At 67.3% G+C, this 56,691-nt stretch carries 51 protein-coding genes (2 of these 51 cut by a window edge); 26 read left to right on the forward strand and 25 right to left on the reverse strand.

Going from position 1 to position 56,691, the window contains the following annotated elements:
• Positions 1-764, forward strand: partial view of a DUF262 domain-containing protein gene (locus EKM57_RS19075; protein ID WP_129794119.1) — the 3' portion only. It extends 409 nt beyond the left edge of the window; the window shows 764 of its 1,173 coding nt (coding positions 410-1,173); the start codon falls outside the window, past its left edge; its stop codon occupies positions 762-764.
• Positions 748-1,851, forward strand: a complete 1,104-nt coding sequence (locus tag EKM57_RS19080; RefSeq protein ID WP_129794120.1) for an AAA family ATPase — start codon at positions 748-750, stop codon at positions 1,849-1,851. Before EKM57_RS19075 ends, EKM57_RS19080 begins: the two co-directional genes overlap by 17 nt.
• 592 nt (positions 1,852-2,443) lie before the next feature.
• Here the strand turns inward: EKM57_RS19080 and EKM57_RS19085 are convergent.
• The 3 genes from EKM57_RS19085 to EKM57_RS19095 form a co-directional block, all read right to left on the reverse strand.
• The gene (locus EKM57_RS19085) at positions 2,444-3,115 is read right to left on the reverse strand and encodes an alpha/beta family hydrolase (protein WP_129794121.1); all 672 of its coding nucleotides are present in this window, start codon (positions 3,113-3,115) and stop codon (positions 2,444-2,446) included.
• A 136-nt stretch (positions 3,116-3,251) separates the two neighbouring features.
• Positions 3,252-3,803: an alpha/beta hydrolase gene (locus tag EKM57_RS19090; protein WP_129794122.1), complete on the reverse strand. Its 552-nt coding sequence runs from the start codon at positions 3,801-3,803 to the stop codon at positions 3,252-3,254.
• Between the two features lie 35 nt (positions 3,804-3,838).
• The gene (locus tag EKM57_RS19095) at positions 3,839-4,234 is read right to left on the reverse strand and encodes a VOC family protein (RefSeq protein WP_129794123.1); all 396 of its coding nucleotides are present in this window, start codon (positions 4,232-4,234) and stop codon (positions 3,839-3,841) included.
• Between the two features lie 251 nt (positions 4,235-4,485).
• Here EKM57_RS19095 and EKM57_RS19100 point away from each other — a divergent pair, with 251 nt between their 5' ends.
• Positions 4,486-5,025: a GNAT family N-acetyltransferase gene (locus EKM57_RS19100; protein WP_129794124.1), complete on the forward strand. Its 540-nt coding sequence runs from the start codon at positions 4,486-4,488 to the stop codon at positions 5,023-5,025.
• Between the two features lie 119 nt (positions 5,026-5,144).
• Here the strand turns inward: EKM57_RS19100 and EKM57_RS19105 are convergent, their stop codons facing one another.
• Positions 5,145-5,684 (reverse strand): hypothetical protein, encoded by a 540-nt coding sequence (locus EKM57_RS19105; protein ID WP_129794125.1) that lies wholly within the window; start codon positions 5,682-5,684, stop codon positions 5,145-5,147.
• Positions 5,685-6,175: 491 nt separating this feature from the next.
• On the opposite strand from EKM57_RS19105, the gene EKM57_RS19110 reads away from it, so the two are divergent.
• Together EKM57_RS19110 and EKM57_RS19115 are read left to right on the forward strand one after the other, a co-directional pair.
• On the forward strand, positions 6,176-7,699 hold the full coding sequence (locus EKM57_RS19110; RefSeq protein ID WP_129794126.1) for a serine hydrolase: 1,524 nt from the start codon (positions 6,176-6,178) through the stop codon (positions 7,697-7,699).
• Positions 7,700-8,026: 327 nt separating this feature from the next.
• On the forward strand, positions 8,027-9,898 hold the full coding sequence (locus EKM57_RS19115; protein WP_129794127.1) for an ABC-F family ATP-binding cassette domain-containing protein: 1,872 nt from the start codon (positions 8,027-8,029) through the stop codon (positions 9,896-9,898).
• Positions 9,899-9,959: 61 nt separating this feature from the next.
• On the opposite strand, the gene EKM57_RS19120 is transcribed toward EKM57_RS19115, so the two are convergent.
• Together EKM57_RS19120 and EKM57_RS19125 are read right to left on the reverse strand one after the other, a co-directional pair.
• Positions 9,960-10,523 carry a dihydrofolate reductase family protein gene (locus EKM57_RS19120; protein WP_129794128.1) on the reverse strand — a complete coding sequence of 188 codons (564 nt, stop codon included), beginning with the start codon at positions 10,521-10,523 and terminating at the stop codon, positions 9,960-9,962.
• Between the two features lie 93 nt (positions 10,524-10,616).
• Positions 10,617-11,303, reverse strand: a complete 687-nt coding sequence (locus EKM57_RS19125; RefSeq protein ID WP_129794129.1) for a helix-turn-helix domain-containing protein — start codon at positions 11,301-11,303, stop codon at positions 10,617-10,619.
• A gap of 275 nt (positions 11,304-11,578) precedes the next feature.
• On the opposite strand from EKM57_RS19125, the gene EKM57_RS19130 reads away from it, so the two are divergent.
• The 4 genes from EKM57_RS19130 to EKM57_RS19145 all read left to right on the forward strand — a co-directional run bounded on the left by EKM57_RS19130 (position 11,579) and on the right by EKM57_RS19145 (position 13,562).
• Positions 11,579-11,785, forward strand: a complete 207-nt coding sequence (locus EKM57_RS19130; RefSeq protein WP_129794130.1) for a cold-shock protein — start codon at positions 11,579-11,581, stop codon at positions 11,783-11,785.
• A 119-nt stretch (positions 11,786-11,904) separates the two neighbouring features.
• On the forward strand, positions 11,905-12,159 hold the full coding sequence (locus EKM57_RS19135; RefSeq protein WP_129794131.1) for a hypothetical protein: 255 nt from the start codon (positions 11,905-11,907) through the stop codon (positions 12,157-12,159).
• A 107-nt stretch (positions 12,160-12,266) separates the two neighbouring features.
• Entirely contained in the window at positions 12,267-13,079 is an 813-nt protein-coding gene (locus tag EKM57_RS19140; protein WP_243451145.1) for an energy transducer TonB, read from the forward strand.
• Between the two features lie 126 nt (positions 13,080-13,205).
• A complete protein-coding gene (locus EKM57_RS19145) occupies positions 13,206-13,562 on the forward strand; it encodes a glycine zipper 2TM domain-containing protein (RefSeq protein WP_129794132.1) in 357 nt (118 codons plus the stop codon).
• Between the two features lie 13 nt (positions 13,563-13,575).
• Here EKM57_RS19145 and EKM57_RS19150 read toward each other — a convergent pair whose 3' ends face one another.
• Entirely contained in the window at positions 13,576-14,127 is a 552-nt protein-coding gene (locus EKM57_RS19150; RefSeq protein WP_129794133.1) for a hypothetical protein, read from the reverse strand.
• 264 nt (positions 14,128-14,391) lie between these two features.
• On the opposite strand from EKM57_RS19150, the gene EKM57_RS19155 reads away from it, so the two are divergent.
• The 6 genes from EKM57_RS19155 to EKM57_RS19180 all read left to right on the forward strand — a co-directional run bounded on the left by EKM57_RS19155 (position 14,392) and on the right by EKM57_RS19180 (position 18,427).
• Complete coding sequence (locus EKM57_RS19155; protein ID WP_129794134.1) at positions 14,392-14,826, forward strand: OsmC family protein; 435 nt, start codon at positions 14,392-14,394, stop codon at positions 14,824-14,826.
• Positions 14,827-15,066: 240 nt separating this feature from the next.
• Complete coding sequence (locus EKM57_RS19160; protein WP_129794135.1) at positions 15,067-15,465, forward strand: hypothetical protein; 399 nt, start codon at positions 15,067-15,069, stop codon at positions 15,463-15,465.
• A gap of 203 nt (positions 15,466-15,668) precedes the next feature.
• The gene (locus EKM57_RS19165) at positions 15,669-16,397 is read left to right on the forward strand and encodes a hypothetical protein (protein WP_129794136.1); all 729 of its coding nucleotides are present in this window, start codon (positions 15,669-15,671) and stop codon (positions 16,395-16,397) included.
• Between the two features lie 94 nt (positions 16,398-16,491).
• On the forward strand, positions 16,492-17,289 hold the full coding sequence (locus tag EKM57_RS19170; protein WP_129794137.1) for a DUF899 family protein: 798 nt from the start codon (positions 16,492-16,494) through the stop codon (positions 17,287-17,289).
• A 281-nt stretch (positions 17,290-17,570) separates the two neighbouring features.
• Entirely contained in the window at positions 17,571-17,933 is a 363-nt protein-coding gene (locus tag EKM57_RS19175; RefSeq protein ID WP_129794138.1) for a helix-turn-helix transcriptional regulator, read from the forward strand.
• Positions 17,930-18,427, forward strand: coding sequence for an SRPBCC family protein (locus EKM57_RS19180; RefSeq protein WP_129794139.1), 498 nt, complete (start codon positions 17,930-17,932; stop codon positions 18,425-18,427). The genes EKM57_RS19175 and EKM57_RS19180 overlap by 4 nt, the downstream gene beginning before the upstream one ends.
• 135 nt (positions 18,428-18,562) lie before the next feature.
• On the opposite strand, the gene EKM57_RS19185 is transcribed toward EKM57_RS19180, so the two are convergent.
• Positions 18,563-18,763: a hypothetical protein gene (locus EKM57_RS19185; RefSeq protein ID WP_129794140.1), complete on the reverse strand. Its 201-nt coding sequence runs from the start codon at positions 18,761-18,763 to the stop codon at positions 18,563-18,565.
• 227 nt (positions 18,764-18,990) lie between these two features.
• Here EKM57_RS19185 and EKM57_RS19190 point away from each other — a divergent pair, with 227 nt between their 5' ends.
• The 3 genes from EKM57_RS19190 (at position 18,991) to EKM57_RS19200 (ending at position 20,510) form a co-directional block, all read left to right on the forward strand.
• Complete coding sequence (locus EKM57_RS19190; RefSeq protein ID WP_129794141.1) at positions 18,991-19,395, forward strand: four-helix bundle copper-binding protein; 405 nt, start codon at positions 18,991-18,993, stop codon at positions 19,393-19,395.
• Positions 19,396-19,456: 61 nt separating this feature from the next.
• On the forward strand, positions 19,457-19,801 hold the full coding sequence (locus EKM57_RS19195) for a hypothetical protein (protein ID WP_129794142.1): 345 nt from the start codon (positions 19,457-19,459) through the stop codon (positions 19,799-19,801).
• Positions 19,802-19,817: 16 nt separating this feature from the next.
• On the forward strand, positions 19,818-20,510 hold the full coding sequence (locus EKM57_RS19200) for an SOS response-associated peptidase family protein (protein WP_129794143.1): 693 nt from the start codon (positions 19,818-19,820) through the stop codon (positions 20,508-20,510).
• A 58-nt stretch (positions 20,511-20,568) separates the two neighbouring features.
• Here the strand turns inward: EKM57_RS19200 and EKM57_RS19205 are convergent, their stop codons facing one another.
• Together EKM57_RS19205 and EKM57_RS19210 are read right to left on the reverse strand one after the other, a co-directional pair.
• A complete protein-coding gene (locus EKM57_RS19205) occupies positions 20,569-21,747 on the reverse strand; it encodes an aldose epimerase family protein (RefSeq protein WP_129794144.1) in 1,179 nt (392 codons plus the stop codon).
• A 115-nt stretch (positions 21,748-21,862) separates the two neighbouring features.
• Positions 21,863-24,208, reverse strand: a complete 2,346-nt coding sequence (locus EKM57_RS19210) for a glycoside hydrolase family 3 N-terminal domain-containing protein (RefSeq protein WP_206185504.1) — start codon at positions 24,206-24,208, stop codon at positions 21,863-21,865.
• Between the two features lie 196 nt (positions 24,209-24,404).
• Between EKM57_RS19210 and EKM57_RS19215 the strand changes: the two genes are divergently transcribed.
• Entirely contained in the window at positions 24,405-26,561 is a 2,157-nt protein-coding gene (locus EKM57_RS19215) for an alpha-glucuronidase family glycosyl hydrolase (RefSeq protein WP_243451146.1), read from the forward strand.
• A 112-nt stretch (positions 26,562-26,673) separates the two neighbouring features.
• Here EKM57_RS19215 and EKM57_RS19220 read toward each other — a convergent pair whose 3' ends face one another.
• Positions 26,674-29,076, reverse strand: coding sequence for a glycoside hydrolase family 3 N-terminal domain-containing protein (locus EKM57_RS19220; protein ID WP_129794145.1), 2,403 nt, complete (start codon positions 29,074-29,076; stop codon positions 26,674-26,676).
• A gap of 185 nt (positions 29,077-29,261) precedes the next feature.
• On the opposite strand from EKM57_RS19220, the gene EKM57_RS19225 reads away from it, so the two are divergent.
• From EKM57_RS19225 to EKM57_RS19235, 3 genes are all read left to right on the forward strand, one after another.
• Positions 29,262-30,347 (forward strand): LacI family DNA-binding transcriptional regulator, encoded by a 1,086-nt coding sequence (locus EKM57_RS19225; RefSeq protein WP_129794146.1) that lies wholly within the window; start codon positions 29,262-29,264, stop codon positions 30,345-30,347.
• A gap of 270 nt (positions 30,348-30,617) precedes the next feature.
• Positions 30,618-32,054: a sugar porter family MFS transporter gene (locus EKM57_RS19230; RefSeq protein ID WP_129794147.1), complete on the forward strand. Its 1,437-nt coding sequence runs from the start codon at positions 30,618-30,620 to the stop codon at positions 32,052-32,054.
• A gap of 69 nt (positions 32,055-32,123) precedes the next feature.
• Positions 32,124-33,902 (forward strand): IlvD/Edd family dehydratase, encoded by a 1,779-nt coding sequence (locus EKM57_RS19235; RefSeq protein ID WP_129794148.1) that lies wholly within the window; start codon positions 32,124-32,126, stop codon positions 33,900-33,902.
• Positions 33,903-33,924: 22 nt separating this feature from the next.
• Here EKM57_RS19235 and EKM57_RS19240 read toward each other — a convergent pair whose 3' ends face one another.
• The 10 genes from EKM57_RS19240 to EKM57_RS19285 all read right to left on the reverse strand — a co-directional run bounded on the left by EKM57_RS19240 (position 33,925) and on the right by EKM57_RS19285 (position 46,426).
• Positions 33,925-34,797, reverse strand: a complete 873-nt coding sequence (locus EKM57_RS19240; RefSeq protein WP_129794181.1) for an SMP-30/gluconolactonase/LRE family protein — start codon at positions 34,795-34,797, stop codon at positions 33,925-33,927.
• Complete coding sequence (locus EKM57_RS19245) at positions 34,794-35,576, reverse strand: SDR family NAD(P)-dependent oxidoreductase (protein WP_129794149.1); 783 nt, start codon at positions 35,574-35,576, stop codon at positions 34,794-34,796. The genes EKM57_RS19240 and EKM57_RS19245 overlap by 4 nt, the downstream gene beginning before the upstream one ends.
• Positions 35,577-35,581: 5 nt before the next feature.
• The gene (locus EKM57_RS19250) at positions 35,582-37,021 is read right to left on the reverse strand and encodes an aldehyde dehydrogenase family protein (RefSeq protein WP_243451147.1); all 1,440 of its coding nucleotides are present in this window, start codon (positions 37,019-37,021) and stop codon (positions 35,582-35,584) included.
• Positions 37,018-38,199 carry a fumarylacetoacetate hydrolase family protein gene (locus EKM57_RS19255; RefSeq protein ID WP_129794183.1) on the reverse strand — a complete coding sequence of 394 codons (1,182 nt, stop codon included), beginning with the start codon at positions 38,197-38,199 and terminating at the stop codon, positions 37,018-37,020. Before EKM57_RS19255 ends, EKM57_RS19250 begins: the two co-directional genes overlap by 4 nt.
• Positions 38,200-38,443: 244 nt before the next feature.
• The gene (locus tag EKM57_RS19260; RefSeq protein ID WP_129794150.1) at positions 38,444-39,460 is read right to left on the reverse strand and encodes an oxidoreductase; all 1,017 of its coding nucleotides are present in this window, start codon (positions 39,458-39,460) and stop codon (positions 38,444-38,446) included.
• A 15-nt stretch (positions 39,461-39,475) separates the two neighbouring features.
• Positions 39,476-40,468, reverse strand: coding sequence for a glucokinase (gene glk, locus EKM57_RS19265; RefSeq protein WP_165357558.1), 993 nt, complete (start codon positions 40,466-40,468; stop codon positions 39,476-39,478).
• 123 nt (positions 40,469-40,591) lie between these two features.
• Positions 40,592-41,605, reverse strand: a complete 1,014-nt coding sequence (locus tag EKM57_RS19270) for a LacI family DNA-binding transcriptional regulator (protein ID WP_129794152.1) — start codon at positions 41,603-41,605, stop codon at positions 40,592-40,594.
• A gap of 12 nt (positions 41,606-41,617) precedes the next feature.
• Complete coding sequence (locus EKM57_RS19275; RefSeq protein ID WP_243451148.1) at positions 41,618-43,168, reverse strand: MFS transporter; 1,551 nt, start codon at positions 43,166-43,168, stop codon at positions 41,618-41,620.
• Positions 43,169-43,294: 126 nt separating this feature from the next.
• Positions 43,295-45,808 carry an exo 1,3/1,4-beta-D-glucan glucohydrolase gene (locus EKM57_RS19280; RefSeq protein ID WP_243451149.1) on the reverse strand — a complete coding sequence of 838 codons (2,514 nt, stop codon included), beginning with the start codon at positions 45,806-45,808 and terminating at the stop codon, positions 43,295-43,297.
• A 138-nt stretch (positions 45,809-45,946) separates the two neighbouring features.
• The gene (locus tag EKM57_RS19285) at positions 45,947-46,426 is read right to left on the reverse strand and encodes an Lrp/AsnC family transcriptional regulator (RefSeq protein WP_129794153.1); all 480 of its coding nucleotides are present in this window, start codon (positions 46,424-46,426) and stop codon (positions 45,947-45,949) included.
• 176 nt (positions 46,427-46,602) lie between these two features.
• Between EKM57_RS19285 and EKM57_RS19290 the strand changes: the two genes are divergently transcribed.
• The 4 genes from EKM57_RS19290 to EKM57_RS19305 all read left to right on the forward strand — a co-directional run bounded on the left by EKM57_RS19290 (position 46,603) and on the right by EKM57_RS19305 (position 51,462).
• On the forward strand, positions 46,603-47,424 hold the full coding sequence (locus EKM57_RS19290) for a tryptophan 2,3-dioxygenase (protein ID WP_129794154.1): 822 nt from the start codon (positions 46,603-46,605) through the stop codon (positions 47,422-47,424).
• A gap of 71 nt (positions 47,425-47,495) precedes the next feature.
• Positions 47,496-48,725, forward strand: coding sequence for a kynureninase (gene kynU / locus EKM57_RS19295; RefSeq protein WP_129794186.1), 1,230 nt, complete (start codon positions 47,496-47,498; stop codon positions 48,723-48,725).
• An 83-nt stretch (positions 48,726-48,808) separates the two neighbouring features.
• A complete protein-coding gene (locus EKM57_RS19300; protein WP_129794155.1) occupies positions 48,809-50,266 on the forward strand; it encodes an amidohydrolase family protein in 1,458 nt (485 codons plus the stop codon).
• 14 nt (positions 50,267-50,280) lie between these two features.
• Positions 50,281-51,462 carry a dipeptidase gene (locus tag EKM57_RS19305; RefSeq protein WP_243451150.1) on the forward strand — a complete coding sequence of 394 codons (1,182 nt, stop codon included), beginning with the start codon at positions 50,281-50,283 and terminating at the stop codon, positions 51,460-51,462.
• Between the two features lie 40 nt (positions 51,463-51,502).
• Here the strand turns inward: EKM57_RS19305 and EKM57_RS19310 are convergent, their stop codons facing one another.
• The 4 genes from EKM57_RS19310 to mgrA all read right to left on the reverse strand — a co-directional run.
• A complete protein-coding gene (locus EKM57_RS19310) occupies positions 51,503-52,480 on the reverse strand; it encodes an ornithine cyclodeaminase family protein (protein ID WP_129794156.1) in 978 nt (325 codons plus the stop codon).
• A complete protein-coding gene (locus EKM57_RS19315) occupies positions 52,477-53,376 on the reverse strand; it encodes a bile acid:sodium symporter family protein (protein ID WP_129794157.1) in 900 nt (299 codons plus the stop codon). Before EKM57_RS19315 ends, EKM57_RS19310 begins: the two co-directional genes overlap by 4 nt.
• Positions 53,377-53,420: 44 nt before the next feature.
• Entirely contained in the window at positions 53,421-55,622 is a 2,202-nt protein-coding gene (locus EKM57_RS19320; RefSeq protein WP_129794158.1) for a TonB-dependent receptor, read from the reverse strand.
• A gap of 283 nt (positions 55,623-55,905) precedes the next feature.
• A protein-coding gene (gene mgrA / locus EKM57_RS19325; protein ID WP_129794159.1) for an L-glyceraldehyde 3-phosphate reductase crosses the window boundary here: on the reverse strand, positions 55,906-56,691 show its 3' portion. 276 nt of this gene lie beyond the right edge of the window; only the last 786 of its 1,062 coding nucleotides appear in the window; its start codon lies beyond the right edge, outside the window — the gene reads right to left on this strand; it ends in the stop codon at positions 55,906-55,908.

Consider the following 56,691-nt stretch of genomic DNA (forward strand, 5'->3'; position numbering starts at 1 on the left):
TAGAGTATTTGAGTGCCTTGGAAGGCACAACATTCACGCAGCTCCCGCGCTCCATAAAACGTCGTATCGACGAGACTGAGCTTAACATTAACGTCATCGAGAGTGGAACACCAGATGAAGTGATGTTTAATGTATTCAAGCGGATAAACACTGGCGGGATAACGCTTAACGGACAGGAAATTAGGCATGCGCTTAATCCTGGTCCAGCTCGTGGATTCTTGTTGTCTTTAGTTGAATCCGAGGAATTCAGGAGAGCGACAGACGACTCTGTCCGCGATGATCGAATGGGCGCCCGGGAGCTTGCCCTTAGGTTTTGTGCCTTTTCGATGACCTCTCCAGAGAGCTACTATGGCGGTGACCTAGACGGTTTTCTTAATGATGCCATGAAACGTCTAAATGACATGTCAAACTCAGAGCGACAGGCGCTTCGGAATAGATTCCGTCTGGCGATGACGCGCGCCGAAGAAGTTTTTGGTAACGACGCGTTTCGAAAGCGTTATACGATGACTGCGCCTAGGACGCCAATTAATCGGGCGTTGTTCGAAGCATGGTCGGTGCGATTGGCTGAGTTAAGCGAAGGGGATTTTTGGAACCTCCGTTCCAAATCCTCTATGTTGCGTGACGAGTTTTCAATGGCTCTGATGGATAATTACGAATTTGAGCGCTCTGTGTCGGTTGCTACGGGTAGTCGAGCAAGAGTGCTTCTCCGATTTAATACGGTTCAGAAGCTAATCAAGGAAGTGCTCGATGCTCAATTCGATTAGGCTCAGAAACTTCAAGAGTTTTGACGACGTGGTCGTTCCAATGAAGCCGCTCACTGTGATTTTGGGACCTAACGGTGCCGGGAAGTCAAGCATGATACAGGCACTAGCCCTACTTCGCCAGAGCTTGGGTCAGCACCGCGCGAAGCAGGCAGTGCTAAACGGAAGCTTGGTGAGCTTGGGTACTGGGCATGACGTGTTACGACAAGGAGCAGATGAAGATGTCATCGAGCTCACCCTCACGGGGTCCGAGGACAGGAGCGGCGTGTTCAGGATGGGGTACAATCCTGAGGCAGACGTACTTCCTCTCGGAACTCCTTTCGCCATTCTCCCGGAGCTAATATCAGATAACTTCGTCTACCTCGCTGCGGAGCGAGTGGGTCCGAGGTTAGTTGGTCCTCGATCGCTTCAGAGTGCAGAGCGTAGAGAGATGGGGCCGCGAGGTGAAGGTGCCCTTGCAGTGCTCGAAAGATTTCGAGCGGAAATCCTTCCTAAGAACGACCCGAGGCGCGGGGGACAAGGCGGTTCACTTGAGGAACTGTTCCAAATGTATCTTGGACAAATTTGTCCGACTGCTCGCATCGAGCTTCACCCCTACGGTGAAGTGGATAGCATAGGATCTAGCTTTGTTTTTACGCCCCCAGGTGGCCTTCCTAGCTTACCTGTGCGGCCTACCAACGTTGGCTTTGGCCTAAGCTACGCATTGCCTATCATTGTGGCGGCCTTGGTGGCACAACCGGGAGGAACGCTGATTGTTGAGAACCCTGAAGCTCACCTTCATACGGTCAGTCAACGAGCAATGACCGAACTTCTTTATCGGACCGCCGCTGCCGGTGCCCAAGTGATTGTAGAGACCCATAGTCGAGAAACTTTTCACTGGCTGAGAAATAGTTCGATGAGTAGGAGTATTGATGGTTCGATCGTATGCATCAACTACTTTCAGGCCGTATACGACGAGAGTGGACGCGTTTCGAGATGCTCTACATTGAATTCCTCTGACGACAGTCTACAAGACTGGCCGCAAAGCTTCTTTGATGAGTACGGCTCTCCGGGAGACTTAATTGCACCGGTCGTGCCCGTTCCTTTATAATTGGCCGATCCTCAGCAGGTTGCCCCCACGGTCGGGAACCAGCCGCCGAGCTCGCCCGTGCCCTTGTTCGGAATTACGGTGACGGTGCATTATTTCGATCGACACGCGAAGTACCCACAACCAAGGGGATTATGCATTTCACGAACCCGGCCGTTTGCGTCGCCGGATTTCAGTGCATAGCCAGTAGGGCACAAACATGAGCGGGAGCGAGGCGAGCAAAATGATGATTGCGAGGACATCCATCTCGAGTGCGTAGCGAATCAGATCCTCCGGCAGTTGCGCGATGCTCCTCCCGAACAGGCCCGCACCAAGGGCATAGACGCCAAGGAGTGGGAGTATGATCAGGCCCCACGCAAGGAGGTAGCACCCGACATAGACGCGCTTGTTCCTCGCGGCCTCGTCACGGCCCTGATTTGGCGACCTCACCCCTGCGGCTTCTCAACCGGCTTATGCTTCACCAGGTTCCCGAGCCGTTCGCGGAAGCGCTTAGGGTTGCGGTGATACGTGCGATAACGCCTAAGAGGCTGGGCCCCGGCCTTCGCCGGGGTGACGGACCCATCAAGACAGGCCAACTCTCCTAATCTCACACCGGTCAAGTCGCGAGCTTTCCGATCCAGTCCGCCACCGCGTCCCAAGCTTCGGCCTCAGCATCGGCCGAGCTGCGGCCGCTCCTGGCGGCGACCCTGAAGCCATGGTCGGCATGGTCGATCAGGTGGAGGGTCGCACGCGATCCGAGGTCGGCGACCACCGGCCTCAGCAGGTCCAGCTCCGCCAGGGCGTCGCGCGTGCCGGAGACGAACAGCATCGGAATTTGCACGCGCGCGAGATGCTCGGCGCGCGAGATGCCGGGCTTGCCGGCCGGATGGAGCGGGAAGCCCAGGAAGACGAGGCCGCGCACGCCGGGAAGCGGCGCCTCCGCCTGTGCCTGCGAGGTCATCCGCCCGCCGAAGGAGCGGCCGCCGGCGAAGAGCGGAAGATCGGGCGCGAGCCGCGCGGCTTCGGCCGCCGCCGCGCGCACGGCCGCGTGGGCGAGCTTGGGCGGATCGGGCCGCTTCGAGCCCTTCTCCATATAGAGGAACTGGTAGCGTAAGGTCGCGATGCCGCGCGCGGCCAGGCCTTCGGCCGCGGCCGCCAGGCTCCGGTGCCTCATCCCCGCGCCGGCGCCGTGGGCAAGGAGGTAGAGCGCCTTCGCGTCGGTCGGGCACAGCAACAGGCCCGAGACCTGCTCGTCGCCGACGGCAATGCCTAGCTCGATCTCATCCATCTCGATCAATGCTCACGATGACGACGCCACTTCACGATTGCACCCCTTGCTCCCTTCGACCAGCAGTTTTCCGAAGCCAGCCGCGGCGACTTGACCTGTCACCGCGTCGCATTCCGCCGCCGCCCCGGCACGGCACCTACCCCCATATCCCCCTGACCACCTCGGCGACCTCGCCGAGATCATTGCCGAGCTGATGATCGCGCCCCGGCAGGAGGTGCAACCGGGCCTGCGGCAGCAGGCGGGCATAGAGGCCGGCATGGGCGGGCGGCGCGACCTCGTCCTCTTCTCCGTGGAAGATGTGGACCGGCAGGCCCGGCGGCAGATTCGCGCCCAGGTCGGCGGGCGTCTCGAAATCGTCAAGCTGCCAGCCGCCCTCGCCGGCGAAGGGCGCGGCCAGGAGGAACAGCGCGCCGAGCGGCCGCGGCGGCGGCAGCCCGGCGAGCGCGTCGACGAGGATCATCCCGCCGAGCGAATGGCCGAGGAGGATCGCGCAGTCCTCCAGCGCGGCAAGCTCCCGGGCGATCTCCGCCTTCCACGCGTCGACGTCGGGCTCATCCTCGTTCGGCATGAGCGGATAACGTATCTCACGGTCCGGCCCGAGCGCCCGCGCGAGGCTGTCGACCAGCAGGCGGTCGCACGCATGCGCGCCGGCGCCCCCGCCCTGAATGAAAAGCAGCTGGCGTCGCATCGGCTATCCCCTGGCCGTGAACAGGCTCTCCAATCCTAGAAGGGCTGCCCGACCCCAAGCAAATTGCCGTCGCAGTCCCGGAACCAGGCGCCATATTCGCCCCTGCCCTTGCTCGGATAATTGCCGTCGACCGTGGCGATGCCGTCCTCGGTGCGGAGGGGCTCGTCATACTCCTCGAACACCACGCCGCGCCGCCGCAGCTCGGCGACGGTCGCCCGCAGGTCGGCTACCTCAAACCCCATTTGCGTGAACGTGCCGTCGGACTGGCCAGCCGACGCGAACAAGGCGAACTCGCCATCGCCGACCACATATCGAAGCCCGCCGGGCCGCGCCTCGGCCGGGTGCAGGTCCAGCTTCTCGGCATACCAGGCGCGGGCCCGGTCCAGATCCTTCGCCGGCAGCCGCGTCGCCACCTTTCGCAAGCCCAGCATCGTTTCCTCCTTTGCAGCGCTCGGGCGCCGCGCTTGCCCTTACCATCTCTCCCGAACGGCCGCACGTCGACCCCGAAGGCCTAGGCCGGACGCGACCGCCTGACGAGCCATGCCGCCGCGGCGGCCATGTCCTGCGGGCTTCAGGAAGACGGCTTCGGCCCTGACCGGCGCGAACGCCGCGGTCTTGGGGCCGCCACGCCGGGAGCAACCCTTGCGTCGAGGGCGCCCTGTGGCCAATCTGAGTGAAGGCCATGAAGAAGGCGGCAATGGCGATGGCATCCTGGATCCTGCGGCAGATCGGGCCAGAAGCGGCGAATGAGCTGGCCCGTCTCTGGGCCGAGACGTTTCGGCAGGCTTATGCCTCGGTCCATAGCCACGCCAATGTCGAAGCCTATTGCGCGGTCAATTATTCGGCAGAGCGGGCGCGCCTTGCGCTGAGCGATCCCAAGCAGGTCTGCAAGTTCGCCTATCGGGACGGGGAGCCGACGGGCCTTTACGTCCTGAAGAGGCATGACTGCCCGATCGCGCTCCAGGGCGAGTCCATGGAGCTGAAACAGCTTTACGTCCTCGCTTCCGAATATGGAACGGGCCTGGGGCGCGTGCTGATGGAGGACGCGATCGACTCCGCTCGCGTTTCAGGAGCAAGGCATTTGTGGCTGGCCGTCGCAGACACCAACCGGCGGGCACAGGCCTTCTATCTCAAGCACGACCTCGCGCCCCTTGGATCGGGACCAATACTCGACGTCGGGACCGACCGTCTGAGCTCGACGATCCTGGCCCGTCCGATCTGAAGCCCGGACCGGGCCGGCAGGCGAAGCCGGATCACGGCGCCGCCTTGTCGGAGAGTCCGGCGAATCCCTGGGCCAGTTTACCAGTTCCGCGCGGAAAGCCCGTCAAACAGACGGCCTCATTATCCGCCGAGCCCCGGCCGATCCTGGAACAGGCCGATACGCGCCTGGCCGAGGAAGGTCCGGAACATCCGCAAATCCTCCTCCAGGCGTCCGGGTCGCGTGCCGAGCGTGGCCCGGTAGACGACATGCGGCACGTCCTCGGGCGGATCGCCGGCCCACTCTCCGGCCAGCGCATAGACCGTGAGATCGATCGACCCGTCCTTTCCGATGCTTTGACAGGCGAGCGACCGATGGCCGGGGAAGACCAGTCCGTCGGCGCCGAAATGTTGGAGGATGGCTTCGTCCGGCGGCGTGCAGCTTCCGGCGACCTCTGCCGGTGTCGCAAGGAAGGTCGCATTGAAGGATGAGTTCAGGCCCATGGACGCCTCCGGCGAATCCTCCCGGCCTTCGGGACAGCCCGTCGCGCCCGTTCCGTAGCGAGCGTAGAAGCCGCGCGGCGCGTCTCCCGAACGGCTCATGCAGACCCGGCTACCCTGCGGAAAGACCACGCTCAGCCCCATATTCTCGTTCACGAATGGCCGTGCGCCGTCGGACAGCACCGGCCTCTGCAGGCCGCACGACAATTGCTCCGGCGGACAAGGGGGAGGAATGGACCCTGCGGCACCCCGTCCCGTCGCCGGGGACGCCGCGCCTCCCGTTTCGCTTTTCCCGATTTGCGAGTTGCTGTCGGGAGCGCAGGCGCCGAGATGCGCAGCCGCAACCGTCATGAAGGCCATTGGCAGGTGCCGGTACATTCGGTCCGCTCCGTGCCGGGGGCGAGGCGCCCGGCGAGAAGAGGACACCGAGCCTCGATCATTGTCAACGGACCGCACCATCATCGACGGCGCCCCCAACCTGTCGCCGCGGCCGCTCGGTATGGCCTGCCGGGCGACGGCGAGGCGATCGGCCAATCGGTGCGTGCCGGTGCCGAGCCGCGGGGAGGCTTGCACCAGGGACGTTCCCTGTCCAAAGTAGAGCGGCTGATCAGGGCACCGGATCAGCCTTGCACCACCTGAGGCGGGCGCTGCCACTCATCTCGAGGGGGAGTGCCATGCCCGTAGAACTGCGACGCCGAGAATTCCTGGCCGCCGGCCTGGTCCTGCCGATCCTGCCGCCCGCCTCCTCGCGCGCCCACGCCGGGGCCGCCGGACCGGCCCCCGGGTTCGAGACGCGGCTGCGCCCGACGGTCCGTGCGGCGGACGCCCGGCCTTCCACGCTTGCCGATCGCATGGCCGAGCTGCACGTGCCCGGAGTCGCCGTCGCGATCCTGCGTGAGGGGCGGATCGGGACGATCGGCGGCTACGGCACCCGAACGGCCGGGGCGGCTGCGCCGGTGGGTCCGGAGACCCTGTTCTCAGTCGGGTCCGTCAGCAAGGTAGCGACGGCGGCCCTGTGCCTGCGGCTCGTCGCGCTCGGCCAGTTCGACGTCGACCGGGACGTTGGTCGCTGGCTGCGGCGCTGGCCGGTGCCGCCAGGGCCGGCCGGCGACACGAGCCCAATCACGCTGCGGATGCTGCTGTCCCACACCGCCGGCTTCAACGTTCACGGCTTTCGCGATTTCGCGCCCGGTGCCGCGCTACCGGACCTGGCCGACATATTGACCGGCACGGCGCCGGCGACGAACCGGCCGCTCGCGCGCATCGAGCCTGCGGGCGCGCGCGCCCGCTATTCGGGAGGGGGATATATGATCGTGCAAGCGATCTTGGAGGACGCGATGGGGGCGCCGCTGGACGCGCTCGCCGCCCGCCACGTCTTCGCGCCCCTCGGCATGCGCCGAAGCCGGTTCAGCGCCTCGCTTTCCCCCGCTCCCGCCGACGTCGCCCACGCCCACGGCGGCGCCGGCGAGCCGGCCGCCCTGCCTCGCGGCTGGCAGAGCTTTCCCGAGCTAGCCGCTTCCGGCCTGTGGACCTGCGCCCACGACCTAGCCCGGCTGATCGCCGCCCTGACCGGCAGCTTTCGCGGCGAGGCCCGGCCGTTCCTGCCTAGAAGCTTAGCGACGGAGATGATGACGCCCGTCTCGCCGGGCCTGTTCGGCCTGGGTCCGCGCCTGGCCGGCGAGGGGGACTCAGCGATCTTCCATCACGGCGGCGCCAACGACAGCTACAAGGCCTATGTCGAAGGCCATCTCGCCAGCGGCGACGGCCTCGCCATCCTCACCAACGGCGCGAACGGCGACGTGCTCGGCGACGAGATCCGCAATGCCGTCTCGGACGCCCTGGGATGGCCGGGAGACTGGTCCGCCGTCGTGCAGCCGATCCGGGACAGGGCCCTCTTCGCCCATTATCCCGGAACCTATGTCCGGCGCCGGGATCAGCCGATCGAGATTGCCGGGCTTCTCGACACGGGCTTCGACCATGAGCGGATCGCCATCGAGGCGGCGGGCGACGGGCTGGAGCTGCGCATCGGAGACGAGACGAAGGCGCTGGCGCCCCTGACGCCCAGCCGCTTCGTCGTGCCGGGCCAATATGTGCCGGCCGGCACGCTGCAGCTGGAGTTCAAGCGGAGCGCCGCCAACCGCGTGACGTCGCTGATCGCGAGCGCAGGCGGGGGCAGGCTGCTGTTCGACCGGGGGTGACGGGGTATGGCGGCCGGGCGGCCGTCGCGGTGCCGGCAAGGCCGCCGGAGGCTGCGCGCCATGGTTTAGCCGGGCTTGTCGCCGCGCCTTACCTGACCACCTTTGGAACGGCCGTCCGATCCCCAGCAGGTTGTCCTCGCAGTCGCGGAACCAGGCGCCGAATTCGCCCGTGCTGTCAACGAAATGCACCCCGGTCGGAAGGTGCGAGAATCTGCGCGGGCCGAGGCATCAGCGCCGTAAGCCGGCTGCCCATGGGCTTTCGCCGCATGCGGACGGCTGGAATTGGCACTGGCACTCCCCGCTCCTAGACCCTACCTACCGCTCCCCATGCTCAACCTGACCGACATCATTGTCCGCCTCGGCGGGCGGACGATCCTCGACGGCGCTTCCGCCAGCCTGCCGCCGCGCGGGCGGATCGGGCTGATCGGGCGAAACGGGGCGGGAAAGACGACCCTGGTGCGGGTCGTCGCCGGAATGCTCGAACCCGATGCCGGCGAGCTGCGCATGCCGCGGGGGAGCCGCATCGGCTACATCGCCCAGGAGGCGCCGGGCGGAAGCGCCACGCCGTTCGAGACGGTGCTTGCCGCCGATACCGAGCGCGCGACCCTGCTCGCCGAGAGCGAGCATAGCGAGGACCCGGACCGGCTGGGCGAGCTGCACGAACGGCTGAACGCGATCGACGCCCATTCGGCGCCGGCGCGGGCGGCGCGGATCCTGGTCGGGCTCGGCTTCGACGAGGAAGCGCAGCACCGGCCGCTCGACACTTTCTCGGGCGGCTGGCGGATGCGGGTGGCGCTCGCTTCCTTGCTCTTCTCGGCGCCGGACCTGCTGCTGCTCGACGAGCCTTCGAACCACCTCGACCTGGAGGCTGTGCTGTGGCTCGAGGATTTCCTCAAATCCTATCCCGCCACCATCCTGCTGGTCAGCCACGAGCGCGACTTCCTCAACAATGTCGTCGATCACATCCTCCATCTCGAGCGCGGCAAGCTGACCCTCTATCCGGGCGGCTACGACGCGTTCGAGCGGCAGCGCGCCGAGCGGCAGGCGCAGCTCGCCTCCGCCCGGGAGCGGCAGGAGGCGCAGCGCGCGAAGCTGCAGGACTATATCGCCCGCAACAAGGCGCGCGCCTCGACCGCCAAGCAGGCCCAGTCGCGGGTCAAGGCGCTGGCGCGGATGCAGCCGATCGCCGAGCTGCTCGACGATCCGTCGCTGAGCTTCGATTTTCCGAGCCCGGAGGCGCTTCGGCCGCCGCTGGTGACGCTCGACCATACGGCCGTCGGCTATGACGGCGTTCCGGTCCTCCGGAAGCTCGACCTCCGGCTCGATCCGGACGACCGCGTCGCCCTGCTCGGCCGCAACGGCAACGGCAAGACGACGCTGGCGCGGCTGCTCGCCGCACAGCTGAAGCCGATCGAGGGCGAGATGAACGCCAGCGGCAAGATGCGCGTCGGCTATTTCACCCAGTATCAGGTCGAGGAGCTGGACCGGGGCGAGACGCCGCTCCAGCACATGACCCGGCTGATGCCGGGGGCGAGCCCGTCGGCGGTGCGCGCGCAGCTCGGCCGGTTCGGATTCGGCGGCGCGAAGGCGACGACGGAGGTCGGCAAGCTTTCGGGCGGCGAGCGGGCGCGGCTGGCGCTCGCCTTGATCACCCGCGACGCGCCGCACATGCTGATCCTCGACGAGCCGACCAACCATCTGGACGTCGATGCGCGCGAGGCCCTGATCCAGGCGCTCAACGCCTATGAAGGCGCGGTGGTGATCGTCAGCCACGACCGGCACATGATCGAGACGACCGCGGACCGGCTGGTGCTGGTCGACGGCGGCACGGCCCGCGAATATGACGGATCGCTCGACGACTATATCGCCTTCGTGCTTCAGGGCGACGCGCGCGAGGCCGGCAAGGCCGAGGCGAAGATCGACCGCAAGGCGGCGCGGCGCGCGGCGGCCGAGGCGCGGGAGAAGAGCGCGGCGCTGAGGCGGCGCGCCAAGGAGGCGGAAGCGGAGCTGGCGCGGCTGACCGAGCAGAAGAGCGCGATCGACCGGGCAATGTTCGACCCTTCCTCGGCGGAGGCGGCGCTGGCGAAGCTGACCATGAGCGAGCTGATGAAGAAGCGCGCGCAGGTCGAGGCCAGGATCGAAGAGATCGAGGCGGAGTGGCTGGACGCGAACGAGGCGCTGGAGCGGATCGCGGCCTGATCGACTCGCCAAGGCGGGGCGAGAGCCGGCGGGGGCGTGCCGGAAAGGCCGACCGTCGCGCCTAGGCGGTCTCGTAGCGGAGCAGTAGGATGTCCGAAGCGAAAGGCCGGCATTCGACCAGCTTCATCGCCGCCTTCACGCCGTCCGGGAACAGCCGCTTTCCCGCGCCGAGGACGACAGGATAGACCATCAGCCGGAACTCATCGATGAGCCCGTGCGGCATCAGGGCGTGAGCGACGGACGCGCTGCCGTAGACGAGTATGTCTCCGTCGGTCGCCGCCTTCACCTTTCTCACATCGTCGACGATGTCGCCCCTGAGCACAGTGGAGTTGCTCCAATCGGCTCTCTCGAGCGTCGTGGAGGCGACATATTTTGGCAGGCTGTTCATGCGGTCGGCAAATTCGGTCTTCACCATCGGCCAGACCGCCGCAAAGGCTTCGTAGGTGCGGCGGCCGAGCAGGATGGCGCCGCTCTCCTCCAGCTCCCGATGCTTGAACGCGTCCCCTTCCTCGCCGCGGCTGTAGGGGCCGGTCCAGTCCCCGAGGCCGCTATCCTCCATGCCGACGGGATCCTCGATCACCCCGTCCAGCGACACATAATCGGTCACGACAAGTCGTCCGGCCATTCCTGACTTCCTTTCACCCGGCGCCGCTCGCCGTCACAGGGATGGCAGGTTGATCGAAGGGCGGCGCATTGTCTTGAACGAAAGCGACGAAACTCACCGCGCCTCCCTCGCGATCTGCGCCGGCGTCTGGCCGACGAAGCGCTTCAGCGAACGGGTGAGATGGGCCTGGTCGGAATAGCCGGCGCGCATCACGGCGTCGAAAATGGTTGCGCCCCCGTCCAGGAGCGCCGCAGCCTTCCGCGCCCGCTCGATCTGCCTGATCGCTCCGAGCGTGAGGCCCGTCGCGCGCCGGACCCGGCGTTCGACGGACCGCCGCGACAGGTCCACCGGTCGGCCCTGCAGGGCATCGCGCACCGCGGGGTCGTCGACGAGGAGGCCTTCGCGCACCAGTCTCCCGACGAACGCCTCGATGTCGTCGAAGGTCGGGATCTCGAGCACGGAGCCGTTGAGCCGGACGGCGTTGCCGACGCCGCGGCGAAGGGTCACGTCGCCGTCGACGAGGGAATGCACGGGCAGGTCCGGCAGGAAGGTCCCGGGCCTGAACTCGACCGACATGAACTGCGCATCGGCCGGTATCGGGACCGCGCTCGCCCGGGTTTCGGGGCCCCGCACCGTCACATGCGTCCGGCCATCCTGCTTCCAGAAAACGACCAGCCAATGGGCTGCGGCGACCGAGATGAAGGAAGGATGCGGAGCGCTCGTCGTTCGCCAGATGCTTCGGACCATGGAATGGCTCGTCTCGCGCGCCTCCAGATGGAAGATCTTCGTCGCGCGCTGCATTGGATCTCTCCCGGTCTCCGGCGTCGGTCGCCGAAGCTATGACGCCATCCCTTGCCAGGCGCCACACGCCATCGGCTCGACGTAGTCCAGGGGCTGCCGAGCGGGCATGGTCCGGCCGCGGCCGCCCTTGCATTCCACTGCCGCACCCCCACTTCAGGAAACTGCTTCGGTCGTAGAGACGGTCTTCGGCGCTTTTCGGCTCCTTGCTCCTTCTGTCGCCTCCCTGGCACCGGGCTTGCGCCAATTCCGGCGCGCCCGATCGGAAGGAAAATTCCATGCCCATCGGCAAAGTAAAGTTCTTCAACATCCACAAGGGCTTCGGCTTCATCACGCCGGAAGAAGGCGGCAATGACGCCTTCGTCCATATCAGCGCCGTCGAGAAGATCGGCCTGAACAGCCTGGCCCAGGACCAGCGCGTTTCCTACGAGCTGCAGACCGATCAGCGCGGCAAGACCAGCGCGGTCCAGCTGCAGACCCTCTGATCCGCCTGCCTGGCTTCGCACGGGTTCCGATCCCGTTGCGCCTTCGGGCGCGGCGGAATCCGGCATCGGCCGCGGACGACCCGTTCCGCCCCACCATGCCATGACCGGGGAGACCGAAGATGTCGGCCATCAGTGAATTCTACCGCACCCGCGCCGAGGCCGCCCACCGCGACGCCGCGGCCGCGACGCTCGACAATGTGCGCGAGCGCCACCTGCGCGCCGCGGCCGCCTGGGAAAAGATGGCCGAGCGCGGCGAGCGGGTCGAGACCGGCCGCGCCAGCCTCGATGCCCACAAGGCCGCGCTGCGCGCCGAAGCGGCGGCCGACGAGGCAGCCGCCGGGACACCGACGCCTGCGGACGATCCGGCCGCCTGAAGGCATCCAGGCCTGCCGATTCCGGCTCGCCCCTCGGATAATCGCTTCGGCGCGGCGACGCCGCCATCCTGCTTGCATGAAAGCCTGACATCGCTGACATTCTCCGCATGATGACGGCCGGTCATCAGAGTGTGCGTGAGAAGGTCGGCTCCGCTTCCGGCGCCTTGCTCGTGCAGGCGCTGATCGGGGCGATGATCCTGTGGGGACTCGGCGCCGACGTGCGAGGGGCGGTCGAGGCGCCGTTGCGGATGTTCGACGTGCTTCCGCCGCCGCCTCCACCGGAGCCGAAGCCGGTGCAGCCGCCGCCAAGGCAGGAGAGCGACACGCGGAACCAGCGCTTCACGCCGCGAGAGGAAGGCGGGGCCGCCCCGCCCAACCTGCGGTCGCAGGCGACGGAGGTGACCGCGCCGGCCCCGGTGATCCCGCTGCCCGTGACTCCGCCGATCGTGGCCGCGCCGCGGCCCGCGGCCGGAAACGATCCATCGTCCGGCGCCGCCGAGCGACCCGGCCCCGGAACCGGGAGCGGCGGGATCGGCGACGGGAGCGGCTCGGGCGCGGGCGGCGGCGGTGGCGGTGGGGGCGGCTACGGCCGGGTGCGCCCGCCGCGGCTGATCCGCGGCGGCTTTCGCGATTCCGACTTCCCGCCCGGGCTCGGCGAGGCCGGGATCGGCGGCACCGTCTCGGTCATCTTCACCATCCTCCCCGACGGCAACGTGACCGACTGCCGGATCACCCGGTCGAGCGGCAGCCCGGCCCTGGACGAGACGACCTGCCGCATCATCGAACGGCGCTATTTCTTCGAGCCCTCGCGCGACGAGTCGGGGCGGCCGATCCGGTCGCGGATGACGGAGAATCACAGCTGGATCGTCGAGGATCTGCCGCCCGAGCGCGAGCCGCCGAGGCGCCGGCGAGGCTGGTGATCCGCGACTGAAGCCGTGAAGCCGGCCCCCGCGCCTTCGGCCGCCTCGTCACCGTCGCGCAACCTTCCGGTCCGTTCGATCATTGTCCCGCTGTCCCTCCCACCGAGGACAGAAGGAGGAAGTGTGATGCGTACCCCTCTAATCGCCGCCGCCGCCCTTACCCTGGTCCCCCTCGCAGGCTGCGCCACCTACAATGATCCGTTCGGTTCCTCGGACGGCTATTATGAGCGCCAGTATCGCGCCGGACGCTACGATCCCTACCCGCTGGGCCGCGACGATTACGTCTATCGCGGCAATGACGGCCGCTATTATTGCCGCCGCCGCGACGGCACGGTCGGGCTGGTCGTCGGCGCGGGCGTCGGCGCGGTGCTCGGAAACCTCATAGCCCCGCGCGGATCGAGGACCCTGGGATCGATCCTGGGCGCCGCGGGAGGCGCCGCCGCCGGCTATGCTATCGAGCGGCAGGACCTGCGCTGCGAGTGATGCATCGGAGGGTCTAGCACCATTTTCCGAGCTGGCCCTCCAGCCATTCCACGATCCGCCGCCCATCGTCCAGGCTCAAGCCCTGGGCGAGCCGGACGGTCTTGCCCGCATGGATGAACTTCACGGCGCCGGTACTAGGCCTGAACAGGAACGGGAGGTCGATGTGACGCTTCCGGTGGAGCGGGATGGGATCGCCGACCTCGGGACGGCCGATCTCGGCGATCGGCCAGCTTCGGCGACGGGTGCGTCCCAGGACCGAATGGGCGGCCTCGACCTCTCCGCCGCGGACGCGGATCACCTCCTGGCCGGTGAGCTGCCAGGCCACGAGCAGGCTGCCGACCAGACCGGCGAACAACCAGCCGCCGGCGGCGATGCCGACGATGTCGGCTTCCAGGCCGAAGAGCGACACGAAGCCGGCGATGCCGCCGCCTGTCCAGATCGTCAGCCAGACCAGAAGGAATAGCAGCACGAGCGGACGGCGCGCGGGAATGACGACGCATTCCCCCCTCACGTCCCGTTCGATCCGGAATCGCCCCGCGCCGGCTCGCCCCCCGGTCGTCGCCATGCTTCGACCCTCCATCGATCGGATCCGAAATATCGGATCGAGAACGAAACGAAAAGCCTTCGCCTTGCACCTCGAGCATGCTGAAGCCGAACGGCCGGCAACCTTCGCCTTCGCCGGCGGTTGCTCTATGGTGCGTTCCGCACGCCGTGGCTCGTTGAGATCGCCTGGATCGGACCGAGCCGTGCAAGTCATTGAATCACTGCGTTTTCCAGGGCATCGGGCGACGCCGCCCGGCCCGAAAGCAAGTTCGAGGGGAGAATCACCATGATCACGCGCACCGCGACCGCCCGCTACGAGGGCTTCGGCAAGGATGGCAAAGGTCGAGTCTCGACCCAATCGGGGGTGCTCGCCGACCAGGCCTACGGCTTCGGCTCGCGCTTCGAATCCGAGAAGGGGACCAATCCGGAGGAGCTGGTCGCCGCCGCCCATGCCGCCTGCTTCACCATGGCCCTCTCCTTCGCCCTGGCCAAAGCGGGCCACGCGGACGGCACGCTCGAGACCGAGGCGCGGGTGAAGCTCGACAAGGAAGGCGAGGGATTCAAGGTCAGCCGGTCCGACCTGACGCTCCGGGCGAAGGTGCCCGGGATCGACGAGGCGGCGTTCCGGGAACTGGCCGAAGGCGCCAAGGCGGGGTGCCCGATCTCCAAGCTGCTCAACGCGGAGATCACGCTCGACATGGAGCTCCAGACCGCCGGCTGAGCGGAAGTCGGCTCGGGGCGCGACGCCCTTTCCGCGGAACGCGGCCGTGCCCAACCTCGCTGAGGGCCATCGATGGCGGCGCCGACTCCGCCTCCCGATAAAGCGAGAGTGGGCGCCGACGTCCGGCCGTTTCGGGATCGCGGGCAAAGACCCGCGAGGGAACAGGCCTAACGAGACGTGAAGGCGTTAATGGGGTTTTTACGACATTCGCTTACCTCGTTGCGGCAAGGGGGATGCGAAATGAATCCGGCTTCGAACCTGTCCTGCGTTCCCGTCGCCACGGAGACTCCGGGCGACGAGGAGACGAACCTCGAACCGCTGGTGCGGCCCTCGCGGGTCGCGCTGCCGACGCCCGCGCGGTCCGAGTGCCTGACCGAGGAGTGGCTGCGCCAGGAAGTCGAGACGCTGGGCCGCTATCTCGACACCGCCGCCTTCCTCCTGGCCCGGGAGCCGGTGGTGCGCAGCCGGTTCGAGACCGAGCTGGGCAATATCCGCCATGTCGAGCGGATGCTCGTCCAGATCGCGCCTCTGATCAACGCCGCCGACAAGGCCGAGGCGGTCGAGCGGATCACCGACCCTGCCCTGAAGGCGCGGCTGAAGCGCAAGCCGATCGTGCCGCTGTTCGAGAGCAAGCATTAGGCCAGGTCGCGGACGCCCCGGACCGCCTCGTCACCGATGCAGCTCGGGCCCCGGCCCTCGCGCTTGAGACGATGCGATGCTCGAGCGGCGGTGAAGTGTCGGGCGCAAGTCACCTCCGGGGCGGAGCTTCTTTCCTGCCTTCAATCCCCTCCCGCCCTCTGGTAGATTGGCGCAGCGGCGGTCTTCGGGGGGAGGCACTTCATATGGCGACGGCGGTTCGGTCTCGGCTCGGCGCCGAGCGGCGATTCTATTCCTTCATGGCGATCATGATGATCGTGCTGATGCTGATCGGCTTCGCGCCCAGCTTCTTCCTGCGCGGCTATGTGAGCTTCCCGCGCCCCAATCCGACGATCACGCCGGCGATCCTGCTGCACGGTATCGTCTTCACCCTCTGGATGCTGGTCTTCTGGGCGCAGACCGTGCTGGTCGCGGCGGGGCGGCGCGACGTGCACATGAAGCTGGGCGCGGCCGGCATGGCGCTCGCGGTGCTGCTGGTGCCGATGATGTATTGGGTGGCGGTCTACCAGGTGGCGCGGGCCAACCAGCCGCCCTTCGCGACTCCGCTCGGCTGGACCTCGGTGCCGCTCGCCACCATTCCGGTCTATGCCATATTGGTCTGGCAGGGCTGGAAGCGGCGGCGCGACGCGCAGGCGCACAAGCGGCTGATGCTCGGCGCAGCCCTTCTGTTCATGGGGCCGGCGGTGGGGCGCCTGCCGCTCGGGCCGCCGGCGCTCGTCGGCCACGCCTTCGGCCAGTTCCTCGCCTGGCTGTGCTTCGTGCCGCTCTTCTGGTGGGACCTGAAGACGCTGGGGCGGCTGCACTGGGCGACCAAGCTCGGCGCCGGATTGGCGCTGGCCGCGGTGTTCGTGCCGGTGCTGCTGATGGCGACGGGAAGCTGGGATGCGGTAGCGGCGCGCCTGCCGGGGGTCTGACCGGGACAGGCGGGGGGAGAAAGCGGACAGGCCGGCGTGCCTATGGAGCGGATCGGGTCTATGAAGCGAAGACGATCCGGACCGGGAGCGCGACATGACCGACAGACGGGAGCTTAGCGCCGAACCTATTCTCCGCCTGACGCCGGCGCGAACCCTTGCCGCCCAAGCGAGCCGGCCCTGGCCGAACGAGCCGGCCGGCTACCGCGGCGCGCGCGAGGCCTTGCTCGCCGAGGAGATCGAATTGAGGCGCCATATCGAGCGGGTGGCGGCGATGCGCCGAACCCTCCCCCTCGGCGGCGAGGTTCCGGAGGATTATGCGTTCGAGAATTCGGACGGCGGCCAGACGCGGCTTTCGGAGATGTTCGGGCCGCACGACACGCTCATCACCTATTTCTGGATGTACGGGCCGCTGCGCAGGCGACCTTGCCCGATGTGCACCAACCTGCTCGGGCCGCTCGACGCCAATGCACGCGACATCGAGCAGAAGGCAGCGCTCGCGATCATCGCCCTGTCGCCGGTAGCACGGCAGCTCGACTTCGCCCGGGAGCGGGGCTGGAGGGCGCTTCGCTTCTATTCGAGCGCCGGGAACCGCTTCGCCGACGATTATCGCGGGTTGCTCGAGGACGGGACCGATACCGCCGCGCTCAACGTCTTCGTGAAGAAGGCCGGAAAGGTCCACCACTTCTGGGGTGGCGAGATGGGCGGCGAGACGGTCGATCCCGGCCAGGACCCGCGCGGTGCTCCCGACCTGGCGCCGCTGTGGAACATGCTCGACCTGACGCCGCGCGGACGGGATCCGGACTGGTATCCGAGCCTCGAATATGGCGATCGAGCGGATTCCCGGCCTTTGCCGGCGTCGGGGGTCAGCGCGAATCCGGAGGGGGCGCCTTAGCCCTCTCCGCGCCGAGATAGGGGCGTCCCCGGAATTGCGGGGGACGAAGGGCCGTCCGGTGCCCCGGACGGCCCTTTCCCCCTTGTGACCGGTGCCAGCCGTTGAAGGTCATGCCGGGGGATACGCGCATTGCAGTGACGCCGCCGCCGGCATTTTGCCGCAGCCGCAAACCGCTTGCGCGTTCCGGGCATCACCGGCCGACAGGACCCCATGCCGGGAGCAGCGAAGATGGGCGTTGACGGCCTTCGCCTTTTGATATAACCATTTGGTTATTGAAAGGCATGGTTATGGAATCAGATCAGCTCGATGCCGTGTTCACCGCCCTCGCCGACCCGACGCGGCGGGCGATCCTGGCGCGGCTCGCCGAGGGCGAGGCTTCGGTGGCGGAACTCGCCATGCCCTTCAAGATGAGCCAGCCGGCCATCTCCAAGCATCTCAAGATGCTGGAGCGCGCCGGGCTGGTGTCCACCGCGGTCGATGCGCAGCGGCGGCCCCGGCGGATCGAAGGGGCGCCGCTTGCCGGCGCCGTCGGCTGGCTGGAGCAGTATCGCGAGGTCTGGGAGCGCAATTACGAACGGCTGGATGCGCTGCTCGACGAGATGAAGGCCGTGGAAGCGAAGGCAAGAAAGGGATCAAGGCAATGACCGGAAAAGTCAGCATCACCGCTTCGGGCGAGCGCGAGCTCGTCATCACCCGCCTGTTCGAGGCGCCGCCCCATCTGGTGTTCGAGGCGCATACCGTGCCGGCGCTGATGAAGCGCTGGTTCACCGGACCGGAAGGCTGGACGCTCGCCACGTGCGAGATCGACCTGCGGCCGGGCGGCACCTATCGCCACGAATGGGCGCACGAGGACGGCCGCAAGATGGGAATGAGCGGCACCTTCCAGGAGATCGATCCGCCGCACCGCCTTGTCGCGACAGAGCTGTTCGACGAGGACTGGACCGGCGGCGGCACGGTCAACACGCAGACGTTCGAGCCGGTCGGCGACGGCCGGACGCGCCTCACCACGACGGTGCTTTGCACGTCCGCCGAAGCGCGCGACTCCATGCTGCAGTCGAATATGGAAGCGGGGATCGCCGCCAGCTATGCCCGGCTCGACGCCGTGCTGGCGGACGTGCCGATCGGAAAGGTGGCTTAGCGCCCGCTTTCCACCCGGCTTCCGGCGCTCGGGACGTGCCGCGACGGCGAGCTCCGGGACCTCATACCCCGCAATGCGAAAGGGCCGCCCGGTCGCCCGGGCGGCCCTTCCCTCGCAAGAAGATGTCGCGTCGCCTCAGCGCTGCTGCTGGCGGTCGCCTGGCTTCTGGCCGCCCTGCTGCTGCTGACGGTCGCCCTGTTGACGATCCTGGCCGCCTTGCTGTTGCTGACGGTCGCCCTGCTGACGATCCTGGCCGCCTTGCTGTTGCTGCTGGCGGTCGCGGTCCTGGCCACCGCCTTGCTGGCGGTCGCCTTGATCCTGGCTGCGTTCCTTCATGTCGGGCTCCTCTCGTCCGCTGCCGGGCCGTGCTGGCGCCGGCATGTCGACAAAACCCTCCGGCCGACGGCGCTGTTCCTCCAAATGCCTGGTCCGCCGTCATTCCTGCGGCAAAGCGACCCGCCCGCCCGCCGGGCCGGAACTTCGCCACGGCGGGTCCATTGTCGAAAATGGCGCGCCCGCCAACTCGACGCGCGAACCCAATGCAGCGAAGCAGGAGAGAGGATATGCAGGTCGCCGAAATGATCGCCGCCCATCCCGACGTGAAGGGAAACACCAACGAGGCTCTGCTTCGCTGCATTGCCGATTGCTACGATTGCGCGCAGACCTGCACATCCTGCGCCGATGCCTGCCTCGCCGAGGCGAACGTCGCCGAGCTGCGCCAGTGCATCCGCCTCAATCTCGACTGCGCCGACCTGTGCCTTGCCGCCGGCGCGCTCGGTACCCGCCGGACCGGGTCCGACGAGAGCGCGATCCTCGCGGCGCTCGAAGCCTGCGCGACCGCCTGCCGACTGTGCGGGGAGGAATGTGCGCGCCACGCCTCGATGATGGAACATTGCCGCATCTGCGCGGATGCCTGCCGCCGCTGCGAAAGCAGCTGCCGCGAGGCGATCGAGTCGATCCGGGGCTGAACGGCCGCGCGCTTCCGGGGCGCGTTGCCTCCTCGCAACCGATCCGGCATGGTTGCGGACCATGAACAGGATGCTCATTGCCGCGGCCCTGGCCGCCGGGCTGCTCGCCGGATGCGCCGGGCCGCGCGACCCGTGGGGCGGGGACTATGCGCTCCATTACCGGCCGGCGAGCGGCGAGGGGCAGGCGCTCGACTTGAACGATCGCGTCTATCTAGACCAGGACGGCGATTATTATTGCCAGCGCGCCGACGGCACGCTCGGCCTGGTGACCATGGCGGGCGGCGGGGGCCTGCCGCCGAACCTGGTCACGCCCGGCCGGTCGCGCAAGCTGGGGAGCGTGGTCGCGCAGCCGGGCGGCGGCGCCATCCGCGACGCGATCGAGCGGCGCGTCCTGCGCTGCGTCTAGCCGGCGGCTTGCGTCCATGTGCAACGAGCAACGCCGCCGCATCGCCCTGGGCCAGGTTCGCGAGGATTGGAGCCAGATCCGGATCCCCCTGATCTTTCCCGAAGGCATGCCCAATTTCGAGCCGCTCGATTCCATCCGGATCACCGACCGCAACGCGATCATCCGCGCGGCGCGCGAGAGCGAGAGCGAGAGCGTGGAGCCCGGCGCTTCCACCGCAGAGTCCGCCCCGGAAAGCGCCCGCGGACCTTCCCGGGGCGAGTTCGAGGCGGAAAGGTTCCCCGGCCCTTCCCGGGCGGAACTGGTCGTGCGCCGCTGGTCCTGGCCGGGGCCGAGAGGGAAGCCGGTCTACAATTATCGCTCGGAAGGCCGCGAATTTCCGCGCGGTCGGTGCCTGATCGTCGCGGACGGCTTCTACGAATTCACCGCGCCTGCGGACCCGGCCAAGAAGCGAAAGGACAAATGGCTGTTCACGCTGGCCGGCGCGGAATGGTTCTGCATCGCCGGACTGTGGCGCAACGATCCGCAAGTGGGCGAGGCCTATACGATGCTGACCTGCGCGCCGGGGCCGGACGTGGCGCCCTATCACGACCGGCAGGTGGTCGTGCTGGATCGCGACCAATGGGCTCGCTGGCTCGATCCGGCGGTTCCGGCAGGCGAGCTGTTGCAGCCGCTGCCGGCCGGGAGCCTCGAGGTCGAGCAGGTGGGATGAGTGCGCCGGATGCGTGACGCCCAGCTTCGCGCCTCCGCTATGTTTCGGGCGGTTGGCGCTACGGGCCTTCCACCCGCCTCCGGGATCCGGGCTGGCTTCCTTCGTCCTGCCCCTCGACGCCGAAGCGGTAGATCGTCGTCGACCTGAAGGTCTCGCCCGGGCGGAGCAGGGTCGAGGGGAATTCGGGCCGGTTGGGGCTGTCGGGCAGGTGCTGCGTCTCCAGCGCGATACCATGATGGGGGCGCAGCGGAACGCCGGCGGCGCCGATATCCCCGCCCGGGAAATGGTTGGCGACGTAGACGTGCAGGGCCGGCTCGGTGGTCAGCACCTCCAGCGTCCGCCCCGATTGCGGCTCGCTCAGGCGGCCGGCGAGCACCGGCTCCGGGCGATCGCCCGCTTCGACCAGCCAGCTGTGATTGTAGCCGCAAAAGCCGCCGATCCGCGGCATCGCCTCGGCCAGGCAGTCGCCGACCGGCCTCGGTTCGCGAAAGTCGAAGGCGGTGCCCGCGACGGGCGTGAACGCCCCGGTCGGAATGCCTGCCTCGGTGGCATCGACGATCCGGTCGGCGAACAGTTGCAGCCGATGGTCGAAGACGGGTCCACCCCCGGCGCCGGCCAGGTTGAAATAGCTGTGATTGGTGAGGTTCAGGACGGTCGGCGAATCGGCGCTCGCCCGATAGTCGATCCTGAGCGCGCCGGGCAGCAGCCGGTAGGTGACGGCGACGTCGAGGCGGCCGGGAAAGCCCTGCTCGCCGTCGGGAGAGCTGTAGTGGAGCACCGCGCCCACGCCCTGCTCCGTCGGCAGCGGTTCGACCCGCCAAACCCTGGTGATGAAATTGTCCTCGAAGCCGCCGTGCAGCGCATTGGGGCCATCATTGGCTGTCAACCGGACCTCGCGGCCATCGAGAGCGAAACGGGCGTTGGCGATCCGGCCGGCATAGCGGCCGACGATTCCGCCGAACCAGTAGCTGCTATTCTTCGCTTCATAATCGGCGAGGCTCGGCAGGCCGAGCACGACATTCTCCCGCGCGCCGTCGCCATCGGGGACCTCGATCGCGGTGACGATGCCGCCATAATCGAGGAAGCGGACGACCATCCCATCACTGCCGGTGAGGCTATATTCGCGGACGGTTTCGCCCTTGCTGGTGACGCCGTAGCTGCGCATCTCGACTCCCGCTGATTCGGCCGGCGTGGCCAGGCCGAAGGCGGCCAGGCCGGCCAGGACGACAATCCTCACTCCCTCCCCTCCCCGCGATAGAGCCGGTCGGCGGCGAGCGCGAGGGACATGGGATCGGCTTCGTCACCGATCAGCGAGCACGGGCCCGAACGTCCTGGACCGGGGCAGCGGCCGCTCATCCGGCGATCTCCAGCGTGGTGGAGCGGACGTTCGCCGAACTGTTGCCGACCATGATCTCGAACTCGCCCGGCTCCACCACCCGTTCCATCGCCGCATTCCAGAAGCGGAAGGCCTCGGGACCGAGCTCGAACTCGACCGTGCGCCGTTCGCCCGGGCGAAGCGTCACCCGCTCGAAGCCGCGAAGCTCCATCACCGGCCGAGTGACGGAGCTGACCCTGTCGCGGATATAGAGCTGGACGACCTCGTCGCCCGCGCGCGCGCCGCTGTTGCGCACGTCGACCGAGACTCGGACGTTGCCGTCGGTCCGGATCCGCGGCGCCGACAGGCGCGGCTCGCCGATCTCGAAGCTCGTGTAGCTGAGGCCGAAGCCCAACGGGAAAAGGGGCGCGGTCGTGTCGAACAGATAGCCGCGAAACGCGCTCGGCTTGTGGTTGTAGTAGAGCGGGATCTGGCCTTCGTGGCGGGCCACCGTCACCGGCAGCTTGCCGCCCGGATTGACGTCTCCGAACAGGATTTCGGCAAGAGCCGTGCCGCCTTCCTGCCCGACATACCAGGCCTCCACCAGGGCATCCGCGCCCTCCACCACCGCCGGCCAGGAGGGCGGGCGGCCGTTCAGCGCCACCACCACGATCGGCTTGCCGAGGGCGAACAGGGCCGCAGCCAGCTCGTTCTGCTCCCCGACCAGGTCGAGGCTGGTCCGGTCGCCCAGATGGTTGCGGGCGAAGCCCTCGCGGCTGGTCTGTTCGGTGTCGCCTATCGCCAGGACGATGAGGTCGGCGCCTCGGGCCGCCTCGACCGCCTCGGCGATCAGCTGCCGGTTTCTGGCCGGATCGGCGAGCAGCACCTCATGCGCCGAGCGGTCCTCGCTCTGGGTGATGAACACGCCCTGGGCATGAACGATGTCGGCCCGGTCGCCGACCCGGGCGCGAATGCCGTCGAGCAGGCTGATGCGCCGGCGGGGATGGCCCGAATAGCCGCCGAGCCGCGCCACCGCCGCATTGGGGCCGATCACCGCGATGCGCCGGTGGGCACCGGCGGTGAGCGGCAGCAGGCCGTCATTCTTGAGCAGGACGACGGAGCGGCGCGCGGCTTCGAGCGCCAGCGCCCGAGCCTCCTCATTGTCGATCAGCGCCTCGGCGGCCGGATCGGCATAGGGATTTTCGAACAGGCCGGCCCGGAACTTGAGATCGAGCATCCGGCGCACCGCCTCGTCGAGCAGGTCCTCGCTGATCCGTCCGGAGCGGACCGAGTCGACCAGGGTCCGATAGGCGCGGCCCTCGGGCAGGTCGCTGTCGACCCCCGCCCGGAGCGCGCGAACGGCGGCGCTCGCCAAATCCGGCTCGACATGGTGGAGGGTCGCCAGCTCCTCGATCGCCGAATAGTCGCTGACCAGCACGCCGCCGAAGCCCCACTCGCCGCGAAGCACATCCTGGAGAAGCCAGCGATTGGCGTGGGACGGAACGCCGTCGATTTCATTGTAAGAGGCCATCACCGCGGCGGGGCGGGCGCGGCGGATCGCCGCCTCGAATGGGGGGAAGAAATATTCCCTGAGCTCGCGCTCCGACAGCGGCGCCGGCGCGACGTTGTTGCCGGCCTGCGGCTGCCCGTGGCCGGTCATATGCTTGAGCGTTGCGAACACGCGGCCGGGGCCGAGGCGGCCCTCCTCCAGCTCGCCCTGCAGCCCCATGACCGCCGCGACCCCCATTTCGGAAACGAGATAGGGGTCCTCGCCGAACGTCTCCTCGATCCGGCCCCAGCGCGGATCGCGCACGATGTCGACGACCGGGGAGAGAGCGTAGGGCACGCCGCGGGCACGGACCTCCCGCGCGATCACCGCATTGACGCGGCGGACCAGCTCCGGATCCCAGCTGCTCGCCAGCGCGATGGCCTGTGGAAACATGGTGGTATGCGGCGCCATGAAGCCGTGCAGCGATTCCTCGTGGAACAGGATCGGGATTCCGAGCCGGGTGCGGGTCATGGCCCAGCGCTGCGCGTCGTTGACGAAGCGGACGGCCTCGGCCGGCTCGTGCCAGCGCCCCGCTATCACCGTTCCCGACGCCTCCGGAGCGGCCTGGCGATCGGACGGGCGCGCTATGTGACCGATTCCGTTCGGATAGGCCTCGTCCGCGCGCTCCGGATCGAAGCGCGCCGCACCGTCCATCACTTCGGACTTGGTGCCGAGGAGAGTGATGACCTGGGCGACCTTTTCCTCGAGCGTCATGCGCCCGAGCAGATCCTCGACCCTTTGCTCGACTGGAGCCGAGGCGTCGCGATAGAGCGGTGTCCCGCTCGGCCCCGCGAGGCCCTGCTGCGCGGGTGCGGGCGCGAAGGCGAACATCATCCCGATGAGGCCGATCAAGACCGCGGCGCGGCCGAACGAGCGAGGTCCCCTGCCCAAAATCCTGCTCCCCTTGCGATCGCGGCGTGAACGCCGACTCTTTTCCCGCCGCACTTGTTGCGTTTATGGTAGCGCTCACATTGAAGCCACGGCCGACCGCCTGTCAATGGCGCGCGGTCCGCAGAAGAGAGGATTGACCATGCCCCGTTTCGCGCTGCTTCGTTTGCTGCTGCCGATGATGGTCGGCCTTCTCTGCGCACCGGCAGCGGCCGAGGACGGGTACGATCTCTGGCTGCGCTATCGCACCGTCGAGCCGCAATGGCAGGAAGGCTATCGGACGGCCGCGACCGCGATCGTCGTCGAAGGCGAATCGCCCACGCTGGCCGCCGCGCGCGCCGAGCTCGAGCGCGGCCTCGCAGGGCTGCTCGGCCGGCCGGTGCCGACCACGCCGGAGGCGGCCGGCGACGGGGCGATCATCCTGGGAACGCCACGATCGTCGCCGCTCATAGCCGGGCTCGGCCTTCCCCTCGATCGGCTCGGCCCCGAAGGCTATCTGATCCGCAGCATCACCCTCGGCGGCCGCCGCGCGATGGTGATTGCCGGCCGAAGCGATGTCGGTGTGCTCTACGGCGCCTTCCGGCTGCTGCGGCTCATCCAGACCCGCCAGCCGATCGACGCGCTCGACCTGGCCGAGGCTCCGCGGCTCGAACGGCGGCTGCTCAACCATTGGGACAATCTCGATCGTTCGGTCGAGCGCGGCTATGCCGGCTTGTCGCTGTGGGACTGGCAGAAGCTGCCGCATTTCCGCGATCCGCGTTATACCGACTATGCGCGCGCCAATGCCTCGATCGGGATCAACGGCACGGTCCTCAACAACGTCAATTCCAACGCCGACATCCTGACCCCGCAATTTCTAGAGAAGGTGGCCGCACTCGCCGACGTCTTCAGGCCCTATGGGATCCGGGTCTATCTCTCCGCCCGTTTCAACGCCCCGATGGCGATCGGCGGACTGGAGACGGCCGACCCGCTCGATCCGCGAGTCCGCGCCTGGTGGCGCGCCAAGTCCGACGAGATCTACCGCCGCATACCGGATTTCGGCGGCTTCCTGGTCAAGGCCAATTCGGAAGGCCAGCCCGGCCCGCAGGATTTCGGCCGCAGCCATGCCGACGGCGCCAACATGCTGGCCGAGGCGGTGGAGCCGCATGGCGGCATCGTGATGTGGCGCGCCTTCGTCTATTCGGACGAGGTGCCGACCGATCGGGCTGCCCAGGCCTATGACGAATTCAAGCCGCTCGACGGCGAATTCCGGCCGAACGTCATCGTCCAGGTGAAGAACGGACCAATCGACTTCCAGCCGCGCGAGCCCTTCCATCCCCTGTTCGGCGCGATGCCCCGGACACCGCTGATGATGGAGCTGCAGATCACCAAGGAATATCTCGGCTTCGCCACCCACCTCGTCTATCTCGGCACCATGTGGGAGGAGGTGCTCGATGCCGACACCCATGCGCAAGGCGAGGGATCGACGGTCGCACGGGTGATCGACGGCAGCCTGGACGACTATGCCCATACCGGCATGGCCGGAGTCGCCAATATCGGCAACGACCGCAACTGGTCGGGATCGCAGTTCGACCAGGCCAATTGGTATGCCTATGGCCGGCTCGCCTGGGATCCCGATGTGACTGCGGGCGCGATCGCCGGGGAATGGGCGCGGATGACCTGGAGCAACGACCCGCAGGTCCTCGAGCCGATCGTCGGCATGATGATGGATTCGCATCAGGCGGTGGTCGATTATATGACCCCGCTCGGGCTCCATCACCTGATGGCGACGGGCCACCATTACGGACCCGGCCCTTGGGTCGACGATCTCGAGCGGGCGGACTGGAACCCGGTCTATTTCCATCGGGCCGACCGCGAGGGGATCGGGTTCGACCGGACGGCGAGCGGCAGCAATTCGGTGTCGCGCTATGCGCCCGAAGTGGCGGCACGCTTCGGCGATGCCGGGACGGTGCCGGAGGAATTCCTTCTCTGGTTCCACCATCTTCCCTGGGACCATCGCATGGCCGGCGGTCGCACGCTCTGGGACGAACTGGTCGCCCGCTATACGCGCGGGGTCACGGCCGTTGCCGGAATGCGCCAGGCATGGGCGGCGCTGGCGCCGCACGTCGACGCCCAGCGCCACGCCGAGGTCAGCGATTTCCTCCTCATCCAGCAGGAGGAGGCCCAATGGTGGCGCGATGCCTGCCTCGCCTATTTCCAGAGCCTGTCGCGCCGGCCCTTCCCCGAAGGCTATGCGCCGCCGGCGCACGATCTCGAATATTACAAGGCGATCCGGACGCCCTACGCGCCGGGGAACTGATAGCCGACAGCAAGGCGCGGTCGGACGTCACTCCGACGAAGGTCGGGATGGTAGGGAAGGCCGCGCCGACTCGAAAAAGGCAGCCGCCGGAGCGGCGCCCGCGCCATGAAGCCTAGCGAATCGTCAGAGTCGTGCTCTCGACGTCGGCCGAGTTGGGGCCGGCCGAGATGGTGAAGGTGCCGGGTTCGACGACGCGCTCCATCTCCCCGTTCCACAGCGACAGGTCGGCCGGGGTCAGCTCGAACCGCACCGTCTGCCGTTCCCCGGGCTGGAGCGCGATCCGGCGGAACCGCCTGAGCTCGCGCACCGGTCGCGTGACCGAGGCGGTGTCGTCGCGGATGTAGAGCTGGACCACCTCCTCGCCGGCGCGCGCGCCGGTGTTGCGGACGTCGACCTCGACCGCGACATTGTCGTCGACGCCGATCGTGTCGCGGCCGAGCCGGGGCGCCGAGATCTCGAAGCTGGTATAGCTGAGGCCGTAGCCGAACGGATAAAGTGGCTGGTTGGAATCGAACAGATAGCCGCGCCGCGCCGTCGGCTTGTGGTTGTAGAAGACCGGCAGCTGGCCGGCGTTGCGGGCGATCGACACGGGCAGCCGGCCGGCGGGATTGACGCGGCCGAACAGCACGTCGGCCACGCCGTGGCCGGTCTCCTGGCCGAGATACCAGCCCTCGATCAGGGCAGGCGCGTTTTCGGCCAGATAGTTGACCGAGAGCGGGCGGCCGTTGAGCAGGATGACGACCGTCGGCTTGCCGAGCGCCAGTATCTCACGGGCGAGATCCTCCTGCTGCCCGATCAGGTCGATCGACGTACGGTCGCCGAGATGGTTGTCGGCCCAGGCCTCGCGGCTGGTCTGCTCGTTGCCGCCGAGCACGAGCACGATCGTGTCCGCGGTCCGGGCGGTCTCGACCGCTTCGGCGATCAGCCGGCGATTGACTTCCTCGGGAACGAGATTGACCTCGTCCTGCGCCCATATCCGCTCCTCGGTGATCCGAACCCCTTCCGAATAGACGACTTCGAACCGGCCCCGTGCTTCGTTCTGCATGCCTTCGAGCACGCTCACGACGTGCCGCGGAATCTCGCTATAGCCGCCGATCGGGGTGTCGCGGGCATGAGTCCCGATCACCGCCATCCGGCGGATGTCGGCAGGATCGAGCGGAAGCAGGTCATTCTCGTTCCTGAGCAGGACGATCGCCCGCCCGGCCGCTTCGCGGGCCAGGGCGACCGCATCGGGCGTCGCGGTCAGCCGGTCGGCCGCCTCGGCGTCGACATAGGGATTCTCGAACAAGCCGGCCGCGAATTTCAGCCACAGGATGCGACGCACCGCCGCATCGATCTGCGCCTCGGTGACGCGGCCCTGCCGGACGAGCTCCGGCAGATGGAGATAGGCTTCGCCGTCGGGAGTCTCGATGTCGACCCCCGCATTCATCGCCGCCACGGCGGCATCCTGCAGATTGTCGAACATGCGGTGGCGCGTGACCATCTCGCGGATGGCGAAATAGTCGCTGAGGATGGCTCCCCGGAAGCCCCATTCCTCGCGAAGCACATCGTGCAGCATCCAGCGATTGGCGTGGCTCGGTATCCCGTCCAGCTCGTTGTAGGACGGCATGACGATGCGCGCGCCCGCCTCGCGCACGGACCGCTCGAACGGCGGGAAGAAGATCTCGCGCAGGGTCCGCTCGCCGAACGGTGCCGGACCGATATTCGTGCCGCTTTCGGGCTGGCCGTGGCCGGTCATGTGCTTCAGCGTGACGAAGACGCGCTGCGGATGGAGCGGCATGGTCGTGCCCTGAAAGCCGCGGATCGCCGCCAGGGAGATCTCGCTGACGAGATAGGGATCCTCGCCATAGGTCTCCTCGATGCGGCCCCAGCGCGGATCCCGGGCGACGTCGACCACGGGCGCCAGCGCCAGCTGGGCGCCCCGGGCGCGCATTTCGCGCGAGGCGACGTTGAACACCCGCTCGACCAGGGCCGGATCCCAGGTGCTGGCAAGACCGATGGCCTGCGGAAAGCTGGTCGCGTCGCGCGCCACATAGCCGTGCAGCGCCTCCTCGTGCATCAGCAGGGGAATACCGAGCCGGGTATTCTCGACCGCCCAGCGCTGGGCGGCGTTGATATAGTTCGCCGTCTCCCGGGCATTTCGATTGACCACGCCCGCGACGGCGCCGGCAGCGCCCGCGGCCGGGGCCTGGACGCCGCGCCGGTCGGACGGACGGGCGATCTGGCCGAGACCGTGGGGAAAGGCCTGGGAAGCACGCTCGGGGGAGAAGTCGCCGCTCGGCGTCTGGATGCGATCCTTATGCTCCCAGACGGAGAGCATCTGTGCGACCTTCTCCTCGAGCGTCATGCGGGCGAGCAGATCCTCGACCCGCCGTTCGATCGGCTGCGCGGCGTCCTTGTAGATTACGGGTTGCTGCCCCTGGGAGAAAGCCGCTCCGCCCAGGCCCGCCACCGAGCCGGCAAGCGCCACGAACAAAAGGGTGAGACGCCCGAAGGCGGCAAAGCTCGACCTCATAGTTCAATCTCCCCTTTTCCCGGTTCGGATCCATGCCCCGCCGGATTTATGGTAGCGCTCACATTCATAGGTCGGCCGGAACGTCGCGGTCAACCGGGAGAAGCAGGCACGGTGCCGATGGCGGCCCTGCGAGCATCGTTGCAAGGCTCGTGCCGCTGCCGTATCTGCCGGATCGGAGGGAAGAAATGAGCAGGCCCAGCCGGCGGAGCCGCGGCAGTGTCACGATCGAAGACGTCGCGCGCATAGCAGGCGTGTCGGCGATGACCGTGTCGCGCGTCATCAACGGCGAGAAGAACGTCCGCGACAGCACGCGCGCCTCCGTGCAGGAAGCGATCGGCAAGCTCAATTATTCGCCGAACAGCGCGGCACGCAGCCTCGCGGCGGGCCAGGCCACCCATATCGGCCTGCTCTACGCCAATCCGAGCGCCGCCTATCTCAGCCAGTTCCTCGTCGGCGCGCTGGAAGGCGCGCGCCGCGCCGGTTGCCACCTGGTGATCGAAGCCTGTGAATCGGAGGGCGCCGACGAGCAGGCGGAAGCGACGCGGCGGTTCCTCACCACCAACGTCGAAGGCGTCATCCTGCCGCCGCCGCTGTCCGAATCGCAGGCGATCCTGGCGGAGCTTGCCGCCGCCCAGATATCGGTCGTCACGGTGGCGATGGGCCGGCCGCGCGCCGACGCGCTGAACGTGCGCATCGACGATTTCGCCGCCGCCGAGGAGATGACCCTGCACCTGCTCGAGCTCGGCCATCGCCGCATCGGGCTGATCAAGGGGTATCCTACCCATATTGCCAGCATCGAACGGGCGCGCGGCTTCCGGGCGGCGCTGGAGAGCAAGGGCATCGATGCCGATGCCGCGCCGATCGAGCAGGGCTATTTCACCTTCCGCTCCGGCCTGATCGCCACCGAGCGGCTGCTCGCCCGGCCGGAGCCGCCCACCGCCATCTTCGCCTGCAACGACGACATGGCCGCTGCCGCGGTGAGCGTCGCCCATCGCAAGGGGCTGGCCGTGCCCGAGGACATCAGCATCGTCGGCTTCGACGATACCGCGCCCGCGACCACGGTCTGGCCGGAGCTGACGACGGTTCGGCAACCGATTTCGGCGATGGCCGAGGCGGCGCTGGATCTTCTGCTTTCCGACCTTCGCGCGCGGCGGTCGGGCGAGCGGCCGGCCTCGGCCGAACGCGTGCTCCAGCACCAGCTCGTCATCCGGGAATCTTCGGCGCCGCCGGCTTCGGCACGGGCCAGGACGGTCCGCCGCGCGGGCCGCTGACCTTCGCCCGTGCTTCGATACGGCGTGCCGACAAGCTCGACGCCGCCTCGGCACGAGCGCACAGGAGAAGGCAGACCCGCTCATCTCGGCTAGCCGCTGAGCTGCTCGCCCCTGTGCAGGCAAACGGCGAAGCCGCGTATGAAGGATCGAGGCAGGCCGACATTCGCTCCGTATCGGGGCCCGCAAATATCGGATGGATATCCTGGCTGTTACCGCTAACAATAGGCCGAACGAGAGGCCCGGCGAATCGGGCACGAGGGGAGGAAGCGAATGACAGATGCGAGTCCCGCACGGGCAAACCCGGCACCCGGCATTCCCGCCCGGGCCAATATGGCCTTCATCGCGGCGATCGTCGCCGTGGCGACGATCGGCGGGTTCCTGTTCGGCTATGACAGCGGCGCCGTCAACGGAACCCAGGACGGCCTGCGAACCGCCTTCGACCTGGGCGACGGCGGCCTCGGCTTCACCGTCGGCTCGCTGCTGATCGGCTGCTTCGTCGGCGCCTTCCTCGCCGGCTGGCTGGCCGACAAGATGGGCCGCCGCAACGTCATGCTGATGGCGGCGATGCTCTTCTTCGTCGGCGCGCTCGTGCAGGGGCTCGCCGGATCGCAGATCGTCTTCGTGATCGCCCGGATCGCCGGGGGAATGGCGGTCGGCGCGGCGAGCGTGCTGTCGCCGGCCTATATCTCCGAGGTCGCGCCCGCAGACGTTCGCGGCCGCCTCACGACCGTACAGCAGATCATGATCATCACCGGCCTCACCGCAGCCTTCGTCGTCAATTATGCGCTCGCCGCCTCGGCCGGGGCCTCGACCGAATCCTTCTGGGTCGGCCTGGAAGCCTGGCGGTGGATGTACCTGATGCAGGCGATCCCGGCCGCGATCTTCTTCGTGGCCCTGCTGTTCATCCCGGAAAGCCCGCGCTACCTCGTCTCGAAGCGGCGCGAGGAGAAGGCGCACAGCGTCCTTACCAGCCTGTTCGGCGCCGACGTGGCCGAGACCAAGCTCCAGGAAATACGCGAAAGCTTCACCGCCGACCACCGCCCCCGCCTCCGCGACCTCAGGGCCCCCGGCGGCGGCATTCGGCCGATCGTGTGGGCGGGCATATTGCTCGCCGTTTTCCAGCAGCTCGTCGGCATCAACGTCATCTTCTATTATGGCGCGACGCTCTGGCAGCTCGCCGGCTTTACCGAAGACCAATCGCTGCAGATCAACATCGTCTCCGGCGCCTTGTCCATCGCCGCCTGCTTCGTGACCATCGCCCTGATCGACCGCATCGGCCGCAAACCGCTGCTTCTGATCGGATCGGCCGGGATGGCGGTGACGCTCTTCGCGATGGTCTTTGCCTTCGCCAACGGCACGCTGGACGCCGAGGGCAATCTGCAGCTGTCGAACGAGCTGGGCGTGATCGCCCTCGTCGCCGCCAATCTCTATGTCATCTTCTTCAACATCAGCTGGGGCCCGGTCATGTGGGTCATGCTCGGCGAGATGTTCCCGAACCAGATCCGCGGGTCGGCCCTCGCCGTTGCCGGCTTCGCCCAATGGTTCGCCAACTATGTCATTGCCCAGACCTTTCCGATCATGGCGGCCGGGCTCGGCCTCGCGGTCAGCTACAGCTTCTACGCCGTGTCGGCGGTAATCAGCTTCTTCCTGGTGAAGCGGTTCATCCACGAGACCAAGGGCAAGGAACTGGAGGCCATGGTCGGCTGAGGCCGTCGATGCGCCGGGCGGCCGCGCGAGGCGGCTGCCCGGTGCATCCAATCCGTTCGAAAGAGAGTGATGAGCCGAATTCCCGTCCGACCCTTCCGCTCGCGCGAATGGTTTGCCGCGCCCGAGCGCAGCGACATGACCGCTTTGTATCTCGAGCGGTTCATGAACTACGGGATCACGCCGGACGAGCTGCGCTGCGGCAAACCCATCGTCGGCATCGCCCAGAGCGGATCGGACATCACGCCGTGCAACCGCATCCATGTCGAGCTCGCGTCGCGGATCCGCGACGGCATACGCGATGCGGGCGGGATCCCGATGGAGTTCCCGGTCCATCCGATCTTCGAAAATTGCCGCCGGCCGACCGCTGCTCTTGATCGCAACCTCGCCTTTCTCGGCCTCGTCGAGATATTGAACGGCTATCCGATCGACTCGGTCGTCCTCACCACCGGATGCGACAAGACGACGCCGGCCGGCATCATGGCCGCCTCGACGGTCGACATCCCCGCCATCACCTTGTCGGGCGGGCCGATGCTCGACGGCTGGCATGAAGGCGAGCGGGTCGGGTCGGGAACCGTCATCTGGCGCAGCCGGCGCATGCTCGGCGCGGGGGAGATAGACGAAGAGGAGTTCCTGCGCCGCGCCGCCGATTCCGCGCCTTCGGCCGGCCATTGCAACACGATGGGCACCGCTTCGACGATGAACGCCGTCGCCGAGGCGCTCGGCCTGTGCCTGCCCGGCAATGCGGCGATCCCGGCGCCTTATCGGGAACGGGGCCAGATGGCGTATGAGACCGGCCGGCGGGCCGTCGAGATCGCCTATGAGGATCTGCGCCCGTCGCGCATCCTGACCCGCACGGCCTTCCTCAACGCAATCCGGATCGTCACCGCCATCGGCGGATCGAGCAATGCCCAGCCGCATATCGTCGCGATGGCCCGCCACGCCGGCGTCGACATTTCGACCGAGGACTGGATGGCCCACGGCTACGACCTGCCGCTGCTCGTCGACATGCAGCCGGCCGGACGGTATCTGAGCGAGAGCTTCCATCGCGCCGGCGGCGTGCCGGCGGTGATCTGGGAGCTGATCCGGGCCGGCCGTTTCGATGGCGAGGCGCTGACCGTGACCGGGCGAAGCCAGGCGGAGAACGTCGCCGGGCGCGAGGCGCGTGATCGCGACGTGATCCGCCCGTTCGAGTCGCCGTTGCGCGAGCGCGCCGGCTTCCTGGTGCTGCGCGGCAACCTGTTCGACTTCGCGATCATGAAGACCAGCGTCATCTCCGACGGCTTTCGCGAGCGCTATCTGTGCGTGCCGGGTCGCGAAGGCGTGTTCGAGGGCCGGGCGATCGTGTTCGACGGATCGGACGACTATCACCACCGGATCAACGATCCCGCCCTCGAGATAGACGAGGACTGCATCCTCGTAATCCGCGGCGCCGGGCCGATCGGCTGGCCGGGATCGGCCGAGGTGGTCAACATGCAACCGCCCGACCACCTGCTCCGCCGCGGCATTCAGAACCTGCCCACCATCGGCGACGGTCGCCAGTCCGGCACGTCCGACAGCCCGTCCATTCTCAACGCCTCGCCGGAAAGCGCCGTCGGCAGCGGCCTGTCCTGGCTTCGTACCGGCGATATCATCCGCATCGATCTCAACAAGGGCCGCTGCGACGCCCTGGTCGACGAGGCGGAGATCGCCCACCGCCGGGCCGAGCCGAGGCCCCCCGTGCCGGCGAACGCGACGCCGTGGGAGGAGATCTACCGGGAGAAGGTCGGCCAGCTCGCCGACGGCGCGGTGATCGAGGCAGCGCTCAAATATCGCCGCACGTCGGAGAAGACACCGCGGCACAATCACTGACCCGCCCCGCCGCCGGGGCGGTTCAGAGTGCCACGGGCGTCACCGGAAGGCCGGGCACGTCGGCCCGGAACGTGAAGAGATTGCCGGCCTCGGGCTGGCGCTCGAGATCCTCGGGCGCGAGATTGATCCGTGCGGTGGTGGCAAAGACGGTGCGAAGATCCTCGCCGCCGAAGGCGAGCTTCGTGACGTTGGCGACCGGGAAGCGAATGGTTTCGATCAGCTCGCCGGTCGGGGCATAGCGCCGGGCTTGCCAGCCGGCGAACAGCCCGACCCAGAGGCATCCCTCGCTGTCGACGGTCGGCCCGTCGGGATGGCCCTCCGCGGCCGGTATGTGCGCGAACAGGCGAGGCGTGCCGGCACTGCCGTCCTCCGACAGGTCGCTGGCGAAGATCCGCCCACCCAGCGTGTCCACCGTGTAGAGGATTCGCCCGTCGGGAGAGATTGCCGGCCCATTGGTGATGCAGAGCGGCGGATGGCCGGCATGCTCGACCCTCCCCTTCTCGAAGCGATAATAAGCGCCCGACGGCTGCTTTTCGGCATCGTCCATCGTGCCGAACCAGATCCGGCCCGCCGGATCGGTCACGGCGTCGTTCAGTCGGTTTCCCGGCCGGTCCGCCTCGACCTCCGCAAGCAGGGTGAAGCCGCCGCCGGCCGGATCGAAACGATGGAGGCCGCCCTGCAGGCCCGCCACCATCGATCCGTCATCGGCGGGGAGCACCCAGCCGACCTGCGCCGGCGCGTTCCAGCTTTCGAGCGGCCGGCCCTGGGGATCGAAACGGTGGATCCGCTTCTGCTTGATGTCGACGAACCACAAGGCGCGATCGCGCGCGACCCATACCGGTCCCTCGCCAAGGCTCGCGCCCAGTGCGCAAATGCTGATCGGCGCCGTCGTCATCGCCACCCCGCATCGATGAAATATTCGTGCCCGGTCACGAGCCGCGCATCGTCCGAAGCCAGGAACATTACCATCGCCGCGATATCCTCGGGAAGGAGGCGGCCCTTCAGGCTTTGCGCCTCGACGATCTCCGCCTCGCCCTGCGGCGTGTACCATTTGAGCTGGCGCGGCGTGCGGACGTTGCCCGGCACGACGCAGGTGACGCGGATTCCGTCCGGTCCGAGCTCTCGTGCCAAGGCGCGGGTAAGGCCTTCGATCGCCGCTTTCGCCGTCTGGTACAAAGCGAGGTCGGTGATTCCGAGATGCCAGGAAATCGATCCCAGATTGACGATCACGCCCTGCCCCCGCTCCCGCATTCCCGGGATCACCGCCTGCGAGCAGAAGAACTGGTGCTTCAGGTTCACGTTGAAGCGGTCGTTCCAATAGGCTTCGTCGACCTGCTCGAGCGTATGGCGATCGTCATTGGCGGCGTTGTTGACGAGGATGTCGAAAGGCCCGCGTTCCTCTATCTCACCGGCGATCGCGCTCTTGATCGCCGGAACTTCAGTAAGATCGACATGGCGGTAGCGAAGACCATTGTCGCGAGCGTTGGAGAGCCGCTCCACGAGCGAATTGGACGCCTGGTCGGAGATGTCGAAGAAGGTGACGTCCGCTCCCTGGCGCACGAATCCCTCGACGATTCCGGCACCGATTCCGGAGCCGCCCCCGGTCACGAGCACGCGCCTGCCGGACAGGCTCGGATAGAGAGCGCGCCGCTCGGGCGGGATGGGGTAATCCACCTGGGTCAGCCTCCGATGTAGACCGTCTTGATCTGGGTATAATATTCGACCGCGGCGAAGCCCTGTTCGCGCGGGCCGTAGCTCGACTTTCGAGAGCCGCCGAACGGCACATGATAATCGACTCCCGCGGTCGGCAGGTTCACCATCACCATGCCGGCGCGCACGTTGCGTCGATAATGACGGGCATGCTTCAGCGAATTGGTGATGATGCCGGCGGAGAGGCCGAACTGGCCGCGATTGGCGACTTCCAGCGCCTCGTCGTAATCGCGGACGCGGACGGTGCTGACGACGGGGCCGAACACCTCTTCATTGTTGATCCGCATGTCGGGCGCGGTATCGGCGATCACCGCCGGCGACATGTAGAAGCCGGGCGTCGGCAGCTTCAGCAACTCGCCGCCGGTGAGCAGTCGTCCGCCTTCCTTGGTGGCGATCTCGACATAGCTCAAATTTTGATCGAGCTGGGTCTGGTTCACCGCGGGGCCGATCTGGGTGGAGGGATCGAGCGCGTCGCCGACCTTCAGCGCACGGGCGCGTTCCGCCAGCGCCTCGACGAAGCGGTCGTGAATGCCTTCGGTGACGATCACCCGCGACGAAGCGGTGCAGCGCTGGCCGGTTCCAAAGAAGGCGCCGTCGATCGCGCAGGTGACCGCGCGATCGAGATCGGCATCGTCGAGGACGACCAGGGGATTCTTGCCGCCCATTTCGAGCTGGACCCTGGCCTGACGCTTCACCGCCGCCTCGGCGACCTTGCCGCCGACGAATTGCGAGCCGGTGAAGGAGATGCCGTCGACCTCGGGATGGTCGACGATCGCGGCACCGACGCCGCCCTCGCCGAGCACCATGTTGAACACCCCGGCCGGCGCGCCGGCTTCATGGATGATTTCGGCGAGCGCCCAGGCGATGGCTGGGGTCGGATTGGCCGGCTTCAGCACGACCGTATTGCCGAAAGCGAGCGCCGGCGCCGTCTTCCAGGCCGGAATGGCGATGGGGAAGTTCCAGGGCGTGATGAGGCCGAAGACGCCGATCGGCTCGCGATGGGTCTCGACGTCGATCGCCGGTCGGGTCGAAGGCAAAGTCTGGCCGTGGCGGCGCAGCGCCTCTCCGGCGAAATATTTGAAGATCCGCGCGGCGCGCATCACCTCGCCGGTGCCCTCCGGAACGGTCTTGCCTTCCTCGCGCGACAGCAGCTCTCCCAGTTCCCGGGCCCGCGCCATGATCGTCGAGCCCACCTTGTCGAGCAGATCCGACCGGACCTCGGGCGACGCGTCGGCCCAGGCCGGGAAGGCCGCACGCGCCGCCTTCGCCGCGGCATCGACCTCGTCCTTGCCGCCGGCCGGAAAGCGGGCGACGATCTCGTCGGTGTTCGAGGGATTGATGCTTGCGTGCGGCGTGTCCGCCGTCACCTTCTCGCCGTTGATGAAATGCGTGAGGTTCTGAGTCATCATTCCTGTCCCTGCTGCGCCGCCCCCGCGGCTTCCTGTCCCTGCTGCGCCGCCCCCGCGGCGATGAGGCCCCGCCCAGCCAGATTGGAGATGAGGTCGCGCACGCCGAAGCGCCAGGGCGCGGCGGCCTTCGAGGTGGCGACCCGATTGACGAGCGTGCCGAGCCGCGGGGAGGAAATTCGGACCACGTCGCCGACCTTGTGGGTGAAGCCGCGGCCGGGCTCGTCACGATCCTGGATCGGCGCGAAAAGCGTCCCGAGGAACAAGGCGAAGCCGTCCGGATAGTGATGCTCGCTCATCGCCTGTCGGACCAGCTCCTCCGGATCGCGGCTGATCTCACGCATCGAGCTGATGCCGTCCAGTCGATAGCCTTCCGGACCGTCTATCGCCAGCGCGACCTCGGCCGCGCGAACGTCGTCCAGCGTGAAGCGGTCGTCGAACAGGCGGATGAACGGACCGATCGCGCAGGACGCATTATTGTCCTTGGCCTTGCTGAGCAGCAAGGCGCTGCGGCCTTCGAAATCGCGGAGATTGACGTCGTTGCCCAAGGTTGCGCCTCGCGGGCGGCCGCGGCTGTCGACCGCCAGCACCACCTCGGGCTCCGGATTGTTCCAGCTCGAATCGGAGCGAACCCCGACCTCGGCGCCCCAGCCGACGCTGGCGAGGACGGCGGTCTTGGTGAAGATCTCGGCGTCCGGCCCGATCGCCACTTCGAGATATTGCGACCACATGCCGTCCTCGATCAGCGCGGCCTTCAGGCTCGCCGCCTCCGGGGAGCCGGGGACGACCGAGCGAATACCGGCCCCGATACGCGCCTCGAGCCGCTCGCGGACTGCCGCAGCGGCATCCATGTCGCCGCGCGCCGCCTCCTCGATCACCCGCTCGAGCGCCGAGACGGCGAACGTCACGCCCGCGGCCTTCACCACCTGAAGGTCGATCGGCGACAGCAGGAAGGGCGATGCCGGATCCTGGGCGGCAGCGCGGGCCAGCAGCGCCTCGACACCGAACAGCACCGGCCCGGAAACCGAGGCGGGCGCGTCGAGATCGAGCAGGTGGGCTATGGTCGGCGCCGCGCGCGATACGTCCTCGACCGCGCCGTCGCGCACGACGACGGGCGTCGGGCCCTCGCCCAGGTCGACGCGCCCGACCAGGATCGCCTCGCCGGAATCGTCCGGCAGCATCGCTTCCGAAGAAAGGGCTTCCAAGCCGCTCCGTCCCCTACGTCCCGCTTCTGTGTTAGCGCTCACATCAACGCTGGCCGCCGCGCTGTCAAGCACGGTTTCGGGACCGAAATCAGTCGATCGGAGGTCGAAACGCTCGCTGCTGGGAGCCCGCGGCTCGCTCGGCAGGCACAAGGAAGCGGGGTAGGCCACTCCCGATCGGGCAGCACAGATCCGCTCGCCCGGATCAGGCGCCACCGCGCCGTCAGCCAATCTCGACGGCGCATCCCTGCTCGGCACTTTGCCTCGCCGCCTCGATGATTGCGAGGCCCAGGCGCGCATCGGCCGGCTCGATCGGGACCGGCGCTCCCTCGGCAATGGCGGCGGCAACGCGGCGGTAATATTCGGGATAAAGGCCCCCTAGGGTGGGGATGCGCTCGCAGCCGCCGTCCGGCAAGGTTATGATCCCGTGCAGACGCTGCGGCTCCTCGCCATAGCCGGGCTCATCGGGCCGAAGGCCGGTTTTGAGCTGGTCCTCCTGGGGGTCGATCCCGAATTTCACCAAGCTGCCGCCCTTGGCATACAGCGCGAAGCGCGGCCGCGGCGCGGCGACGAGGGTGGACGCCGAGAGGATCACGCGGCGGGGGCCATAATGAAAGGTCAGCGCGAAATAATCGTCGACGGCCGCACCGGAGCGCTGGACCGCAAGGTCGCCGGAGATCCGCTCCGGAGCCCCGAACAGGACAAGGGCCTGGTCGATGAGGTGCGAGCCGAGATCGTAGAGCAGCCCGGTACCTTCGGCGGCCTCGTCCTTCCAGCCGGGACGAAGAGCGAGCCGGAAACGGTCCCAATGCATCTCGCATAGCATCACCTCCCCGATCCGCCCTGAGGCAAGCAGCTCGCGGACGGTGAGGAAGTCTCCGTCCCAGCGGCGATTGTGGAAGACCGTGAGCCGCCGGTCGCGTTCGTGCGCGAGCGCGATCAACCGGTCGGCCTGCTCCGCGCTGGCCGCGAACGGCTTGTCGACGACGACATGCTTGCCCGCCTCCAGCGCCGCCATGGCAAGCGGGAAATGGCTCGCATTCGGCGTGGAGATGACGATGAGGTCGATCGCCGGATCGGCGATAAGCGCCTGCGGATCGGATACGGCCCTGAGGCCTTCGGGAACGGCGCGTCGGGTGGCGACGGCCTCCAGCGAAAGAAGCGGGCAGCTCCGGATCAACGGCGCGTGGAAGACCGCGCCGCCCAGGCCGTAGCCGATCAGGCCGGTCCTGATCGTCACGACCGCATCAGCGCTTCAGGACCCGCCGAGGCGGCTGCGCAGCGCCGCGGCGGCACCGACCAGGCCGAGCGCCGGTTCCTCGACGAGCATGGCCGGCACCCTGGCAAGCTCCGCACCGAAGCGGCCCTTGTCGTCGAACCGACGCCGGAAGCCGCCCGAAAGGAGCTCATCCCGGAGCGGCCGGAGCATTCCGCCGGCGAGGTAGACGCCCTGCCAGGCGCCGAACATCAAGGCGACATTCCCGGCAAAGCTTCCGAGCACTTCGCAGAAGATCCGGATCGCCTCGGCCGCCAGTGGATCCTCGCTCTTTCGCTCGGTGACGGCCTCCGGAGTCGCCGCGGCCTCGCCGCCGCCGATCGCGCGATAGATGTTGAGCAGGCCGGCGCCGCAAACCAGCCTTTCGTAGGAAACCCGGTGGTGGCGCCGCTTGAGCCAGGCGAGGATCCGCTCTTCCTCGTCATTGACCGGCGCGAAGTCGGCATGGCCGCCCTCGCTCGAGAAGACGGTGACGCCGCCGTCCGAAACGCTGATGGCGCTGACGCCGAGGCCGGTTCCGGGTCCGACCACCGCCTGCATGCCCGGCCGCACGCCGTCCGTCGCGGGTTCGCCGAGGCGCGTGAGCCGGGCCGGATCGATCTCGACGATACCCCAGCTGTTGGCGGCGAAATCGTTGATGGCGAACAGTTCGTCGAAGCCGAGCTGGCGACGCGTGGCCGCGACCGAGAATATCCAGGGGCAGTTGGTGACCTTGACCTCGTCACGGTTGGCCGGCGCCGCGACGGCGATCATTCCCGCTTTCACCCTGCCCTGCGGCGCGACCTCGGCAAGATAGGCGACGGCGGCATCGGGAAGATTCGGGAAATCGGCGGTTCGCCAGCTGCGCGGTTCGATCGCAGGGCCCCGGTGGTCGAGCGGCGCGAGCGCGAAGCGCGCGTTGGTGCCCCCGATGTCGGCGACCAGCGCCAGGTCGCCCAAAGCCTGCCGAGCCGTCGCGGCCGCCGTCGGCACGCATGGCTGTCCTTCCGGAGACTGGATCAAGCCGGAACCCGTCATTCCCCCGATGGGTCCATCTTCGTCGCGACCATTGCTCACGGGTCGGCTACATCGACAACGGACAGGAGTGTCAACCGCTCAGGTGGCGGCCCTCGCGGTCGAGGCGCGCTTCTTCAGGTCGTGCCCGACCCAGGTGACGGGTGGAACCTGCACGCCCCTGACCAGATCGATGAGCAGGCCGGTCGCACGATGCGCCATGTCGTAGACGGGTTGGTGGACGGTCGTCAGGGTCGGCCAGACGATGCCGGCAAGCTCGGTATCGTCGAAGCCGGCCACGGAGAGCTCCGACGGGACGGCGACGCCGCATTCGTGCGCAGCGAGAATGACTCCGGCCGCCATGTCGTCGTTGCCGGCAAAGATGGCGGTGGGTCGGTCCGGCCGCTCCAGCAGCCGGTGAGCGGCCTCGCGGCCGGAAGGCGCGGTGTTGAAACCCTGCTCGCGTGGCGCGGCCTCGGCATCGAGGCCGGCGGCGGCCAGCGCCGCGCGCCAGCCTTGCTCGCGCAGCCGGCTCGACGAATGGCCGGGATGGCCGGCGACGAAGCCGATGCGGCGATGACCGAGGCCGAGCAGATGTTCGGTCATCTCGCGGGCGGCGGCGCGATCGTCCATCATCACGGCGGGAGCGCCCTCTCCCGCCCCTTCGGGGGCGATGAGCACGAAGGGCAATCCACGACGACGCAGCGCCTCCACGAGCTGAGAATCGGCCGACAAAGGCGGCGTGACGACGAGACCGTCGACATGCGTTTGCGCCACCATCGCAAGAATCTCGCCGATCCTCTGCTCGCCGTCGCCGCCGCACGCTTGGATGAGGAGGCGCAGTCCGCTCTCCCGGCAGCGCGCGATCGCCCCGCTCTGGACCGCGTAGACATAGTTCGCACTGGGATTTTCGTAGACGAGGCCGAGCTGGTTGGAGCGGCGGCCGGCGAGGCTGCGCGCCGGCAGGCTCGGCTGGTAGTTGAGCGCGGCCATGGCCTCGCGCACCCGGCGCCGGGTGTCGGCCCGGACGCTCGGCTCGTCGTTGAGGACCCGGGAAACGGTCTTGATCGAAACGCCGGCCAAAGCGGCAACGTGGTCAATGGTCTTTCGCGTCATCGAGGTTCCAAACTAGAGGGCTTCCAGCTCGCGCAAGGATCGGCCGCGAGTCTCCCGTCCGGCATAAGCGACGAGCAGCGCCGACACGCCCATGGGCGCGAGCAGCGCCAGGGCCGCACCCCCCAGCGTCGGGATCAGCCCGACGAGGGCGAAGCCCTGCACGGCGACTCCCCCGAATTTGCTGCTGCCGGCGATCAGGCCGGTGGCACGGCCGCGTATGCCGAGCGGGTAATTTTCGGCGGAATAAGGCAGCAGGACGGCGATCATGCCGTTCGTTCCGACGATGAGCATGGCGATGACGGCGACCAGTACCGGCGGCCAGGAAAGGACCGAGGCGGGAAGCAGCGCGCCGACCAGCCCGCCGAAAGTGAGCAGGATCGTGCCCACCAGGGTCCATTTGCTGCTCCACCGGCTGTAGAACCAGGCGGCGAGCATGATCGTCGGCAGCGCGACGAGGGCCGAGCTGGCGAGGATGCCGCTGGCCAGCTCCGCGCTGTAGCCGCGCGCCTGAAGATCCGCCGGAAGCCAGAGCAGAAGGCCGAAATTGACGAAGCTCCACGACAAAGCGGCGATGGTCAGCGCCGCGGTCAACCGGCCGTGGCGCCGGGCCGCCACCGGTGCATCGTCGGGCGCCGGCGGGCGGGCGCGTGGAACGATGCCGAACCTCCGCTCCATCTGCTCGAGCTCGGCGGCGCGGCCCTGCTCGGCGAGGAAACGCGGCGATTCCGGAATCAGACGGGCGAGCATCAGGAGGATGATGCCGGTGGGAAAGCCCTGCAGCCAGAGGCTGCGCCACCCGAAGAGCGGCTCGAAGGCGTGGGCGGCGGCGCTGGCGGCGAGATAGCCGCCGACCAGGCCGGTGCCGCCGACCAGGACCAGCACCCAGCTGCGGTGGCGCGGCGGCATGACCTCCGCGAGCAAGGTGTAGACGACGGGGAGCATGCCGCCGGCCGAGCAGCCCATCAGGAAGCACATGAGCAGGTTCAGCTCGAAAAGGGGCATGGCGCCGCAAATGGCCGTCGACACGAACAATATGGTCGAAAGCAGGATCGACACGCGCCGTCCATAGACGTCGGCGAGCCAGCCCCAGACGAACGAGCCGATCGTCGTGCCGATCAGCGCGACGAACGGGAGCAGCGCGGTGGTCGAGAAGGCCAGGCCATATTCCCGGCTCATCCCCGGCAGGACGAAGCCGAGCGTGGCGGGCTTCATCACGTCGATGACGAGGCCGAACGTCAGGACGAGCAGGACCCCGGCATGCCAGCGGCCGAGCGGCGTGCCGTCCGGCGCTTCGTAGCTGGTGCCGGCATGGGCGCCGTGCGGAGAACGCGCTTTGGGCAAGGCGCCGTAAATGGCGGCCGGGACCCCGAGGACGATCAGCGCCATCCCGATCCACATGCCGGTATCCATCGGCATACCGACGAGACGGTTGTCCATGTGGTGCGCCATGGCGAGCATCGGCAAGTGAAGGAGCACCCCCACCCCGATCGCGGCGCACCCGCCCCAGAAGATCGGGGCGCGCTCCCCGATGATCGGCACTCCTGGCGCGGGCGGGCTGCTCATGACGTCCATCTATGCCGGCGCGGATGCCCACGACAGCCGGTTCAACGTGCCGCCCGCAGCGCGTCCGCGCTTCGATGTCTCACCGCGGCACGCGCCGCGGACAGCGCCGACCGGCCGCCGCGGCGCTCACGGCTGGCCGCATTGCGCCTGGTCGACGGCCGCGCTGGCGACTCGAACCTCCGAGACGGAGAGGCCAAGGCGGCCCTGCGCGGTGATGACCAGGGGCGCCGCGACGCGATCCATGGCGACACCGCCCTGAGCAAGGCAGCGTAGCGGGATGGTGAGCGTGCGCCATTCGCCCGTCGGCGCACCGCGCAAGGCGCCGGTCACCGGCACGCTGGCCTCGCAATCTTCGCCGCAGGCCATGCCGACCGCCACCGTGCCGGCCGGAGGCGCATCGACCCGATAGTCGAAAACCAGGCTGAGCTGGCCCAGCGATTCGCGCGAAAGGTCGAGCGGGTCCGGCGACCGGATGCTCGCCTTGCCGCCCGACCCGCTCCAGGTGATGCGACGGGCATCCTCCTGCGCGTGGCGATCGGTCCCGCGCATCTCGACGCCCGGGTCGCCGACGAAGGTCAGGCCGGGCGCCAGCCGACCGCGCACGAAGATGACTCCGGACTCGGTCGCCATGCCCTCGGGCCGCTCTTCGGAAAGCTGCGGCAGGTCACCCGGATCGGAATAACCGAGGCCATGGCCATAAGCGAACAGCGGATCATAGTTCGCGTCCCCCCGATTGAGCGGGGTCTGATCGGGCCGCCTGGGCCAGGAGAATGACAGCCGACCGCGAAAGTCGTGGCGGACCGACCCGTCGGCATTGGCGAACAGCACGTCGGCGACCCCGCCGCCCTCGCTCCCCGGCAGGAAGGCGGCGACGAAGGCGTCGGCCGCATTGAGCTCCGGATTGACCCACATCGGCCGGCCGGAGAGGAAGACCGCGACCACCGGGATCCCGTCGGCGCGAAGGCGCCGCATCAGCTCCAGATGGCTCTTGTCGCCCGGACTGAATTCGAGCGTCTGGCGGTCGCCGACGAACTCGGCATAGGGATCTTCGCCGAACACGACGATCGCGACGTCGGGCCGCGCCTGGTAGCGCCCGCCGGCGCTCAACGTCGCGGTCCCGCCGGCGGCGGCGACCGTTTCCCTGATGCCGGCGAAGATCGACTGCGCGTTGGGGAAATGCTCGTTGCCGACGTCGGTCCCCTGCCAGGTGATCGTCCAGCCGCCCGATTGACGGGCGATATTGTCGGCGCCGTTGCCGGCGACGAGGACGTTCGCGCCGGGGCGAAGCGGCAGCACATGGCCCTGATTCTTGAGGAGAACGAGCGATTCTCGGACGGCCTGGCGGGCGACGGCGCGATGCTCGCGCGAGCCCAGCAGTTCGAAGCGCCCGGCGAACGGCCGCTGCGACGGCCGCACTTCCTCGAACAGCCCGGCGCGGATCTTGATCCTGAGAATGCGCCTGACCGCCTCGTCGAGCCGCTCCCTCGCAATCTCGCCGGAGCGGACCTGGGCCAAGGTGTTGGCGTAGAGTTCGCGCCAGCTGTCCGGCGCCATGAACATGTCGAGCCCGGCATTGATGCTCTGCGCGCAGGAAGTGTTGGTGCAGCCTTCGACCTGGCCGTGCCCGTTCCAGTCGCCGACCACGAGCCCGTCGAAGCCCATCTGCTCGCGCAGCGCCCCTGTCAGCAGGTCGCGGCTGCCATGCACCTTCTCGCCGCGGACGCTGGAAAAGGAGGCCATGATCGCCTGCACGCCGGCCTCGATCGCCGGCGGATAGCCGGCGCCGTGAATATCGCGCAGCGTCTCGGCGTCGGCCGGACTGTCTCCCTGGTCCCGGCCATCGGTGGTGCCGCCGTCGCCGACAAAATGCTTGGCCGTCGCGATGACTCGCCCCGGGCCGAGAAACTCAGGCGTGCCGGGCCGGCCCTGAAGTCCCTCGATCATCGCTCCGGCATAAGCGCGGACGATCTCGGGATCCTCGGAAAAGCCCTCATAGGTCCGGCCCCAGCGGTCGTCGCGCACGACGGCCAAGGTCGGCGAGAAGTCCCAGTCGATTCCGGTCACCGTCATCTCGATCGCGGTGACCTCGCCGATGCGGCGGATGAGGTCCGGATTTCGCGTCGCGCCGAGGCCGATATTCTGCGGAAAGATGGTCGCGCCGACGACGTTGGCGTGGCCATGGACTGCGTCGATCCCCCACATGACCGGGATGCGCAGCCCGTCCTCGGGTCCGTCCATCGACGCGTCCCAGAATGCGTCGGCGAGGGCCAGCCATTCGGCCGCCGGAGCGGTTTCCCGGCCGCCCGGCGAGCTGTTGCCCCCGGCGAGGATGGAGCCGAAGCGGTAGCGGCGATATTCCTCCGGCGTGATGCTGGCGATGTCCGGCTGGACGATCTGGGCGACCTTCTGCTCGAGCGTCATTCGCGCCAGCATCTCGTCGATCCGCGCCTCGACGGACGGATCGCGCGGCACGCGGCTGGTCACCGCCGGCCAGCGCACAGCCGGCGACGGGGCGTGCGTCTGGGCCGCCTCGGACGGCGCTCGCGACAGCGGCGCCACCGCGGACTCTCCCGGATTGGCGCAGGCGGTAGCCAGAAGGCCCGCCAGCGTGGCGAAATATTGCGGCTTCAGGATCGGCACGAGATTCTCCTCCCGGACGCGCGGACCTCTCGATGGGACAGTCGCGTCGAGCAAACCTATTTGACAGCGCTGTCAAATGGCAAGGGGCTTGTTGAAGAGGCGGCGCAGGCAGCAATTTCCCGCGCTCGGCCGCTCACGCTAGCCGGACTTTTTGCCCTTCCTCTCGGCGGCAGCGAGAACCGATCCGCGCGTCTTTACGGTCTTGAGGCAGACCATCGTCGCCGAACGCTGGACTCCGGGAAGCGCCGAGATGCTGAACCTCAACAGATTGTCGAGATCGTCGACATCCTTGCAGATGACCTTGGCGATATAGTCGGCGTCGCCGGCGATTGTGTGGCATTCGATGACTGCAGGACAGTCCCGTACAGCCGCTTCGAACTCGGGGCGGCGGCCGAAATCGATGCTGATCTGGACGAACGCATAGACGCCCAGGCCCAGCGCCCTCGGATCGACATCGGCATAATAGCCGGTGAGAGCACCCGACCGTTCCAGCGCCTGGACGCGCATCCAGCAGGGCGTCTTCGAAAGGCCGACATTCTCGGCCAGGGTGCTGAAGGACTGCCGCGCGTCACGCTCGAGGGAGGCAAGGATAGAGCGGTCGACGGCATCCACAGGCATGTCCCTTCGCTTGGCAGGGCGCGGCGCGCGCCGTCATCCATAGTAGCGATCGGACAGACGCACGGAAGAACATAATTCCGGAGAGCGATCCATCTGCGGGACGTTGTTCTTCACATCCTCCGCATGCCAGTCCAAGAGAGGACAATGTTTGCGGCGTTGGATCCTATGATCGCCGCATGTCGAGCGTAAGCGAAGAAATCGGCCGGAACGGGCCATCCGTCACCTATGACAGCTACCTGCTCATTGCGGAGCTGACGGCCTGCCAGCAGCCCTTGTCCGCAGAGCATGACGAGATGCTCTTCATCATCATCCATCAGGCATCGGAGCTCTGGCTCAAGCTCTGCCTTCACGAGCTTTCCGGCGCGCGAGATCTGCTCAGGGAAGACGCGCTGGACCCCGCGCTCAAGATGCTCGCGCGCGTTACGCGCGCACAGATGCAGATGATCCAGTCCTGGGACGCCCTGGCGACCATGACTCCGTCCGATTATCATCGTTTTCGCCCCTTCCTGGGATCGAGCTCCGGATTCCAGTCCGGGCAGTACCGACTCCTCGAATTCATCCTCGGCGCACGAAGCCGGCGGATGATCGAAGCGCAGCCGAACGAGGCGCTTGCGCGCCGTCTCGAGCAGGAGCTCACCCGGCCGAGCCTCTATGACGAGGTCCTCCACCTTCTCTTCCGTCGCGGCTTCGGCGTCCCGCGGGACCGGCTGGACCGTGACCCTGGCGCCGACTACCACCCCTCGACCGAAGTGGAATCCTGCTGGCTCGAAGTCTATGAAAGGCCGGAGGCCCACTGGTCGCTGTACGAGCTGGCGGAAAAGCTGGTCGACATCGAGAACGATCTCCAGCGATGGCGCTTCGCTCACCTGAAGTCCGTGGAACGCATCATCGGATTCAAGAAAGGCACGGGCGGGACTTCGGGCGTCGCCTATCTGGAAAACGTGCTGAAGCAGCGCTTCTTTCCGGAACTGCTTTCGGTCCGGACGCGCGTCCAGTGAAGGGGGCACTCGACGAAAGCGGCCCCGGCCCTTCGCCTTCGCCGGCAGCCTGGTCCTGCTCCGCGGGCGGGATCATCGACCGCGAAGCGGCGGTCCGGCTCGATGCGGCCGATCCCCTCAGGCCGTACCGCGACCGCTTTCGTCTGCCACCGGGCTGCATCTATCTCGACGGCAACTCGCTCGGCGCTCTTCCGGCGACGACGTCCGCCCGTCTCACCCGCGTCGTCGAGGAGGAATGGGGGCAGCACCTCATCCGCAGCTGGAACGATCATGACTGGATCGCCGCTCCGGCACGCATCGGGGCCAAGATCGCCCGGCTGATCGGCGCGACGAGCAAGGAAGTCATCGTCGCGGATTCAACGTCGGCCAACCTGTTCAAGCTGATCGTCGCCGCCTTGCGAGCACGCCCCGACCGGAGGGCGATCGTGACGGAGGCGGGCAATTTCCCGACCGACCTCTACGTCACGCAGAGCGCGGCAGACCTGATCGGGGCCGAACTGCGGACGGTTTCCACGGAGCATGTGCTGGACGCCATCTCGGAGGATGTGGCCCTGGTCGTGCTCACCCACGTTCACTACAAGACCGCCGCCAGGCTGGACATGCGCCGAATAACGCAGGCGGCGCATGCCAAAGGCGCGCTGATTCTGTGGGACCTCAGCCACAGCGCCGGGGCGGTGGAGCTGGACCTCAACGGCGCCGCGGTCGATCTGGCCGTCGGATGCGGCTACAAATATCTGAACGGCGGCCCCGGCGCACCGAGCTTTCTGTACATCGCGGAGCGACACCAGCCCGTCATGCATTCGCCGGTCGCAGGGTGGATGGGCCATCGCGATCCCTTCGCCTTCCGGGACCAATATGTCCCCGCCGAGGGTGTCGACCGCTTCCTTTGCGGAACGCCGCCGCTGCTGAGCCTGCTCAGCCTCGAAGCGGGGCTGGACGTCCTGGCCGACGCCGACATGGGCATGATCGAGGGCAAGGCCCGGATGATGGGCGACTTCTTCATCGCCGCGGTCGAACAGTCGTGCAGCGGCTTCGGCCTGGAGCTGGCGAGCTGCAGAGACTCCTCGGCGAGGGGCAGCCACGTCTCCTTCGCGCATCCGCAAGCCTATGCGATCATGCAGGCCCTGATCCGGCGCAACGTGATCGGCGATTTCCGTGCCCCGGACATTGCGCGCTTCGGGTTGACACCTCTCTATCTCGGCTTCGAGGATCTGTGGAACGCAGTGGAAATCCTGCGCGACGTACTCCATCGGGAGACCTGGCGCTCGGAAACCCAGGAGACGCGAGCCAGGGTGACGTGAGCGGCTCCGGGGGTAACGTCATTTCGCACATGCCAAGCGGACGACGCCGCTCGTCGGCCGAACTGGACTGAACGGAGGAAGGAATGCGAATTCGCCTTGCCCTTGCGCTGACCGCCGCGGCGCTGCCCTTCTTCCTTTCCTCTCCTTCTGCGGGCGTGTGGCAGAATGAGGCGCTGGCGAACCCGCCGCTTGCCGAAACCGCCCCTCGAGAGGCCCGAGCCGCTGCGCCGGCTTCGTCCGCCGTCACCGTCTATCGCGGAGCGACGCTCATCGACGGCACCGGTGGGCCTCCCCGGGCCGGGGTGTCCATCCTGGTCGACGGACCGCTGATCACCGCCATTCTCCCCGCCGGAAGCGACGAGGGCATTCCGGAAGGGGCGCAGATCGTCGACGCCACGGGCCTCTATGTGCTGCCGGGGCTGATCGACTCCCACGTCCACCTCGCCACGCCGCCCAATCGCCGGCGCGCCGAGGCCATTTTGCGGCGGCAGGTCTATGGCGGAATCACGGCCGTACGGGACATGGCCGACGACCTGCGCACAGTGGGCGACCTGGCCCGCGGTGCGCGGCTTGGCGAACTCGCGGCGCCGGACATCTATTATGCCGCGCTGATGGCCGGCCCCAGCTTCTTCACGGACCCGCGGACGATAGCGGTAGCCCAGGGGGAAACTCCCGGCGAAGTGCCCTGGATGCAGGCCATCACGGAGGAGACGGACCTGCCTCTCGCCGTGGCGATGGCGCGCGGCACGAGTGCGACCGGCATCAAAATCTATGCGAACCTTCCCGGCTCCCTCGTCGAGCGGATCACCCGGGAGGCGCATCGCCAGAACATTCCCGTCTGGGCCCACGGCATGGTCTTCCCGGCCTCGCCGGCCGAAGTGATCGGCGCCGAAGTCGATGTGGTCTCGCACGTCTGCTATCTCGCTTATCAGCTGTCGGAGGTGCGCCCGTCGAGTTACCAGGAACGCGTGCCGGTCGATCTCACGCCGTTCGCGAATGGCGACAATCCGGCCATGGCTTCGCTCTTCCGGCGGATGAAGGCACAGGACATCATCCTGGATGCGACCAACCGCATCTATGTCGAGGAAGAAAAAAGGCTCCAGGTCGCGCGGCCCGGCGATCCCCCGCAATGCCCGTCCGACCTGGCCGTCCGGCTGACGAGGCAGGCCTTCGCCGAAGGCGTGCTGATATCGGCGGGCACCGATGGCATCAGCACCTGGAGCGAGCCTTATCCTGCCTTGCACGAAGAGCTGGAAATATTGGCGGAAAGGGTCGGCATGCCCACTCTTCAGGTCATCCAATCGGCGACGCAGATTGCTGCGCGGACGATCGGAAGGGAGAGCGAGATGGGCACGATCGTGCCGGGCAAGCTCGCAAACATGGTGTTCGTCACGCGCGATCCATTGGCCGACATCTCCAATCTCCGGTCGGTGTCGTTCACGGTAAAGCGCGGCAAAGTGTATGACCGCAGCGACTATGTACCCGCCACGGCCGAGGAATTCGGTATTCAGGCGGCGCGAGAGCAAGCGAGCGGAAATTGAGGGAGGAGCATTTCATGGTTGCAGCGGATGCCAGTCGGCGCGAGTTTCTGATGATGACGGGCGCCGCGGGCGTCGCTTCCGCCATGCTCGGTCACAGTTCGGCTTCCGCCCAGCAAGCGGGCGGAGAGGGCTGGGGAGACGCGGTCATCGTCAACGCCCTGGGCGGGCTCAGCAACCCCAATGTCATCAGGAACGACGTGGACAGTGCGATCCAGCGGGGCGTGCGGCGCCGAAGGCAGCTCGACGAGCGGACGCTGGCCGATGCGCATGCCTCGGGACTCACCGCGGTCAACTGCACATTGGGCTATGTCGCCGGGGAAGGCGACCCGTTCGAAGTCTCGGTCTCCGATATCGCCAATTACGATCAGATGATCCGCGCGCAGTCCGGGGACCTCGTGAAGGTATTGACCGCGGCCGACATCCTGAACGCCAAGCGGGACCGAAAGATCGGGATAATCTACGGTTTTCAGAATGGCGCCCCCATCGGCGACGACCTTGCCCGGGTGGACGTCTTTGCGGACCTCGGCGTCCGGATCATTCAGCTGACCTATAATCCGGCCAACAAGATCGGCGATGGGTCCATGGCGCCGCAGAATCGCGGGCTCACCGAATTCGGTCGCCAGGTCCTGGAACGGCTCAACCAGAACCGGGTGATGGTGGACCTGTCGCATAGCGGGCAGAATACCTGCCTGGAGGCGGCGCGCCTGTCTCGGCAGCCGATATCGATCAGCCACACCGGATGCCGTGCACTGACCGACCTGCCGCGCAACAAGACCGACGAGGAATTGCGGCTAGTTGCGGAGAAAGGAGGGTTCGTCGGCATCTATTTCATGCCGTTCCTCGACATGGACGGGAGCGTGATGGCTGCCGACATCGTGCGGCATATCGAGCATGCGGTGAACGTGTGCGGCGAAGACCATGTCGGCATCGGTACGGACGGACCGGTGACCCACATCGACGATCTGGAGGCCTATCGCGAACGCCTCGCCGAAGAAGTCGCCTTTCGCCGCCGGACGGGAATCGGCGCGGCGGGCGAGGGGCCAAACACTCTTCCCTTCGCCCTGGACTTGCGAGGCCCGACCCAATTCCATCGTCTCGCCCAACTGCTCCAGGAGCGTGGCCATTCGAGGACGCGCATCGAAAAGATCCTGGGAACGAACTTCGTCCGCCATGCGAGGAATGTCTGGGGCGCATGAGCGCAGGCCAGGCGACCGCTATGCGCGGGAAGCCCACGGTTCAGAACGGTACGGGTGTTCCGATCCCCCGGGTGCGGCCCTCGCGGTGGACGTGCTCGGCAGCAGCCAGGTCCTGGACGATGTTCCCAAGGGACTTGTACAGCGTGATTTCATGCGAGGTGATGCGGCCCGGTACCGAGCCGGCCATGACCTCGCCGATTTCGCCCAGGATATGATCGTCGCCGATCAGCCCTGATCGCTTCGCCCGAAGGTATTCGCCGCCCTGCGCCATTACGCTGGCGCGGTGGTCCGCGAAGAAGCGCGCGCCGGTCACCAAATCCTCGGCAATTTCCGCCGGCCCGGCACGGCTCGAACCGACCGCGTTGATGTGCACGCCGGCGGACACCATGCCGTGCGACAGGATAGGATCGGCCGCTGCGGTGGTGGTGCAGATGATCTCCGCCCCGGCGACGGCGTCGGCCGGATCGGACGCGGCGCGCCCCTCGAGACCGATGGCGCGGACGCGCTCCGCGAAGGCGGTGGCACGTTCCGGCGACCGTCCCCAGACGGCGACTTGATCGATGGGACGGATCCGCCGGATCGCCTCGACATGGCGCCAAGCCTGCTCTCCATAGCCCAATATGGCGAGCCGGCGCGCATCCGCGCGCGCGAGGCAGTCGGTCGCGGCCGCCGACGCCGCTGCCGTCCGAATCGCCGTGATCTCGCCGGCGTCGAGGACGGCCGCCGGCGCCCCTCCTCGTCCGTCGAAAAGCAACATGAGGCCCTGGTGGGACGGCAGCCCCTTCGCGAAATTCCCGTCGAAGACGCTGATCACCTTGGCGCCGAACGGCCCACCATCCGGGAAGGCGCCCGGCATGACGCCGAAGGCCCGGTCCTCCGCGAGGTCGATGATCCCTCTGGGCAACTGCTTCGTCGCGCCCTCGGACAAGGCCATCATGGCCTGCCGCATCAGCGGAATGCAGGCCTCGTACGGCAACAGGGCTGCGACCTCGGCGGCAGAATAGACGAAGAGACTCACGGACGCCCGGCGGCCCCATTCCGATCGAGCCGGCGGCGGAACCAGCGGATGAGCAGGAAAGCGTTCAGGATCATGACGACCCCATAGATGTTCTGGGTGACGGCCAGAGGGAGGCTTCCGAGCATGGTGAGCGTAAGGAATATCGCCATCGTGGCATTCTGAACGCCGACCTCGATGCCGATGGTCATGGAATCCCGCCTGTCGGCGCCAAGCGCCCGGGCCAGTCCGACACCGGCGGCGATGGCGGCGACATTGAGCGTCCAGATGGCGGGACCCGCGGCGACCAGGTTGAGGAGAACCATTTCGAGGCTCACGGCCACGGAGAAGGCTATGACGCCTACCAGCACGATGAGAGAGGTCGGCCGGAGCCACGTAGCCATCCTGCCCGCCTTGTCCGGCGCGAAATGCCGTACCAGCATGCCCGCGGCAATCGGCGCGGCAGTGAGCTGCAGGAGCTGCAATATCGTACCGGGCACGGAGAGCGTCGGGATATCGGCGCCGCCGTCGGTCAGGAAGAAGGGTATCGCCCAGCTCAGCAGCAGCGGGATGCTGAACACGGTAACCATGCTCGACAAAGCCGTCAGGACGACGGCGAGAGCGACATTGCCGCGCCCCACGAAAGTGAGGGCGTTGGAAGTCGTCCCGGCCGGGCAGATGGAGATGATGAACAGCCCCAATGCGAGCTCCGGCGACAATCGGAACAAGGTGCCGATCAGCAGGCCGAGGATCGGAAGCATGATCAGCTGACCACCAAGCCCGACGATCACCATCCTCGGATGAGTCAGGACGAGCCCGAAATCCCGCAGCACCAGCGTGAGGCCCATGCTGAACATGATCAGCATGAGCCCCACCGGCACGAAGACGGAGTTCACGAAAGCAACGAACTCGGGGGTCATCTATCCACTTCCGGCCGGGATCCCGACTCGCCGATCAAGAAACGTCAGAAGCGGTAGGCGACCTGAATCCCGGCCTCGCGCGGCTCGTTCGTCAGAACCCGGTCCGGAATTCCGGGCCGGCTCTCGATCGTCCAGTTCGTGAAGGCCCGCTCATTGAACAGGTTGCGGACATAGAGCGAAGCATCCCAGCCCTGTTCCTCGATCCCTATCCTCAGGTCCACCAGGGCATAGTCGCCGACCTTCCTGCGCAGTGGATCGGTCGGACTGAACGTCGTGTAGGCGGCGCCGACATAGGCGAAGTCGGCTCGCGCGAAAGCTCCGAGACCCGCGACGTCGAACCTTTGCTCGACGCCCGCATTGGCCGAGAATCGGCTCGTATAGGGTATCCGCTCTCCCTTCCTTCCGGCGTTCGGATCGGGCGGCGGTCCGGCGACGAGAGGATTGTCCTCGGTCAGCTTCTGATCGGAATAGCGGAGCGCGAAATTGGTCGAGAAGCCCGGCAGAGCTGCGGGGTCGAACCTTCCCTCGAGCTCCGCACCCTTCAGGTCCGCCTTGCCGGCGTTGGAGGTATAATTGAAAGCGCCGGTCGGATCCCTCTGCGAAACCTGGATGTCGTCCCAGGTCATGTAATAGAGCGCACCGTTCAGCAGGAGCTGCCGTCCGAACAGAGTGGACTTCCAGCCCAGCTCGTAATTCTGGACCAGGTCCGGGCCATAGCTCAGCGGATAATTGCCGAGCAGGCCGGGTGCGTTCGGTCCGCCTTCGCGAAAGCCCTCGGAAAATATGCCGTAGACGAGAACGTCCTCGGTGGCGTCGTAGGACAGCTGGAAGCGCTTCACATTGCCGTCGGACGAGGCTCTCTGCGTCGGCTGCGGGCCCAGCGGACGACCGAACACGTCGAGTTCCAGGCTGGATTCGTTCCGGCGCTTCATCTCGTAAAATCGCACCCCGGCTTCCGCGGTGAGACGATCGGTGATGTCGTAGGTCGCGTTCAGGAAGGCCGCCCGGTTTCTCACGAACTGGCTGCTCGGCTGGATGAAGAAGGGCTCGGGCGGCGAGTCCGGAAGGCCGGTCTCCGGCTCGACATAGAGGCCGGCGCTCACTGCCTCGAGATCGCGATTCTCGAAGAAGATCCCCGTCACGATCTGGATCGGGGCATCGAAGTCAGAGGCGAAGCGCAATTCGCCCGTTGTCGCATCTGTGCGGGACGTCTGGTTGATCGAACCGTATCTCGGCGCGACGAACTGACTTTGATCGAAGACGAAGAAGGCATCGCGCCGATAGGTGGAGATCGTGCCGGTCACCGTGCCGAAACCCAGCCCCTGCTCGATGGTCAGGTTGAGGAGGCGCAGTTCGTCCTCATAAGGCTCCAGGACCGGATTCGGACGGGAATCGGCGGTCGAGAGCACGCGGCTGGTGTCGTCCAGCTCCGTCTTCTGGTAAATGGCCGAGGCCAGGATCGTCGTGTCGGGGCCAGGCGTGAGCGCGATCTGAATGCGTCCGCCATGGGTGTTCTCGGTATCGGACTGGTCCCGGTCGAGCGCCGGAAGGTCGACGAGGCCGTCTACCCGGCGCCAATATCCCACTGCGCGGACGGCGAGCAGGTCTTCGACGACCGGCAGGTTCAGCATGCCGTTGGCTTCGGTTCGCCAGCCGCCGTCGCGCGCACGAATTCCGACCCGGCCCCCCACCGCGCCCTCGAACTCGTTCGAATCCGGCTTGCGGGTGATGTATCTTATGGTGCCGCCCTGGGAGCTCGCGCCGTAAAGGGTGCCCTGCGGACCGCGAAGGATCTCGACCCGCTCGATGTCGTAAAGGCCGAGATCGGTCTGGCGGACATTGGTGCCGCCGACTCCGCTGAGCGGCGTCTCGTCGAGATAGATGGCAACCTGCGGCGCGCCGGCGCTGGCGGCAAGGCCCCGGATGATGACCGTCCTGTTGCTCTGACCGCCGGTGGTGGTGACCCCCGGCACGAGGCGCGCAATGTCCTCCAGCGTCGTCGCGCCGGTCCTCTCGAGTTGCTCGGTGCCGATCGCCGAGATGTTATAGGGGATGTCCTGGATGTTGACATTGCCCCGCTTCGAGGCGGTCACCACGATCTCGGTGGAGTCATTCTCCGACGACGCCTCCGGCGATACTTCCTGCGCCCAGGCCGTGCCCGACAGCGCCAGGGAGATTAGCGCAGAAGGGAGAGCTCGTGCGGATACTTCCACGGAGCGCTCGAATACGGTCTTAGCCTCTTCCATCTGGACCCCTTGCTTTGCTGGATTCCCGGCAGCCCCACGGACAGCGGGTGCCTTTCAGCTCTCCCCGGACTCCCTTGGCCAAGCGTAGCCGCAACTGGCAAGAACATTGTCCCCAAAGCGTAACAATCATGGGGACGCTTCAGAACGAGCGGACTGCGGCCCGCCTCATTCGTAGAACGAAAGCGCAGAGGCTCTTGAGCCGGCGTGCTCCCGGACCAGGAATCACTCCTCTCCAGGCGAAGGCTCCTACACGTCCGGCCGCGGAGGAGCCATTTGCGCGAGACTAGGCGACGTCTTCCTCGCTGAGCTTCGAGGAGACGCGCCAGAGATCGACGCCGCCGTCGGTGGCGAAGCCGTCGATCTCGACGAGCTCCTCGTCGGTGAAGCCGAGCCGCTGCACGGCGTCGAGGCTGTCGTCAAGCTGGCCGACGGTGCGCGCACCGACGAGGGCGGCGGTGACGCGCGGATCGCGCAGCACCCAGGCAATCGCCATCTGGGCGAGCGTCTGCCCGCGACGCCGGGCGATCGCTTCGAGACCGCGGATGCGCTCGATATTGTCGGGCGTCAGCAGAGTCTGCGACAGCGACCCGGCCCGAGCGGCACGGGCGTCCTGCGGGATCCCGCCGAGATACTTGTTGGTGAGCATGCCCTGCGCCAGCGGCGAGAAGGCGATGCAGCCGGTGCCGAGATGCTCCAGCACGTCCAGCAGTTCGTCCTCGATCCAGCGGTTGAGCATCGAATAGCTGGGCTGATGAATGAGCAGGGGCACGCGTTCCTCGGCGAGGATCGCCGCTGCCCTGCGAGTCAGGTCGGGAGAATAAGACGAGATGCCGACATAGAGCGCCTTGCCCTGGCGGTGGAGGAAGGCGAGCGCGCCCATCGTCTCTTCCAGCGGAGTCTTCGGATCGACGCGATGCGAATAGAAGATGTCGACATAATCGAGTCCCATCCGTCTGAGGCTCTGATCGCAGCTCGCAATCAGATATTTGCGGCTGCCGCCGACATCGCCATAGGGGCCCGGCCACATGTCCCAGCCGGCCTTGGTCGAGATGATCAGCTCGTCGCGGTG

Origin of the sequence: Sphingosinicella sp. CPCC 101087, from assembly GCF_004151485.1 — a bacterium.
Classification (GTDB): domain Bacteria; phylum Pseudomonadota; class Alphaproteobacteria; order Sphingomonadales; family Sphingomonadaceae; genus Allosphingosinicella.

Bases quoted from the DNA above. Each gene is read 5' to 3' on its own strand.
- EKM57_RS19145 (WP_129794132.1), top strand. From the start codon at position 13,206: ATGCGTACCCCTCTAATCGCCGCCGCCGCCCTTACCCTGGTCCCCCTC.
- EKM57_RS19095 (WP_129794123.1), bottom strand. From the start codon at position 4,234: ATGCTGGGCTTGCGAAAGGTGGCGACGCGGCTGCCGGCGAAGGATCTG.
- EKM57_RS19180 (WP_129794139.1), top strand. From the start codon at position 17,930: ATGACCGGAAAAGTCAGCATCACCGCTTCGGGCGAGCGCGAGCTCGTC.
- EKM57_RS19240 (WP_129794181.1), bottom strand. From the start codon at position 34,797: ATGACGACGGCGCCGATCAGCATTTGCGCACTGGGCGCGAGCCTTGGC.
- EKM57_RS19100 (WP_129794124.1), top strand. From the start codon at position 4,486: ATGAAGAAGGCGGCAATGGCGATGGCATCCTGGATCCTGCGGCAGATC.
- EKM57_RS19285 (WP_129794153.1), bottom strand. From the start codon at position 46,426: ATGCCTGTGGATGCCGTCGACCGCTCTATCCTTGCCTCCCTCGAGCGT.
- EKM57_RS19255 (WP_129794183.1), bottom strand. From the start codon at position 38,199: ATGCTGCCGGACGATTCCGGCGAGGCGATCCTGGTCGGGCGCGTCGAC.
- EKM57_RS19235 (WP_129794148.1), top strand. From the start codon at position 32,124: ATGAGCCGAATTCCCGTCCGACCCTTCCGCTCGCGCGAATGGTTTGCC.
- EKM57_RS19320 (WP_129794158.1), bottom strand. From the start codon at position 55,622: ATGGAAGAGGCTAAGACCGTATTCGAGCGCTCCGTGGAAGTATCCGCA.
- EKM57_RS19140 (WP_243451145.1), top strand. From the start codon at position 12,267: ATGATGACGGCCGGTCATCAGAGTGTGCGTGAGAAGGTCGGCTCCGCT.
- EKM57_RS19195 (WP_129794142.1), top strand. From the start codon at position 19,457: ATGAACAGGATGCTCATTGCCGCGGCCCTGGCCGCCGGGCTGCTCGCC.
- EKM57_RS19085 (WP_129794121.1), bottom strand. From the start codon at position 3,115: ATGGATGAGATCGAGCTAGGCATTGCCGTCGGCGACGAGCAGGTCTCG.
- EKM57_RS19185 (WP_129794140.1), bottom strand. From the start codon at position 18,763: ATGAAGGAACGCAGCCAGGATCAAGGCGACCGCCAGCAAGGCGGTGGC.
- EKM57_RS19115 (WP_129794127.1), top strand. From the start codon at position 8,027: ATGCTCAACCTGACCGACATCATTGTCCGCCTCGGCGGGCGGACGATC.
- EKM57_RS19170 (WP_129794137.1), top strand. From the start codon at position 16,492: ATGACCGACAGACGGGAGCTTAGCGCCGAACCTATTCTCCGCCTGACG.
- EKM57_RS19225 (WP_129794146.1), top strand. From the start codon at position 29,262: ATGAGCAGGCCCAGCCGGCGGAGCCGCGGCAGTGTCACGATCGAAGAC.
- EKM57_RS19200 (WP_129794143.1), top strand. From the start codon at position 19,818: ATGTGCAACGAGCAACGCCGCCGCATCGCCCTGGGCCAGGTTCGCGAG.
- EKM57_RS19275 (WP_243451148.1), bottom strand. From the start codon at position 43,168: ATGAGCAGCCCGCCCGCGCCAGGAGTGCCGATCATCGGGGAGCGCGCC.
- EKM57_RS19220 (WP_129794145.1), bottom strand. From the start codon at position 29,076: ATGAGGTCGAGCTTTGCCGCCTTCGGGCGTCTCACCCTTTTGTTCGTG.
- EKM57_RS19150 (WP_129794133.1), bottom strand. From the start codon at position 14,127: ATGGCGACGACCGGGGGGCGAGCCGGCGCGGGGCGATTCCGGATCGAA.
- EKM57_RS19090 (WP_129794122.1), bottom strand. From the start codon at position 3,803: ATGCGACGCCAGCTGCTTTTCATTCAGGGCGGGGGCGCCGGCGCGCAT.
- EKM57_RS19250 (WP_243451147.1), bottom strand. From the start codon at position 37,021: ATGATGACTCAGAACCTCACGCATTTCATCAACGGCGAGAAGGTGACG.
- EKM57_RS19160 (WP_129794135.1), top strand. From the start codon at position 15,067: ATGAATCCGGCTTCGAACCTGTCCTGCGTTCCCGTCGCCACGGAGACT.
- EKM57_RS19290 (WP_129794154.1), top strand. From the start codon at position 46,603: ATGTCGAGCGTAAGCGAAGAAATCGGCCGGAACGGGCCATCCGTCACC.
- EKM57_RS19155 (WP_129794134.1), top strand. From the start codon at position 14,392: ATGATCACGCGCACCGCGACCGCCCGCTACGAGGGCTTCGGCAAGGAT.
- EKM57_RS19080 (WP_129794120.1), top strand. From the start codon at position 748: ATGCTCAATTCGATTAGGCTCAGAAACTTCAAGAGTTTTGACGACGTG.
- EKM57_RS19230 (WP_129794147.1), top strand. From the start codon at position 30,618: ATGACAGATGCGAGTCCCGCACGGGCAAACCCGGCACCCGGCATTCCC.
- EKM57_RS19175 (WP_129794138.1), top strand. From the start codon at position 17,571: ATGGTTATGGAATCAGATCAGCTCGATGCCGTGTTCACCGCCCTCGCC.
- EKM57_RS19135 (WP_129794131.1), top strand. From the start codon at position 11,905: ATGTCGGCCATCAGTGAATTCTACCGCACCCGCGCCGAGGCCGCCCAC.
- EKM57_RS19315 (WP_129794157.1), bottom strand. From the start codon at position 53,376: ATGACCCCCGAGTTCGTTGCTTTCGTGAACTCCGTCTTCGTGCCGGTG.
- EKM57_RS19125 (WP_129794129.1), bottom strand. From the start codon at position 11,303: ATGCAGCGCGCGACGAAGATCTTCCATCTGGAGGCGCGCGAGACGAGC.
- EKM57_RS19110 (WP_129794126.1), top strand. From the start codon at position 6,176: ATGCCCGTAGAACTGCGACGCCGAGAATTCCTGGCCGCCGGCCTGGTC.
- EKM57_RS19270 (WP_129794152.1), bottom strand. From the start codon at position 41,605: ATGACGCGAAAGACCATTGACCACGTTGCCGCTTTGGCCGGCGTTTCG.
- EKM57_RS19300 (WP_129794155.1), top strand. From the start codon at position 48,809: ATGCGAATTCGCCTTGCCCTTGCGCTGACCGCCGCGGCGCTGCCCTTC.
- EKM57_RS19190 (WP_129794141.1), top strand. From the start codon at position 18,991: ATGCAGGTCGCCGAAATGATCGCCGCCCATCCCGACGTGAAGGGAAAC.
- EKM57_RS19210 (WP_206185504.1), bottom strand. From the start codon at position 24,208: ATGATGTTCGCCTTCGCGCCCGCACCCGCGCAGCAGGGCCTCGCGGGG.
- EKM57_RS19165 (WP_129794136.1), top strand. From the start codon at position 15,669: ATGGCGACGGCGGTTCGGTCTCGGCTCGGCGCCGAGCGGCGATTCTAT.
- EKM57_RS19130 (WP_129794130.1), top strand. From the start codon at position 11,579: ATGCCCATCGGCAAAGTAAAGTTCTTCAACATCCACAAGGGCTTCGGC.
- EKM57_RS19305 (WP_243451150.1), top strand. From the start codon at position 50,281: ATGGTTGCAGCGGATGCCAGTCGGCGCGAGTTTCTGATGATGACGGGC.
- EKM57_RS19120 (WP_129794128.1), bottom strand. From the start codon at position 10,523: ATGGCCGGACGACTTGTCGTGACCGATTATGTGTCGCTGGACGGGGTG.
- EKM57_RS19215 (WP_243451146.1), top strand. From the start codon at position 24,405: ATGCCCCGTTTCGCGCTGCTTCGTTTGCTGCTGCCGATGATGGTCGGC.